Origin of the sequence: Solwaraspora sp. WMMD406 (assembly GCF_029626025.1) — a bacterium.
Lineage (GTDB): Bacteria > Actinomycetota > Actinomycetes > Mycobacteriales > Micromonosporaceae > Micromonospora_E.
On sequence record NZ_JARUBF010000001.1, the window covers coordinates 403,275 to 460,945 of the forward strand.

47 protein-coding genes and 4 pseudogenes (1 of these 51 only partly in view) are annotated in these 57,671 nt (G+C 70.2%); 18 read left to right on the plus strand and 33 right to left on the minus strand.

The window, feature by feature from the left end:
- The first annotated feature begins 23 nt into the window (after positions 1-23).
- Complete coding sequence (locus O7632_RS01720; RefSeq protein ID WP_278110834.1) at positions 24-2,558, plus strand: carboxypeptidase regulatory-like domain-containing protein; 2,535 nt, start codon at positions 24-26, stop codon at positions 2,556-2,558.
- Between the two features lie 292 nt (positions 2,559-2,850).
- Here O7632_RS01720 and purL read toward each other — a convergent pair whose 3' ends face one another.
- Genes purL through purS form a run of 3 tightly spaced genes read right to left on the minus strand, consistent with a single transcriptional unit; the run spans position 2,851 to position 6,520 of the window.
- Positions 2,851-5,580, minus strand: a complete 2,730-nt coding sequence (gene purL, locus O7632_RS01725; RefSeq protein ID WP_278110836.1) for a phosphoribosylformylglycinamidine synthase subunit PurL — start codon at positions 5,578-5,580, stop codon at positions 2,851-2,853.
- Positions 5,577-6,260, minus strand: a complete 684-nt coding sequence (gene purQ, locus O7632_RS01730) for a phosphoribosylformylglycinamidine synthase subunit PurQ (RefSeq protein WP_278110838.1) — start codon at positions 6,258-6,260, stop codon at positions 5,577-5,579. The genes purL and purQ overlap by 4 nt, the downstream gene beginning before the upstream one ends.
- A complete protein-coding gene (gene purS / locus O7632_RS01735) occupies positions 6,257-6,520 on the minus strand; it encodes a phosphoribosylformylglycinamidine synthase subunit PurS (RefSeq protein WP_278110840.1) in 264 nt (87 codons plus the stop codon). The genes purQ and purS overlap by 4 nt, the downstream gene beginning before the upstream one ends.
- Positions 6,521-6,904: 384 nt before the next feature.
- Here purS and O7632_RS01740 point away from each other — a divergent pair, with 384 nt between their 5' ends.
- Together O7632_RS01740 and O7632_RS01745 are read left to right on the plus strand one after the other, a co-directional pair.
- Entirely contained in the window at positions 6,905-7,579 is a 675-nt protein-coding gene (locus O7632_RS01740) for a DUF1986 domain-containing protein (RefSeq protein ID WP_278110842.1), read from the plus strand.
- Between the two features lie 147 nt (positions 7,580-7,726).
- A pseudogene (locus O7632_RS01745) lies at positions 7,727-8,041 on the plus strand (heavy metal-binding domain-containing protein); the annotation flags it as partial.
- A 158-nt stretch (positions 8,042-8,199) separates the two neighbouring features.
- On the opposite strand, the gene purB reads toward O7632_RS01745, so the two are convergent.
- Positions 8,200-9,633 (minus strand): adenylosuccinate lyase, encoded by a 1,434-nt coding sequence (gene purB, locus O7632_RS01750; RefSeq protein WP_278110845.1) that lies wholly within the window; start codon positions 9,631-9,633, stop codon positions 8,200-8,202.
- Positions 9,634-9,900: 267 nt separating this feature from the next.
- Here purB and O7632_RS01755 point away from each other — a divergent pair, with 267 nt between their 5' ends.
- The gene (locus O7632_RS01755) at positions 9,901-10,467 is read left to right on the plus strand and encodes an IPT/TIG domain-containing protein (RefSeq protein WP_278110847.1); all 567 of its coding nucleotides are present in this window, start codon (positions 9,901-9,903) and stop codon (positions 10,465-10,467) included.
- 79 nt (positions 10,468-10,546) lie between these two features.
- On the opposite strand, the pseudogene O7632_RS01760 reads toward O7632_RS01755, so the two are convergent.
- Positions 10,547-11,838, minus strand: a pseudogene (locus O7632_RS01760) (acetyl-CoA C-acetyltransferase).
- Between the two features lie 102 nt (positions 11,839-11,940).
- Here O7632_RS01760 and O7632_RS01765 point away from each other — a divergent pair.
- A pseudogene (locus tag O7632_RS01765) lies at positions 11,941-12,428 on the plus strand (MaoC/PaaZ C-terminal domain-containing protein); the annotation flags it as partial.
- Positions 12,429-12,481: 53 nt separating this feature from the next.
- Here the strand turns inward: O7632_RS01765 and O7632_RS01770 are convergent.
- Complete coding sequence (locus O7632_RS01770; RefSeq protein WP_278110849.1) at positions 12,482-13,141, minus strand: TetR/AcrR family transcriptional regulator; 660 nt, start codon at positions 13,139-13,141, stop codon at positions 12,482-12,484.
- A gap of 72 nt (positions 13,142-13,213) precedes the next feature.
- Between O7632_RS01770 and O7632_RS01775 the strand changes: the two genes are divergently transcribed.
- Complete coding sequence (locus tag O7632_RS01775; RefSeq protein ID WP_278110850.1) at positions 13,214-13,666, plus strand: SCP2 sterol-binding domain-containing protein; 453 nt, start codon at positions 13,214-13,216, stop codon at positions 13,664-13,666.
- Between the two features lie 135 nt (positions 13,667-13,801).
- Positions 13,802-14,302: a hypothetical protein gene (locus tag O7632_RS01780; protein ID WP_278110852.1), complete on the plus strand. Its 501-nt coding sequence runs from the start codon at positions 13,802-13,804 to the stop codon at positions 14,300-14,302.
- Between the two features lie 13 nt (positions 14,303-14,315).
- Here O7632_RS01780 and O7632_RS01785 read toward each other — a convergent pair whose 3' ends face one another.
- The 9 genes from O7632_RS01785 to O7632_RS01825 form a co-directional block, all read right to left on the minus strand.
- Complete coding sequence (locus O7632_RS01785) at positions 14,316-14,591, minus strand: DUF2795 domain-containing protein (RefSeq protein ID WP_278110854.1); 276 nt, start codon at positions 14,589-14,591, stop codon at positions 14,316-14,318.
- A gap of 63 nt (positions 14,592-14,654) precedes the next feature.
- Positions 14,655-15,899, minus strand: a complete 1,245-nt coding sequence (gene purD, locus O7632_RS01790; RefSeq protein WP_278110856.1) for a phosphoribosylamine--glycine ligase — start codon at positions 15,897-15,899, stop codon at positions 14,655-14,657.
- Between the two features lie 35 nt (positions 15,900-15,934).
- A complete protein-coding gene (locus O7632_RS01795; protein ID WP_278110858.1) occupies positions 15,935-17,299 on the minus strand; it encodes a nitrate/nitrite transporter in 1,365 nt (454 codons plus the stop codon).
- 195 nt (positions 17,300-17,494) lie between these two features.
- Positions 17,495-17,932, minus strand: a complete 438-nt coding sequence (locus O7632_RS01800; protein ID WP_278110859.1) for a Rieske (2Fe-2S) protein — start codon at positions 17,930-17,932, stop codon at positions 17,495-17,497.
- Positions 17,929-20,436 (minus strand): nitrite reductase large subunit NirB, encoded by a 2,508-nt coding sequence (gene nirB / locus O7632_RS01805; protein WP_278110861.1) that lies wholly within the window; start codon positions 20,434-20,436, stop codon positions 17,929-17,931. The genes O7632_RS01800 and nirB overlap by 4 nt, the downstream gene beginning before the upstream one ends.
- Before the next feature lies 1 nt (position 20,437).
- A complete protein-coding gene (locus O7632_RS01810; protein ID WP_278110863.1) occupies positions 20,438-20,785 on the minus strand; it encodes a molybdopterin oxidoreductase in 348 nt (115 codons plus the stop codon).
- Positions 20,786-20,799: 14 nt separating this feature from the next.
- Positions 20,800-22,929 (minus strand): molybdopterin oxidoreductase family protein, encoded by a 2,130-nt coding sequence (locus tag O7632_RS01815; protein ID WP_278110865.1) that lies wholly within the window; start codon positions 22,927-22,929, stop codon positions 20,800-20,802.
- 118 nt (positions 22,930-23,047) lie between these two features.
- Positions 23,048-23,983, minus strand: coding sequence for an NAD(P)H-binding protein (locus O7632_RS01820; protein ID WP_278110867.1), 936 nt, complete (start codon positions 23,981-23,983; stop codon positions 23,048-23,050).
- 32 nt (positions 23,984-24,015) lie between these two features.
- On the minus strand, positions 24,016-24,978 hold the full coding sequence (locus O7632_RS01825; protein WP_278110869.1) for an NAD-dependent epimerase/dehydratase family protein: 963 nt from the start codon (positions 24,976-24,978) through the stop codon (positions 24,016-24,018).
- Positions 24,979-25,090: 112 nt separating this feature from the next.
- Between O7632_RS01825 and O7632_RS01830 the strand changes: the two genes are divergently transcribed.
- Positions 25,091-25,783, plus strand: coding sequence for a TetR/AcrR family transcriptional regulator (locus O7632_RS01830; protein ID WP_278110871.1), 693 nt, complete (start codon positions 25,091-25,093; stop codon positions 25,781-25,783).
- Between the two features lie 58 nt (positions 25,784-25,841).
- On the opposite strand, the gene O7632_RS01835 is transcribed toward O7632_RS01830, so the two are convergent.
- Complete coding sequence (locus O7632_RS01835) at positions 25,842-27,122, minus strand: alpha/beta fold hydrolase (RefSeq protein WP_278110873.1); 1,281 nt, start codon at positions 27,120-27,122, stop codon at positions 25,842-25,844.
- 255 nt (positions 27,123-27,377) lie between these two features.
- On the opposite strand from O7632_RS01835, the gene O7632_RS01840 reads away from it, so the two are divergent.
- Positions 27,378-28,595, plus strand: a complete 1,218-nt coding sequence (locus O7632_RS01840) for a hypothetical protein (protein WP_278110874.1) — start codon at positions 27,378-27,380, stop codon at positions 28,593-28,595.
- 647 nt (positions 28,596-29,242) lie between these two features.
- Entirely contained in the window at positions 29,243-29,656 is a 414-nt protein-coding gene (locus tag O7632_RS01845; protein WP_278110875.1) for a hypothetical protein, read from the plus strand.
- 5 nt (positions 29,657-29,661) lie between these two features.
- Here O7632_RS01845 and O7632_RS01850 read toward each other — a convergent pair whose 3' ends face one another.
- A complete protein-coding gene (locus tag O7632_RS01850; RefSeq protein ID WP_278110876.1) occupies positions 29,662-30,066 on the minus strand; it encodes a DNA-processing protein DprA in 405 nt (134 codons plus the stop codon).
- Positions 30,067-30,082: 16 nt separating this feature from the next.
- Positions 30,083-30,397: pseudogene (locus tag O7632_RS01855) on the minus strand (DNA-processing protein DprA); the annotation flags it as partial.
- On the opposite strand from O7632_RS01855, the gene O7632_RS01860 reads away from it, so the two are divergent.
- The gene (locus O7632_RS01860) at positions 30,317-30,502 is read left to right on the plus strand and encodes a hypothetical protein (RefSeq protein ID WP_278110877.1); all 186 of its coding nucleotides are present in this window, start codon (positions 30,317-30,319) and stop codon (positions 30,500-30,502) included. The pseudogene O7632_RS01855 and the gene O7632_RS01860 sit on opposite strands and share 81 nt — an antisense overlap.
- Before the next feature lie 70 nt (positions 30,503-30,572).
- On the opposite strand, the gene O7632_RS01865 is transcribed toward O7632_RS01860, so the two are convergent.
- The 3 genes from O7632_RS01865 to O7632_RS01875 all read right to left on the minus strand — a co-directional run bounded on the left by O7632_RS01865 (position 30,573) and on the right by O7632_RS01875 (position 31,995).
- Complete coding sequence (locus O7632_RS01865; RefSeq protein WP_278110879.1) at positions 30,573-31,007, minus strand: hypothetical protein; 435 nt, start codon at positions 31,005-31,007, stop codon at positions 30,573-30,575.
- Positions 31,004-31,687 (minus strand): DUF433 domain-containing protein, encoded by a 684-nt coding sequence (locus tag O7632_RS01870; protein ID WP_278110881.1) that lies wholly within the window; start codon positions 31,685-31,687, stop codon positions 31,004-31,006. The genes O7632_RS01865 and O7632_RS01870 overlap by 4 nt, the downstream gene beginning before the upstream one ends.
- Positions 31,688-31,788: 101 nt before the next feature.
- The gene (locus tag O7632_RS01875) at positions 31,789-31,995 is read right to left on the minus strand and encodes a hypothetical protein (protein WP_278110882.1); all 207 of its coding nucleotides are present in this window, start codon (positions 31,993-31,995) and stop codon (positions 31,789-31,791) included.
- Between the two features lie 348 nt (positions 31,996-32,343).
- Here O7632_RS01875 and O7632_RS01880 point away from each other — a divergent pair, with 348 nt between their 5' ends.
- Entirely contained in the window at positions 32,344-32,826 is a 483-nt protein-coding gene (locus O7632_RS01880; protein ID WP_278110884.1) for a DUF5753 domain-containing protein, read from the plus strand.
- On the opposite strand, the gene O7632_RS01885 is transcribed toward O7632_RS01880, so the two are convergent.
- Positions 32,795-33,618, minus strand: a protein-coding gene (locus O7632_RS01885) for an IS5 family transposase (protein WP_278119771.1) whose coding sequence is annotated in 2 segments (ribosomal slippage) — positions 32,795-33,279 and positions 33,279-33,618 — 825 coding nt in all. Because the reading frame shifts where the segments join, the coding sequence is not laid out codon by codon here. The genes O7632_RS01880 and O7632_RS01885 overlap by 32 nt on opposite strands.
- Positions 33,619-33,731: 113 nt before the next feature.
- On the opposite strand from O7632_RS01885, the gene O7632_RS01890 reads away from it, so the two are divergent.
- Entirely contained in the window at positions 33,732-33,926 is a 195-nt protein-coding gene (locus O7632_RS01890) for a DUF397 domain-containing protein (protein WP_278110886.1), read from the plus strand.
- A 577-nt stretch (positions 33,927-34,503) separates the two neighbouring features.
- Here the strand turns inward: O7632_RS01890 and O7632_RS01895 are convergent.
- The 8 genes from O7632_RS01895 to O7632_RS01930 form a co-directional block, all read right to left on the minus strand.
- Positions 34,504-35,409 carry a hypothetical protein gene (locus O7632_RS01895; RefSeq protein WP_278110888.1) on the minus strand — a complete coding sequence of 302 codons (906 nt, stop codon included), beginning with the start codon at positions 35,407-35,409 and terminating at the stop codon, positions 34,504-34,506.
- Position 35,410: 1 nt separating this feature from the next.
- The gene (locus tag O7632_RS01900) at positions 35,411-38,569 is read right to left on the minus strand and encodes a CHAT domain-containing protein (protein WP_278110889.1); all 3,159 of its coding nucleotides are present in this window, start codon (positions 38,567-38,569) and stop codon (positions 35,411-35,413) included.
- Between the two features lie 22 nt (positions 38,570-38,591).
- Positions 38,592-40,265 carry a hypothetical protein gene (locus O7632_RS01905; protein ID WP_278110890.1) on the minus strand — a complete coding sequence of 558 codons (1,674 nt, stop codon included), beginning with the start codon at positions 40,263-40,265 and terminating at the stop codon, positions 38,592-38,594.
- Positions 40,266-40,319: 54 nt separating this feature from the next.
- A complete protein-coding gene (locus tag O7632_RS01910) occupies positions 40,320-41,339 on the minus strand; it encodes a hypothetical protein (RefSeq protein WP_278110892.1) in 1,020 nt (339 codons plus the stop codon).
- 277 nt (positions 41,340-41,616) lie between these two features.
- The gene (locus O7632_RS01915; protein WP_278110894.1) at positions 41,617-41,841 is read right to left on the minus strand and encodes a hypothetical protein; all 225 of its coding nucleotides are present in this window, start codon (positions 41,839-41,841) and stop codon (positions 41,617-41,619) included.
- Positions 41,842-41,913: 72 nt separating this feature from the next.
- Entirely contained in the window at positions 41,914-44,451 is a 2,538-nt protein-coding gene (locus O7632_RS01920; protein WP_278110895.1) for a caspase family protein, read from the minus strand.
- 102 nt (positions 44,452-44,553) lie between these two features.
- Complete coding sequence (locus O7632_RS01925; protein WP_278110897.1) at positions 44,554-47,562, minus strand: AAA family ATPase; 3,009 nt, start codon at positions 47,560-47,562, stop codon at positions 44,554-44,556.
- A gap of 45 nt (positions 47,563-47,607) precedes the next feature.
- Complete coding sequence (locus O7632_RS01930; protein WP_278110899.1) at positions 47,608-48,636, minus strand: hypothetical protein; 1,029 nt, start codon at positions 48,634-48,636, stop codon at positions 47,608-47,610.
- A 434-nt stretch (positions 48,637-49,070) separates the two neighbouring features.
- Between O7632_RS01930 and O7632_RS01935 the strand changes: the two genes are divergently transcribed.
- Together O7632_RS01935 and O7632_RS01940 are read left to right on the plus strand one after the other, a co-directional pair.
- Positions 49,071-49,337, plus strand: a complete 267-nt coding sequence (locus O7632_RS01935; protein ID WP_278110901.1) for a hypothetical protein — start codon at positions 49,071-49,073, stop codon at positions 49,335-49,337.
- A gap of 310 nt (positions 49,338-49,647) precedes the next feature.
- On the plus strand, positions 49,648-50,514 hold the full coding sequence (locus tag O7632_RS01940) for a S1 family peptidase (protein ID WP_278110902.1): 867 nt from the start codon (positions 49,648-49,650) through the stop codon (positions 50,512-50,514).
- 110 nt (positions 50,515-50,624) lie between these two features.
- Here O7632_RS01940 and O7632_RS01945 read toward each other — a convergent pair whose 3' ends face one another.
- Both O7632_RS01945 and O7632_RS01950 read right to left on the minus strand, forming a co-directional pair.
- Positions 50,625-51,956 (minus strand): ferredoxin reductase family protein, encoded by a 1,332-nt coding sequence (locus tag O7632_RS01945; protein WP_278110903.1) that lies wholly within the window; start codon positions 51,954-51,956, stop codon positions 50,625-50,627.
- A gap of 294 nt (positions 51,957-52,250) precedes the next feature.
- Positions 52,251-53,537, minus strand: a complete 1,287-nt coding sequence (locus O7632_RS01950; RefSeq protein WP_278110905.1) for an adenylosuccinate synthase — start codon at positions 53,535-53,537, stop codon at positions 52,251-52,253.
- Between the two features lie 128 nt (positions 53,538-53,665).
- Between O7632_RS01950 and O7632_RS01955 the strand changes: the two genes are divergently transcribed.
- Together O7632_RS01955 and O7632_RS01960 are read left to right on the plus strand one after the other, a co-directional pair.
- Positions 53,666-54,646: a hypothetical protein gene (locus O7632_RS01955; RefSeq protein ID WP_278110907.1), complete on the plus strand. Its 981-nt coding sequence runs from the start codon at positions 53,666-53,668 to the stop codon at positions 54,644-54,646.
- 693 nt (positions 54,647-55,339) lie between these two features.
- Entirely contained in the window at positions 55,340-56,836 is a 1,497-nt protein-coding gene (locus tag O7632_RS01960) for a chromosome partitioning protein (protein WP_278110909.1), read from the plus strand.
- Positions 56,837-56,899: 63 nt separating this feature from the next.
- On the opposite strand, the gene O7632_RS01965 is transcribed toward O7632_RS01960, so the two are convergent.
- Positions 56,900-57,328: a DUF3151 domain-containing protein gene (locus O7632_RS01965; RefSeq protein ID WP_278110911.1), complete on the minus strand. Its 429-nt coding sequence runs from the start codon at positions 57,326-57,328 to the stop codon at positions 56,900-56,902.
- A 201-nt stretch (positions 57,329-57,529) separates the two neighbouring features.
- Here O7632_RS01965 and O7632_RS01970 point away from each other — a divergent pair, with 201 nt between their 5' ends.
- Positions 57,530-57,671, plus strand: the start of a protein-coding gene (locus O7632_RS01970) for a hypothetical protein (RefSeq protein WP_278110912.1). The gene runs 1,121 nt beyond the window's last position; only the first 142 of its 1,263 coding nucleotides appear in the window; its start codon is at positions 57,530-57,532; the stop codon falls past the right edge of the window.

Sequence of the window (57,671 nt, forward strand, 5' to 3'; positions counted from 1 at the left end):
GTGTTGTCGCGGCACTGGCAGCCGTGACACTCGTCGCCCTACCCGGCGCCCCCGCCCTGGCCGCTGCGCCCCAGGTGGACATCCGCGCCCTCTCCAACGGCACCCTGAGCCCCGGTGAGCGGGCCACCCTGGAGTTCGAGGTCCGCAACAACAACAGCTCCGACGACGAGAACCCGCAGACGTCGTTCAACATCCGGGTCACCACCAACATCGGCGAACTACGCTGCGAAGGCTCCTGCGACTTCACCGACACCATCGACCTCGGGCAGAGTAAGCGGTTCACCGTTCAGCTCGTCGCCGGCGAGATCGGCACCAACCAGACCCGTAACGGCCGGGTCGAGATCCTCGCGCAGGTCGGCGACGAGAGCGGCACCGCCCGGCGCGACGTCACCGTACGCGGGCCGCAGGAAGCGCCCCGGGTGAAGGAGGTGGCCGGCAAGGTCACCGACGTCTCCACCGGCGAGCCGATCGAAGGCGCCACCGTCGCGATGAGCGACTCGCAGAACAACACCTACGACACCACCACCAACGCGAACGGCAACTACCGTTTCACGTCCTCCGCCGAGCGGCCGATCGCCCCCGGGGACATCCGGATCGCCGCGCTCGCCGACGGATACGACCAGAGCGAACCGAAACGGATCACCGCCTCGGCTGGCCAGTCGGTCACCGTGGACCGGATAACGCTCAAGTCGAACGTGCAACCGACCCCCTCGCCGACTCCCGAGGCCACCCCGGAAGCGTCCGCAGAGGCCACGCCGACCGCCGCCGTGGAGAGCATCCCGCCGGTCGACACGCAGAACCTCGCCAACGAAGACAGCACGGGTGGCGGCATGGGCTCCTGGCTTCTGATCATCATGGGCGGCCTGCTGGTCGCGCTCGGGGTCGGCGCGATCGTGCTGCTACTGGTCCGCCGCAAGGACAACGATCTCGCCGACGAGGCGGAGCCGGCGGACGACGGTCCCGGTGGAGGCGGCCGGGCCTCGGCACCGGCCAGTCGGGGCATCTACCACGGCGCGCCGGACGACGCGACCCGGGTGGCCATGCCACCGATGCCCGATGGTCCGGTGTCGGACGCGACGATGGTCACCCGACCGTCCCTGGCAGACGCGCCGACCATGCTGCACAATATGGCGCCGATCAGAGACGAGTTCCCCGACCCGTACGGGGCACCGCCACCCGGTCCGAATCCACCGGCTGGTCCCACGCCCGGGTTCGGCTCCGAGCAACGTTCCGGTTGGGGCGGCCCGCCGACCCAACCTGTGTACGGCGCCAGCGCGGCTGGTGCCGCCGGTGCGACCAGCGTCTACGGCGCGCCGTCGTCCGGCGGACCGTACGGCTCACCGCCGCCGTCGTCCGGCGGACCGTACGGCAACGCACCCTCCTCCGGCGCGGCCGGTGCGTACGGAAGCACCCCGCAGGCCAGCCCGTCCAGTGGCACCTACGGCAACACCCCGTCGTCCGGCGGACCGTACAGCTCACCACCCTCCTCCGGCGGACCGTACGGCTCACCACCCTCCTCCGGCGGACCGTACAGCTCACCACCCTCCTCCGGCGGACCGTACGGCTCACCACCCTCCTCCGGCGGACCGTACGGCTCACCACCCTCCTCCGGCGGACCGTACGGCTCACCACCCTCCTCCGGCGGACCGTACGGCTCACCACCGTCGTCCGGCGGACCGTACGGCAACGCACCCTCCTCCGGCGGCGGATACGGCAGTGCCTCCATGCCGGGCCAGTACGGCGCTCCCGCCGGACGGCCACCGGTCGACGACGGATACGCCGCCGAGGGATATCGGGCCCGTGGCGGCTACGGTGGCGACCCCGGCACAGGTGGCTATTCCGCCGGTGGGTACGGCAACGAGCCGGCCGGCGGGTACGGCAACGACCGCTACGACGAGCCGACCGGACGATACGATCCGAACGCCAGCTACGGACGCGCCGCTTCGCCGTACGACTCCGCGCCGTACGGCAGCCAGGAGCCCGGCCGGGACGACGTCCCGCCGCCGCCTCGGGGGCCGGAGCCACCGCGTGCCGGCTACCGGGGAGACCAGCCACAGTCGCCGTATGGCGGTGCCGGGGACGGCTACGGTGCCCCGGCGGGCAGTTACGGCGGTGACGGTTACGGCGATCCCCAGCGGTCCGGTGGCGGTGGTTACCAGTCGGCTGGTTACGGCGGCGACCGAGGCGGCGACCGAGGCGGCGACCGAGGCGGCGACCGAGGCGGCGACTACGGTGGCCAGCAGTACGGCGGGCCCGGCTACGGCAGCGCTCCCGACGCTGGCGGCAACCCGTACGGTCCGCCGGCCGGGACCGGCTACGACCAGGCCGGGACCGGCTACGACCGGCGCGACGCCGGTTATCCACCGCCGGCCGGTTACGACGATCGCCGTGTCCCGGACCAGCGCGGTGGTTACGAGCAGCAGCAGACCTACGGTCAGCCGTATGGTCAGCCGCCGCCCTACGACGACCCGCCACCAGCCGATCAGTCCCGGCACGGTGCCGGCGCGCCGCCGGCCGGCCGCGCCGAACGCCGTTCGCTCGACTGGTTGGATGACTAGCAACCGGCTGCGCCACACGAGTTCTGCACAGCCCAACCAGCACTGCCCACCGACCTGCCCGGTTCCACGGCTGCGCCGCACCGGACTCCATGATCGGATGCGCTCCATCTGCTCCGCACCCGGCGTGTCGCGCAGATGGAGCGCGTCCGATCATCAACCGCGAACTGACATCGCCGAAGGCCCCTTGCACCACAAGCAGGGATCACCTAGCCGGCAGGGATCACCAACCGGCAGGCGAGGATCACGGCTGTTCGCTGGTCAGTCCTTCCCGGCTGGCCGGCCGGCGGCCGACTCACCCCGGATTGGTAGCAGCCGGATCGGAGCCGGCCGGATCGGAAGCAGACGAGTCGCTGGCGTCGGGTTCCTCGGCCACCACCACCGTCGACGGACGGTCGACGGGCTGTGCGGGATCCGCAGCGGCTCGCGGCCCGTCAGGCACCGAACTTTGTGTGACGTCGACGTTCTCGTCGTCGGAAACCGACGCGTCCGGGTCGACATCGATGGTCGCCGGACCTCCGGTGGCATCGATCGGCGTGTCCACGGCGGTCGCCTCGGCCGAGACCGCGCCGATGGCATCCGGGTCCTCGGGAGCCGCCGGTACGTTGACCGGACCTACCCCGCTGAACAGCGCCGGCAAGGTGCCGGTGTACGCCGCCCGCAGCTCGTCCAGCCCGACGGTGAACTGGTCGCGGATCTCCAGCAGCCGGGCTCCGGGATCGGTGACCCCGATCATCGTCCACGGCAGGCCGTGTTCGACGCAGAGCGCGGTGAACGCCTTTTCCCGCCCGCGCGGCACGGCCACCATCGCCCGGCCGGCGGACTCGCTGAACAGGAAGACGAACGGCATGGAGCCGTCGGTGAACCCGTCGGGCAGCGCGATCCGGGCACCGATCCCCCGCCGTAGGCAGGCCTCGACCAGCGTCTGCGCCAAGCCGCCGTCGGACAGGTCGTGCGCCGAGCTGATGTGGCCGACCCGGGCGGCTTCGGCGAGCACCGTCGCCAGCGTCTGTTCGCGGGCCAGGTCGACGGTGGGCGGCGTACCGCCGAGGTGCTGGTGGGTGACCCACGCCCACTCGGACCCGGAAAGCTCGACCCGGGTCTCACCGAGCAGCATGATCAGGTCGCCGTCGGCGTGGGAGGGCGGCAGAAAGCCCATCGGCACCCGTTGGGTGACGTCGTCGAGTACGCCGAGCACCCCGACGACCGGGGTGGGGTGGATCGCCGCCGCCCCGGTCTGGTTGTAGAAGCTGACGTTGCCGCCGGTCACCGGGATGCCCAATTCGGCACAGCCGTCGGCCAGCCCTCGGACCGCTTCGGCGAACTGCCACATCACGCTCGGGTCCTCGGGCGAGCCGAAGTTGAGGCAGTTGGTCACCGCGACCGGCCGGGCTCCGCTGACGGCGACGTTGCGGTAGGACTCGGCGAGCGCCAGCTTGGCGCCGTGGTAGGGGTCGAGCCGGGCGTACCGGCCGTTGCCGTCGACCGACAGCGCGACCCCGAGCCCGGTCCGTTCGTCGATCCGGATGACACCGGCGTCCTCGGGCTGGGCGAGCACCGTGTTGCCGAGCACGTACCGGTCGTACTGTTCGGTGACCCAGGTCCGGTCGCACAGGTTCGGCGACGAGATCATGCGCAGCAGGGTTTCCCGCAGCTCGTCGGGCGTACCGGGCCGGGGCAGGGTCTCGGCCCGGTCGGCCTGCAGCAGGATCAGGTCCGCCGGCTCGCGCATCGGCCGGGCGTAGACCGGCCCGTCGTCGGCCAGCGACCCCGGCGGTACGTCGACCACGACGTGATCGTGCCAGCTGATCACCAGCCGGCCCGGTCGCCCGTCCGGCTCGGCCGGGGTGACCTCGCCGATCGCGGTGGCGAGTACGCCCCACTTGGCGGCGGTGCCGAGTACGGCGTCGAGCTTGGCCGGTTCGACGATCAGCAGCATCCGTTCCTGGGACTCGCTGGCCAGGATCTCGTGCGGGTCCATGGACGGTTCGCGCAGCGGGACGCGTTCCAGCCAGACCCGCATGCCGGTGCCGGCGGCGGCGGCGGTTTCGGTCAACGCGCAGGTCAGGCCGGCTCCGCCGAGGTCCTGGATGCCGACGACCAGACCGGCGTCGTAGAGCTCCAGGCACGACTCGATCAGCAGCTTCTCCATGAACGGGTCGCCGACCTGCACCGAGGGGCGGCGCTGCTGGCTGGCGTCGTCGAAGGTGGCGCTGGCTAGCACCGACACCCCGCCGATGCCGTCGCGGCCGGTCTTGGCACCCATCAGCACCACGATGTTGCCGGCGCCGGCGGCAGCCTTGTTCTGCAGCCGGTGCACCGGCAGTACGCCGAGGCAGAGCGCGTTGACCAGCGGGTTGCCCTGGTAGCAGGGGTCGAAGACGACCTCGCCGCCGATGTTGGGCAGGCCGAGGCAGTTGCCGTAGCCGCCGACCCCGGCGACGACGCCGGGCAGCACCCGGGCGGTGTCGGGGTGGTCGGCGGCGCCGAAGCGCAGCGGGTCCATCACGGCGACCGGTCGGGCGCCCATGGCCAGGATGTCCCGGACGATGCCGCCGACGCCGGTGGCCGCGCCCTGATAGGGCTCGACGAAGCTGGGGTGGTTGTGCGACTCGACCTTGAAGGTGACCGCGAGGTCGTCGGAGACCCGGATCACGCCGGCGTTCTCGCCGATGCCGGCGAGCATCAGCTCGCTCGGCGGGGCCTTCTCACTGAACTGCCGCAGGTGCACCTTGCTCGACTTGTATGAGCAGTGCTCGCTCCACATGATCGAGTACATGGCGAGCTCGGACTGGGTGGGCCGGCGACCGAGGATCTGCCGGATCCGCTCGTACTCGTCGTCGCGTAGCCCGAGGTCCGGGTAGGGCTGGAGTTCGTCGGGCGTGTCGGTGGCCCGCTCGACGGTGTCCGGGCTGCCCACGTACTGGTCGATCGGCAGCGCCGGGCCGCCGCTGGCCGTGGCCGGTCCGACTGCACCGGTCGGACCACCGGCACCGGTCGACGTCGTGTCGGACTGGATGGTCATGCCGGCACTCCCGCGAGGTGCTTGAGGATGGAGGTGAAGAACCCGAGCCCGTCGCGGGATGGGCCGGTCAGGTCCTCGACGGCGTGTTCCGGGTGGGGCATCAGCCCGACGACGTTGCCGGCCTTGTTGGTGACGCCGGCGATGTCGCGCAGCGACCCGTTGGGGTTTCCGCCGACGTACCGGGCCACCACGCGGCCGGTCGCCTCCAGCTCGTCGAGGGTCCGATCGTCGGCGACGTAGCACCCTTCGCCGCTCTTGAGCGGGATGAGCACTTCCTGCCGGGGCGAGAAGGCGTTGGTGAACGCGGTGCCGGCGGTCTCGATCCGGATCATCTGATCCCGGTTGCGGAAGTGCAGATGCTGGTTGCGCGTGAGCGCCCCCGGTAGCAGATGGGCCTCGCACAGGATCTGAAAACCGTTGCAGATGCCCAGTACCGGCATTCCGCCGTGCGCGGCGGCGACGATCGACTGCATCACCGGAGCGAACCGGGCGATCGCCCCACACCGCAGATAGTCGCCGTACGAGAAGCCGCCCGGCAGCACGACCGCCTCGACGCCGCGCAGATCGGCGTCGTCGTGCCAGAGCCGCACGGCGTCACCACCGGCCAGCCGTACGGCCCGCGCGGCGTCACCGTCGTCGAGCGACCCAGGGAAGGTCACCACACCGATCCGGGCGGTCATGACGGCTCGTCCGCTCCTTCGGTCCGCTCGCCCAGGTGCACCGAGTAGTCCTCGATCACCGGGTTGGCCAGCAACTTGTCCGCGATCTCACGAGCCCGGTCGAGATCGGGTTCGCCAGCGAACTCGATCTCGATCCGCCGGCCGATCCGTACCGACGAAACGTCACCGACCCCGAGTCGAGGCAGCGCGTTGGCGACCGCCTGACCCTGTGGATCGAGGATTTCCGGCTTGAGCATGACGTCGACGACGACGCGAGCCACGTGGCACTCCTGACCGTGTACGCGTTGGGGTGCCGGCCACGAACGGGCCGCGCAATGGTCAGCCTACCTGGTGACGCCGGGTCCGCCGCAGCTGCCGTCCACGAGGCGAACCGGTGATCGGGCCACGAATCAGCCACGATCGGATAACGGGCCGACGGGGACGACGGCGACGACGCGCCGTACCGACCAGGAGGACATCACCGCATCGTATGACCTCGATTTGATCCTTGTAGATGCCCCCGCCGACGCCTACCGTCAATCGTCAAACGGCTGATGGCAGCCATCGGACGTTCGCTGTAACACTCCGCCGACCGGACACCCGTCCGGAGGCGGTGGCTCACCCGACCCGTCACCTCGGGTTACCCCTCGGAAGGAGCCCCCTCCATGCGCTTTCGCCTGACCCTGGCGGCAGTCGCCACCACCCTGATCGGCGTACTCGCCGCCCCCTCGACAGCCGCCGCCGCGCCGGAAGAAATCATCGGCGGCGGTACGGTCTCCTCGGCGCCGTGGGCCGCCGCGGTCTTCAGCAACGGCTCGTTCACCTGCTCCGGCTCGATCATCGCCCCCAACTGGGTGCTGACCGCGCGGCACTGCGTCAGCGGCTCGATGTCGGTCCGGGTCGGCAGCGTCTACCGGTCGTCCGGCGGCGTCACCCGTACCGTCAGCGCCGCGTACGGACAGTACGACCTGGCCCTGCTCTACTTCTCCAGCCCGATCAGCACCTCGTACGTGACGCTGTCCAGCAGCTACCCGCCGGTGGGCTCGACCAACAGCATCTACGGCTGGGGCATGACCTGCTACAGCGGCTGCTCGGCGTCGAGCCAGCTCAAGACCGCCTCGGTTCAGGTGACCAGCACCAGCGTCACCGACGCGTACGGCGGACGGGCCATCCGCAGCACCCGGATCAACGGCAACGCCTGGCGCGGTGACTCCGGCGGCCCGCAGTTCTACAACGGCCAGCAGGTCGGGGTGGCCTCCACCGCCAACGGCGTCAACATCCAGAACTACGGTTCGGTCGCCTACAACCGCAGCTGGATCCGGTCGGTCTCCGGGGTCTGAGCACCCCTGTCCGAAACGTCGCCGGAAGCTACGAACACGACGGTAACCGGCGCGGACTCCGAGATCAGGTACGGAGTCCGCGCCGTTCCGTTTCGCAGATGGCGCCGGGGCCACCAATGCTCGCATGACGAGCATCACGCTCCTTCTAGCATCGACGGCGTGCTGGTCGTGACGACGGATCATCTACCCGGCTACGAGATCAGGGCCGTGCTGGGCGAGGTGGTGACCTCGGTGGTCCGGTCTATCAACCCGTTCAAGGAAGGCGTCAAGCAACTCCGGGGCGGCAAGTCGGATCCGGACGGGGCGGCGAACCTGACCAAGTACCGGACCGAGATCGTCGGCAAGCTCGGCGAGGCGGCCAAGAAGAAGGGCGCCAACGCGGTGATCGGGATGCGCTTCGACACCCGGCAGATCGGCAACACCCACATGGAGCTCTGCGCCTACGGCACCGCCGCGGTGGTGCTGCAGATCCGTCCGGACGCCGGCGACGACTCCAAACAGCTGAAGGTCGAGGCCAGTCACGCCGACGCCAGCGCCGGAAACGAGACCGGCGGTTCCGCCGGCTCCGGCAGCAAATAGGTCGGGACCAGCGCGGCGAGGTTCGGCGGACGCGGCGAGGTTCAGAGGATCGGCGCGGGGTGGTAGGCGGCGGCCTTCGGATGGGCCGCGACCACCTCTGCCACCAGATCCGCCACCGCCCGTACCTGCGCGAGTGCCGCGCCCACGAAGCCGGCCCGGTCGTCGGCGACCGTGGCCAGCTCGTCGCGGCTCAGGCCGAGCCGGTAGTCGGCGGCCAACCGGTCGAACAGGTCGTTACCCGCCGCGCCCTCTTCCCGCATGGCGAGCGCCACCGCGACCGCGTGCTCCTTGATCACCTCGTGGGCGACCTCCCGGCCGACGCCCTTGCGAACGGCGGCGACCAGCACCCGGGTGGTGGCCAGGAACGGCAGGTAGCGGTCGAGCTCCCGGGAGATCACCGCCGGGTACGCCCCGAATTCATCCAGTACGGTGAGGAAGGTCTGGAACAATCCGTCGGCGGCGAAGAAGGCGTCCGGCAGAGCCACCCGGCGCACCACCGAACAGGACACGTCCCCCTCGTTCCACTGGTCGCCGGCCAACTCGCCGACCATGGACACGTATCCCCGGATCACCACGGCCAGTCCGTTCACCCGCTCGCTGGACCGGGTGTTCATCTTGTGCGGCATCGCGCTCGACCCGACCTGGCCGGGTCGGAATCCCTCGGTGACCAGCTCCTGGCCGACCATCAGCCGGATGGTGGTGGCCAGTGACGACGGCGCCGCCGCGACCTGCGCCAGGGCGGAGAGGACGTCGAGGTCGAGCGAACGCGGATAGACCTGACCGACGCTGTGCAGCACCCGTTCGAACCCCAGGTGCGCCGCGACTCGCTGCTCCAGCTCCGCGACCTTGGCCGGGTCGCCGTCGAACAGGTCGAGTTGATCGGCGGCCGTACCGACCGGGCCCTTGATCCCGCGCAGCGGGTACCGGCCGATCAGCTCGGTCAGCCGCTCGTACCCGATGAGCAGTTCCTCAGCCGCCGAGGCGAACCGCTTTCCCAAGGTGGTGGCCTGGGCCGCAACGTTGTGCGACCGACCGGCCATCACCAGATCGCCGTACTCGATCGCGAGCCGGGCCAGCCGCACCAGCGCCGCGACCGTCCGGTCACGGATCAGTTCCATGGACGCCCGGATCTGCAGCTGTTCGACGTTCTCGGTGAGATCCCGGGACGTCATTCCCTTGTGTACGTGCTCGTGTCCGGCCAGCGCGCTGAATTCCTCGATCCGGGCCTTCACGTCGTGGCGGGTGACCCGCTCACGGTCCGCGATCGCCGCCAGGTCGACCCGGTCGAGAACCCGCTCGTACGCCTCGACGACCCCGTCCGGCAGCGTCACGCCGAGATCCCGCTGGGCGCGCAGCACAGCCAGCCACAGCCGCCGCTCCATCCGGATCTTCTCCTCCGGGGACCAGATGGCGACGAGTTCCGGGGAGGCGTAGCGAGCGGCGAGCACGTTGGGGATCTGCGGGCGCGAAGTCACGTACCGCAGTCTGTCATGTCGCCGGACCCCGTCGGACCGGTCGGGCCAGCTGGCGACGGTGCGGTCGGCACCGTGGCGCGATCACGTACCTGGGGATCGCTATCCCGTCCGCTACCTTGACGACCGCCGGCTGCCCAATCTCGACATAAATGCGTAACTAGCCGCATTTTTCGTCGTTCAGCCAGACGGGTCCATCGCCGGCCGGGCCACTCCTGCCCTCGAAGCCGGACGTCGCCACCACTGAGACGAAGGAACGTGCGCCTCACCATGCAACGAAGAATCTCGATCACCTTGCTGGCGGCGTTCGCCGGTGCCGTCATCAGCTCGGAGACGACCGGTCCGGCCGACGCGACACTCGCCGACACCGCCCCGCCGACCGACGCGCGGGTCGCCGGCATCGACGCGGACACCGGACCGGCCTCGGGCGGAACCACCGTCGTCATCACCGGCACCGGCCTCACGGCCGCGACAGGTGTCACCTTCGCCGGCAGCCCCGGCGACAACTTCGCGGTGGACCGGGACGGAATGGTGATCATCGTGGACACTCCGCCCAACGCTGGCGGTCCCACCTCGGTCGAGGTCGTGTTCCCCGCCGGAGCCGTGCCGGCCGGTACGTACACCTACGTCGAACCGACCAGCCCGGACGGCGAACCCGAGACCGGGCGGAACGACACTGGGCGAGACGACACGACTGGCCTGACCCTCGTCGGCGCTTCCGGACCCGAGTTGCCGGTGACCGGGCCGGAGCCGGGCGACGTCGCGGCCGGCGGGGTACTGGCGATCCTGCTCGGCGCGGCGTTGCGGGTGGCCGCCGGCCGACGCCCCCCGCACTGACCACGCGCTCAGGTCTCACCGCGCAGCGGTACGCACTGCGACGGACCGCACCGCAGCGGTCCTCACACCTCAGCGGACCTCACCGCTCGACGATCGCCGTGACGCCCTGCCCGCCGGCCGCACAGATCGAGATCAGCGCGCGCCCGGAGCCGCGTTCGGCGAGCAGTTCGCCGCGGTCGCGACGATCCGCCCGCCGGTGGCGGCGAACGGGTGCCCGGCGGCGAGCGACGACCCGTTGACGTTGAGCTTGGCCCGATCGATGCTGCCGAGAGCCTCGGCCAGACCGAGACGGTCCCGGCAGAACTCCGGCGACTCCCAAGCCGCCAGCGTCGCCAGCACCTGTGCGGCGAACGCCTCGTGGATCTCGTAGAAGTCGAAGTCCCGCAGGGTCAGCCCGGCCCGTGCCAACAGGCGCGGCACCGCGTACACCGGGGCCGTCAACAGCCCGTCGTCGCCGTGCACGAAGTCGACGGCGGCGACCTCGGACGGCCCGAACCAGGCCAGCACCGGAAGGTCGCGCCGCGTCGCCCACTCCTCGCTGGCCAACAGTACGGCGGACGCCCCGTCGGTGAGCGGGGAGGAGTTGCCGGCGGTCAGGGTCGCCCGGTCGGCGTTTCGGCCCCGGGTGCCGAAGACCGGTCGGAGCCGGGCGAGTTTGTCGACGCTGGCGTCCGGTCGCAGGTTCTGGTCGCTGGTCAGCCCCAGGTAGGGCGTCATCAGGTCGTCGAAGAAGCCCCGCTCGTACGCGGCGGCCAGCCGACGATGCGAGGCGAGCGCCAGTTCGTCCTGTGCCTGTCGGTCGATGTTCCATTCCAGAGCTGTGATCGCCGCGTGTTCCCCCATGGACAGTCCGGTACGGGGTTCGGCGTTGCGTGGGGCCTCCGGGGCGAACATCTGACCCGGTCGCAGCCGCCGGGCGGCCCGGAGCCGGTCGCCGAGAGTCCGGGCGGAGTTGATCCGCAGCAGCGTACGGCGCAGTTCCTCGTTGACCGCCAACGGCGCGTCACTGGTGGTGTCGACACCGCCGGCGATCCCGACCTCGATCTGACCCAACGCGATCTTGTTGGCGACGAGGATGGCCGCTTCCAGCCCGGTGCCGCAGGCCTGCCCGATGTCGTAGGCCGGCGTACGGGGGTCGAGGCGCGAGCCGAGCACGACCTCCCGGGTGAGGTTGAAGTCCCGGGCGTGCTTGAGCACCGCCCCGGCCACGACCTCGCCGAGCAGTTCACCGGCCAGCCCGAACCGGGCGATCAAACCGTCGATCGCCGCGGTCAGCATGTCCTGGTTGGTGGCGTCGGCGTAGTGACTGTTGGACCGCGCGAACGGAATCCGGTTGCCTCCGACGATCGCGACCCGGCGGATGCTCGCCACGATGTGCCTCCTCCAGACACCGATCCCCTTGCCGATACCCTACTGACGAGTAGGATACGCCCATGGGTGACCGGTACGCGAGCTTCGCCAACTCCGCGCCGGGCCGCGCACGCCGCCCGGCTACGACCGCGTCGCCGAGGCTGGATGTTCGACGTGGTCGCCACGGCGAGTGTGGACGACGAGGTGGTGTGGCGCGGCGAGTCGACGTACCCGCACCGTACGGGCGGCCGCCGCCGTCGCGGCGAGGGTCCCGACGGCCCTCCTGGTGGCGGGTCCCGGCCCAGGTGGGTACGCGGTACGCCCGGGTCTCCGGGGACCACAATCCGATCCACACCTCGACCCTCGGCGCCCGGCTGTTCGGCTTCCGCCGGCGGATCGCCCACGGCATGTGGAGTACGGCACGGTGTCTGGCCGCTCTGGAGGGTCGGCTGCCCTCGGCGTACACGGTGGCGGTGACCTTCGCCGCGCCGATGCCGCTGCCGGCGACCGTCTCGTTCGCCGCCCGGGCCGACCTGGCCGGAAACGGTTGGACGTTCGGGCTGCACGACGCCCGGACCGCCCGCCCGCATCTGACGGGTACGGTCAGCTGACGGCCCGACGCGCTCAGCTGACGCTGGCCGGGCTCAGCTGACGCTGGCCGGGCTCAGCCGACGGCTGGCCGCCACAGTCGACCCCGCAGGAGTTGGGCCGCACCGAGCCAGGCCACGTTCATCATCCGGGCGGCGGTGACGTCCGGATCGGCTTCGGGATGGTCGACCAGCCAATCCGCGAGCGATTCGATCGCGCCCACCAGGGCGTGCGCCATGACGTCGAGATCGACCGGCCGCACCGGACGGCGAGGCGACTGCTCCTGCGGGTCGTCGACGCCGACCGCGCGGCCGAGCAGGCCGACGATCGCCGTCACCATGCTGGCCCGCAGGGTGGCGAGTTCCCCGGCGAACCGCTGCTCGGCCCGTGCCTGCCGGTAGAGCACCGACCAGCCGTCCCGGTGCGCGCCGACGAAGCCGAAGAAGGCCCGCAGCCCACGCCAGAGTTGCTCGTCACCCGCGAGGTCGGGACCGACCGCTCCGACGACCGCCTCCAGCAGCCGGGCCGCTTCCCGGTGCAGGCAGGCGACGAAGAGTTGCTCTTTGGTGCCGAGGTACGCGTACAGCATCGGTTTGGAGATGCCGGCCTGTTCGGCGATCTCGTCCATCGCGGCGGCGTGGTAGCCGCGTCGGGAGAAGATCAGCACCGCGGCGTCGAGCATCTGCCGCTCCCGTACGGCCCGGGGCAGGCGGCGGAACGCTGGGGCGGTGGACACCTTGTGAGCATACCTACGCGTGCGTAAGGTTACGCTAGAGTAGGTATGGTAAATCAACCCGGAGGGTGCATAATGACCGACTTCGACCCCGCGCGGCTCGCCTCGATGGACGCCAAGGAATTCACCAAACTGGTGAAATCGACGCCGGATTCCACAATCAACGAGGTGATGCAGAGCGACCTGCGCGGCCCCATCCTCGACGAGGCGTTCGGTCGGATGCCGTCCCTGTTCCGCCCGGAAAAGGCCGGATCCACCAGCGCGGTGATCCACTGGAACATCACCGGACGGCCGGACGGCGGCACCGACACCTACGAGATCGTCATCGACAACGGGACCTGCCAGGTCACCAGCACCCCGGAGCGGGAACCGCGCCTGACGCTGACTCTCGCGCCGCTCGACTTCGTCAAGGTGATCTCCGGCAGCGCCAACCCGATGATGATGTTCATGACCGGCAAGCTGAAGGCCAAGGGCGACCTCGGCCTCGCCGCCAACATCGCCAATCTCTTCGACATCCCCAAAGGCTGACCAGCCCGGCCCTCCTGATCCGCCGGCACCGATCCCCGATCACACCGACACCGATCCGCAGGCCGCCCCGATGCGTGTCCTCTGCTGAGGGGCGGTCGGCCACCGGCCCACCGGCCCCACGGCTGGGGGTTTGACGTGGAGCTGCCGTTCGTGATCACCACACTCGCCCGACGCGGCGTACTCACACCTGGGAACCCGATGCGGGTGGCGGCGCAACTCGACTCGCTGCGACGCTGGGGCTTCGGACTGGCCGGCGAGTTACGCCAGGCCGCCGCCCGCGACCCGGACCGGGTGGCGCTGATCGACGACGCCGACCGGGAGGTCACCTACCGCGAGCTGCTCACCCACGCCGAAGGCCTGCCGGGACGTTGCGTTCCACGTACGGTGTCGCCGCCGACCACCCAGCTCCGGGTCCTGCTGCACGACCGGGAGTTCAGCGAACAGCTCCTGGCCGTACCGGCCGACGTCGTCCGCGTCGACGCGACCCGGTACGCCGAGTTGTCACCGTCGGCACCGGCAACCGCGACCGCCCTCGGGCCGCCCGAACGCGAGGGCCGGACCATCGTGCTGACCTCCGGCACCACCGGCACCGGCAAGGTGGTGGCCCGCGAACTGCCCCGGCCGGCCGGCTTCTGAACCAGAGTCGGCGTCACGGCTGGCGCAGATGCTGGGCGACCCGCTGATGGTCCCGGAACCGCGCCCGCGCGGCCCGCTCGGCCGGATCCTGCTCGGGAGCCGGGTCGATCGCGGCCGACCGCGCCACCTGCGCCCGGTTGGCGTACTCGACCGGCGGCAACGCCCGCAACGCCCGCAGCACGCCCGGATCGGCACCGGCCCGCTGCGCCTCGGCGACGATCCGGTCCTTGTCCGCCGGGAAGTCCAGCTCGTTCAGGCTGTTCAGCACGTCCTGGTAGCTCGTCACCATGCCGGGTCGGTACCCGGCCCCGCTGCGGATATCCGATCGGGGCAGGATGATCCGGCCTTCGGCTCAGGGCAGGGTGATCCGACCTTCGGCGGCGGCCAGCGCGATGTCCCGCCGGGAGTGCCCGCCGGGCAGGGTGATCCCGGCCAGCAACCGGTACGCGGCGTCGCGCGCCTCTGCCAGATCGGCGCCGGTGCCGGTGGCGGCCAGCACCCGCCCACCGGCCGAGACGAGGTCACCGGAGTCGGTACGGGCGGTGCCGGCGTGGATCACGCCCGGCTGCTCGGCACCGGTGAGCACGTCGCCGGACCGCGACGTCGTCGGGTAACCGGCGGAGGCGAGCACCACGGTCACCGCCGCCCCGTCCCGCCAGCGCAGCCGCGGATGGTCGGCGAGGGTGCCGGTCGCGGCGGCGGACAGCAGCCCGGCGAGCGGCGTCTCCAGCAGGGCCAGCACCACCTGGGTCTCCGGGTCACCGAACCGGGCGTTGAACTCGATCACCCGGGGACCGGCGGCGGTGATCGCCAACCCCACGTAGAGCAGCCCGACGAACGGGGTGCCCCGGTGGCGCATCTCGGCGAGCGTCGGGTGCACCACCTCCGCCATCACCTGGTCCACCAGGCCGGGCGGCGCCCACGGCAACGGCGCGTACGCCCCCATGCCGCCGGTGTTCGGACCGCTGTCGCCGTCGCCGACCCGTTTGAAGTCCTGCGCCGGCAGCAGCGGCACCGCCGCCGTGCCGTCGGTCACCACGAACAGCGACACCTCGGGGCCGGCGAGGTACTCCTCGACCACCACCTGCCCACACGACTCGGCGTGGGCGAGGGCGGCGGTCCGGTCCTCGGTCACCACCACGCCCTTGCCGGCCGCCAGTCCGTCGTTCTTCACCACGTACGGGGCGCCGAAGTCGTCCAGCGCGGCTGCCACCTCCGCCGCCGTACGGCAGGTGGCGGATCGGGCGGTCGGCACCCCGGCGGCGGCCATCACGTCCTTGGCGAACGTCTTGGATCCTTCGAGTTCGGCGGCGGCGGCCGACGGCCCGAAGCAGGCGATGCCCTTCGCGCGTACCGCGTCGGCGACGCCGGCGACCAGCGGTGCCTCCGGGCCGACCACAACCAGGTCGGCGTGGGCCTCGACGGCGAGGGCGGCGACGGACTGCGGGTCGGTCGCGGTGACCGACCGCAGTTCGGCGACGGCCGCGATGCCGGGGTTGCCGGGGGCGGCGATCAGCTGGTCGACGGCGGGGTCGGCGGCCATGCTCAGGGCGAGCGCATGCTCGCGACCGCCGCTGCCGATGAGAAGTACGCGCACGACGACCGATCCTAGACGCCGGTCTGCGCCGTCTCCTAGACGCCGGCCTGCGCCATCCGTGAGCCGCGCCGCAGGTAGGCGAACCAGGTGACGGCCAACATCACCAGGAACAGGACCACGTAGAAGCGCAGCGCCGGTTCGATGTCACCGTACGTCGACCGGGCCCACGCGTAGCAGATCGGCACCAGGAAGCCGCCGAAGGCGCCGACCGAGGAGATGATGCCGAGCGCGCCGGCCGCTTCGCGGCGCATCCGCAGCATGGTCTCCGGGGAGCCGCCGCGATCCTCGCCCTTGACCCGGAAGATCTTCGAGATCATCCGGTACGTGGAACCGTTGCCGACGCCGGTGGCGACGAACAGCAGCATGAAGCTGACGAAGAAGATGCCCAGGTTCTGCTGCTGGACGGCCCAGAGCGCGGCGTAGGCGCCGGCCGCGAGGACGATGAAGCTGCCCGCGGTCACCCGGGCACCGCCGATCCGGTCGGAGAGCCGGCCGCCGAGCGGTCGGCTGACCGAGCCGATCCCGGCCCCGAGGAACGCCCAGCCGAGCGCGATGTCCGGCCGGTCGAACACCGCGTTCAGCAGGGTCGGGAACGCCGCCGAGTAGCCGATGAACGAGCCGAACGTTCCGATGTAGAGCAGCGACATGATCCAGGTGTCGCTGTGCCGCAGCGACGACCACACCGGTTCGACGTCGGCCTTGGCCTCGGCCAGGTTGTCCATGTATAGGTAGGCGCAGACAGCCGCGATGACCGCCAGCGGGATGTAGATGAGACCGGCCCAGGACAGCGCCAGCCCGCCGCCGATGACGAGCACCTTGGGCACCACGAACTGCACCACCGCGACGCCGATGTTGCCGCCGGCGGCGTTCAGCCCGAGCGCCCAGCCCTTTTCCCGTTCGGGGTAGAAGAACGAGATGTTCGCCATGCTGGAGGCGAAGTTGCCGCCGCCGAATCCGGCCGTCGCGGCGATCACCAACAACCAGCCGTACCCGATTTGTGGATTCTCGACCGCCCAGGCGAGACCGGCGCACGGAATCAGCAGCAGCAGCGCGGAGACGACGGTCCAGTTGCGGCCGCCAAAGATCGGCACCGCGAAGGTGTACGGCAGGCGCAGGAACGCTCCGACGCCGCTGGGTACGGCGGTCAGCCAGAGCGACTGGCTGACCGTGAGATCCCATCCCGCGCTGCCCAGCCGGACCACGACGATGCTCCAGAGCAGCCACACCGAGAAGCCGATGTGCTCGGCGAAGATGGAGAAGATGAGGTTCCGTCGGGCCACCGGCCGCCCCACGGTCTGCCAGAACTGGGGGTTCTCTGGCTCCCAGTGGGCGATCCAGCGCTTCCGGTTCTCGCGGGATTGGTCCTTTACCGTCTCGGTATCGACTGTCTCGTTGGCCATCAGGTGGCTCCTTGCGATCGGGTGGCGGACGGTGGCGATCGATGACGTCCGGGCAGATCCCGGAATCGACCAGGGAGCGGGTTTTCCGGGTGAATTGAGTGCTCAGCCTACGAAGCGAGTGTTTACTAGACGAGAAAACGGTGATGTCGATACGTGGTCATCGTCCGCACCGGCCGACCACAGGCATTGTGAGGTCTATCCGTGGCTGTCGGCCGGAGCCGACACCCACACGGTGCCGTCCGGGTCCTGGCGTATCGGGTAGACGCGCAGCGGCTGCTGCCCGCTACGGGAGCAGCCGGTCGCCAACTCGAAGATGTGCTGATGCAGTGGGCAGATCACCACCTCGGTGTCGACGAGGCCGTCGGCGATCGGGCCGCCGGCGTGCGGGCAGACCGCCGACACCGCCCGTAGCGCCCCCGTGGTCAGCCGGAACACCGCCACCATCTCGCCGTCGACCGGATAGGCCCGCCCTTCGCCCGGCGGAATCTCCGCCGCCGGACCGATCCGATGCTCGACCAACCGCCCGTCGGCCACGCCGCCGTCGTGCAACCGCCCGTCGGCCACGCCGCCGTCGACCAGGCGGCCGTCGGCCACGCCGCCGTCGACCAGGCGGCCGTCGTTCACGGCGGTCACGGCCGGTCCCCGGCGCGCACCGGCACCGCCGGTAGCGGCAGCAACGGCAGCGCGGTCCGGAACTGGCCCGGGGTCGCCGGGGTGTCCCGCTCCCGCCACGGATCCCGGTACGCGGCCACCGACTCCGCCATCCGTTCGTCGAGCCCGGCCCCGAGCCCGTCGCTGTCCTCGACGATCAACTCCCGCAGCCGTTCGATGCCGATCCTGGGCACGAACGCGTAGGTGCGTTCCAGCCAGTTGGCGTTCTCCCGGTAGTACTGCAGGAACCGGCCGGTCAACACCACCACCTCTTCAGGTGTGTCCACTGTGGCAAGCAGGTCACCTTTGCGGACGTGGGCACCGGCCGCGCCGCCGACGTAGATCTCCCACCTGCCGCCTTCGATCGCGACCACACCCAGGTCCTTGACGTACGCCTCGGCGCAGTTGCGCGGGCAGCCGGTGACCGCCAGCTTCAGCTTGCCCGGCGCCTCCAGCCCCTGGAACCGTTCCTCGATCGCGATGCCGAGCGCGGTCGAGTCGCCCAGCCCGAACCGGCAGAAGTCGCTACCGACACAGGTCTTCACGGTCCGGAAGCTCTTGCCGTACGCGTACCCGGACGGCATGTCCAGGTCGGCCCACACCTTCGGCAGGTCCTCCTTGCGAATGCCGAGCAGGTCGATGCGCTGCCCGCCGGTCAACTTCACCAACGGCACCTGGTGCTTCTCGGCCACGTCGGCGATCCGGCGCAGCTGGGCGGGAGTGGTGCAGCCGCCTTTCATCTGCGGTACGACCGAGAAGGTGCCGTCCCGCTGGATGTTGGCGTGCACCCGGTCGTTGATGAAGCGGGCACCGCGCTCGTCGACGTACTCGTCGCCCCACATCATCCGCAGCAGCGACACCAGGCCCATCTTGCTCTTGGCGTCCTCGCGGCCGTCGGCGAGCGCGTCGAACACCGCCGACACGCTGCGCAGACCTCGGGCGCGGATCTCGGCCATCAGGGTCGGCTTGTCCATCGGCACCCCGGGCACGTACCAGTTGGCGCTCGGGTCCGCCTCGACCTCGCCGCCGGCCGCCCAATCGACGATCTGCGCGACCAGGCTCTTGCAGGAGCCGCAGCCTTTGCCGGCGCGGGTGGCGTCCATCACCCCGGTCAGCGTGCGTACCCCGCCGGTCACGGTGGCGACCAGCGCGCCTTTGCTGACCCCGTTGCAGTTGCAGACCTGGGCGTCGTCGGCGAGTTCGGCGGCGGAGACCTCGGCCGACGGCCCGCCGAGGTCGAACAGCAGCCGGACCCGTTCCTCCGGCAGCGGCAGACCCCGGTCGAACGCCTGCATCAGGAAGCCGACCTTGCTGACGTCACCGACCAGGGTGGCGCCGATCAGCCGGTCGTCGCGGACCACCACGCTCTTGTAGACGCCGCGTCGGGGTTCGGCGAAGACCACGAACTCGTCGTCGTCACGTTCAGGGGCGGTGACGCCCATCGCGGCCACGTCGACCCCGGCGACCTTCAGCTTGGTCGCGGTCCGCGAGCCGTGGTACGCGGCCGTCGGGTCGGTGCCGGTGAGATGTCCGGCGAGCACCTTCGCCTGCTCCCACAGCGGGGCGACCAGTCCGTACGTCTGGCCCCGGTGCTGCACGCACTCGCCGACCGCGTAGATGTCCGGCTCGTCGAGCACCCGCAGCTGGTCGTCGACGACGATGCCCCGCTCCACCGGCAAGCCACTGACCTGGGCGAGCGCGGTGTTCGGCCGGATCCCGGCGGCGATCACCACCATGTCGGCGGCGAACGTGCGTCCGTCGGCGAGCCGGACCCCTTCGACGGCGTCCTTGCCGAGGATCCGTTCGGTACGGGCCTTCGTGACGACCTCGATGCCGAGCCGTTCGACGCTGCGCCGCAGGATGTCCCCGCCGGTAGCGTCGAGTTGGGCGTTCATCAGGTGGCCGGCGGCGTGCAGCAGGGTCACCGACACGCCGTACTGCTGCAGGCCGCGGGCGGCTTCCAGGCCGAGCAGACCGCCGCCGATCACCACCGCCCGCTCGTGGTCGCGGGCGTAGCGGATCATCGCCCGGGTGTCGTCGAGCGTACGGAAGGTGAACACGCCCTGGTGGAAGCCGCGCCGGGGATGGTGCGCGCCGTCGATCGGCGGCACGTACGGCACGCTTCCGGTGGCGATCACCAACTTGTCGTACGGTGTGGCCCTGCCGTCGATCGCGTGCACCACCTTGGCGAATCCGTCGATCCGGGTGACCTCCAGGCCGGCCCGCAGGGTGATGCCGTTCTCCTGGTACCAGGGCAGGCTGTTGAGGAAGATGCCGTCCTCGGCCTCGGCTCCGGAGAGCACGTTGGACAGCAGGATCCGGTTGTAGTTGCCGTACGGTTCGGCCCCGAACATGGTGATGTCGTAGCGGTCCGGGCCGACCCGGTCGATGATCTCCTCGACGGTACGGGCACCGGCCATGCCGTTGCCGACCACCACCAGCCTCGGACGTCGCTGAATTTGCGTCTGCGTCTGCGTCTGCGTCATGTCACACCTCGACCAGGCCGAGGTCGAGCACGACGGTGCCGGTGACCCCGGTCGGCGCGGCCACCTGCAGCTCCAGCACGGTGCCGCTGTCGAGGTCCTCGACCACCCGCAGCGGTACGTGCACCGCGTCGCGGGCGCCGATCGGGAAGTAGCGCATCGGGACGCCGTCGCGCAGCAGCAGGACGTAGATCAGCTCGCCGGAGCTGTTGCCGCCCCGGAAGTAGACGGTCTGCGCGACCAGCCCGTCCGGGACCGTGTAGCGCAGGGCGTCGTCCAGCGGCAGCGGAGTCTCCAACCCTTTGCCGTCGAACGTGAACACTCCTTGCAGGAAGCGTGGGGTCGACTGCATCGTGGTTCCCTTCGTCAGGTGGCGGGATCGTCCGGCCCGGCGAGGCGGCGCAGCGCCACCGCGCAGACCTTGAAGGCCGGCATCCGGGAGTGGCGGTCCAGGGTCGGGTCGGTCAACGCGTTGGCGCTGGCCAGGCCGCCCCAGTGGAACGGCACGAAGACGGTGTCCGGACGGATGTGCTCGGTCAGGTAGGCCCGGAACACCGCCCGGCCCCGCCGGGTGGTCAACTCGACCAGGTCGGCGGTGCCGATGCCGAGCCGGCGGGCCAGGTCGGGGTGGATCTCGGCCTTCGGGTCGCTGGCGGTGCTGGCCAGCGACGGCGCGCGGCGGGTCTGGTTGCCGCTCTGGTACTGGCCCATGATCCGGCCGGTGGTGAGCAGGTACGGGTAGCGGTGGTCGGGCAGCTCGGCCGGGTCGCGGTGCTCCACCCGGATGAACCGGGCCCGCCCGTCACCGGTGGCGAACCGTTCGGTGAACAGTCGCGGCGTACCGGGGTGGTCGTCGGTCGGGCACGGCCAGAACACTCCCTCCTCGGCTTCGATCCGCTGGTAGCTGATGCCGGCGTAGTCGGCGATCCCGCCGGCGCTGGCCCGGCGCAGCTCGTCGTAGACGGTCTGCGGGTCGGCGGAGAAGTAGGTGCCCCGGCCGAGCCGGTCGGCGAGCGCGGCCAGCACGCTCAGGTCGTCGCGTACGCCGTCCGGTGGCGGCAGCACCCGGCGGCGGCGCAGCACCCGACCTTCCAGGTTGGTCATGGTGCCTTCCTCCTCGGCCCATTGGGCGGTCGGCAGCACCACGTCGGCGACGGCGGCGGTCTCGGAGCGGAAGATGTCCGAGACGGCGAGGAAGTCCAGCGCGGCCAGCCGGTCGGCGGCCCGGTTCCGGTCGGGTGCGGAGACCAGGATGTTGGAGGCGAACACCAGCATGGTGCGGACTCCGCCGGGGGTGCCGATCTGGTCGATCATCTCGGTGGCGGAGACCCCGGGGCCGGGTAGTTCGGCCGGGTCGACACCCCATACGGCGGCGACGTGGGCGCGGGCGGCCGGGTCGTCGATCCGCCGGTAGCCGGGCAGCTGGTCGGCCTTCTGCCCGTGTTCGCGGCCGCCCTGGCCGTTGCCCTGACCGGTGACGGTGCCGAAGCCGCTGCCGGGTCGGCCGGGCAGCCCGAGAGCGAGGGCCAGATTGATGTACGCCTGGGTGGTGTCCGTACCGCTGCTGTGTTGCTCGGCGCCGCGCGCGGTGAGGATCATCGCGGTCGGCGCGGTCGCGAGGGCGTGCACCGTACGCTGCAGCAGGTCCTCGGAGACGCCGGTGATCCGTTCCACCCGGTCCGGCCAGTAGCCGGCGACGGCGGCGCGGACGGCGGCGTAGCCGGTGGTGCGGTCGCGGATGTACGCCTCGTCGATGTAGCCGGCCCGGATGGCGATGTGCAGCAGCCCGTTGGCCAGGGCCAGGTCGGTGCCGGGTGCCACCGGCAGGTGGATGCCGGCGCCCCGGGCGGTCGCCGTACGCCGGGGGTCGGCCACGATGTGGACGGCGCCGGCGGCCCGTCCGGCGTCGAAGTACTGCATGGCCGGTGGCATCGTGTCGGCCGGGTTGCCGCCGACGACGAGTACGGCGCGGGCGTCGGCGATGTCGGCGAGTGGGAACGGCAGGCCCCGGTCGATGCCGAAGGCCCGGTTGCCGGCGGTGGCCGCCGAGGACATGCAGAACCGGCCGTTGTAGTCGATGTGCGGGGTGCGCAGCCCGATCCGGGCGAATTTGCCCAGCTGGTACGCCTTTTCGTTGGTCAGCCCGCCGCCGCCGAACAGGCCGACGCTGGCCGGCCCGTACCGGTGCTGGCTGGTCTGGATCGCGGCGGTGATCCGATGGAGGGCCTCGTCCCAGCCGGCCGGACGCAGCGGGCTGCGTCGGTCGGCCGGGTCTGCCCGCACCAGCGGGGTGAGCAGCCGGTCCGGGTGGTCGAGCAGTTCGGGCGCGCTCCAGCCTTTGGCGCACAGTCCGCCCTGGTTGGTGGGGAAGTCGGCTGGCTCGATGACGGGTGGTCGGGGCGGTGCCGGCCACATCCGTACCCCGCACTGCAGGGAGCAGTACGGGCAGTGGGTCGGCACACCCCCGCCGAGGTCGGGACTACCGGGGTCGCCCATTGCCCGATACTCATCAATCGACGTTGCACTATCGTGTTGCTCGGGTCACGTCGCTGTTGCCAGGTCTTGTCGCACTCGCCGCCGTGGATGTGATCCAGTCACCGGGCGGCGCTATCCGTCAGCGCGGATATTGGTCGGCCGGCGGTGGCGCGGCGAAGGTGTCGCGCAGCGCCGGATCGAGCGGCCGACCGGTCACCGGTTCGATGAACAGCTCGGCCAGGAGGACGTCGGCGAGGTGGTCCGGGGCGAGACCGGACTCCTTGCCGCCGAGCGCCTGCAGCACACCGCCAAGCCGCAGGCCGGCCCGGACCGCCCCGGCCGGCAGGCGGGTCACCCGACGGGGCCGGCCGACCGCCGCCGCGATCCGCGTGATCATCTCGTGCCAGGTAAGGTTCTCGTCGGCGACCGGGATGTCCGTGCCGCGCGCATGCTCCAGCGCGTCGACCGCGACCTCGGCGACACTGCGGGCCGAGATCGCGGCGGTTCCGCCGACCGGTACGAGCAGGGGTGCCCCCGACCGCGCCCACCGGTCCAGCGGGCCGGCCCAGTTGGGCAGCCGGTCACCGGCCCGGCCGAAGACGAAGGGCAGTTCCAGCACCGCGACCGGCAGGTCGGGCCCGGCCGCCGCCCGCGCCTGCGCGGCCTGCTCCAGTCGGCACCGGATGTACGCGTGACGGTCGGCGAGCCGCCACTGCGGACGCAGCCGGTCGACGTAGGTGTAGTAGGAGCCGAGGATCACCCCGCGAGTGACCCCGGCGTCGCGGGTGGCGGTGAACGCGCGCGCCACGGGGTCGACGATCTCGCGGCGGAGTACGGGAAGGATCGGCTTGCGGAGCACCCGCTGCTCGTCCGCGCGGCTGCCGTACACGATGCCGTCCTGGCCGGCGAGCAGTGGCCGCAGGTCGTCGACCGAGGCGGTCTCGACGTCGAGCACGTGGTCGACGCCGGCGCGCGGGGTCCGCGCCACCGTGGTCACGACGTGGTCCCGCTCGCGCAGCACGTCCACGACGTGGGTGCCGATGAGGCCCGTTCCACCTACCACGAGAATGCGCACGTCGCATCGTCCACTGCGGATGCCGTCCCTTGTCAAGCCGTGGTGGCGCTCTGGTCGGCCAGCGCCCCGCCGACCGGCGTGCCGCCGAGCAGGGCGACGGCCTCGCGCAGCGCCGCGTCGATCGGCTGGTGCCGCAGGCCGAAGGTGGCGGTGGCGGCGGTGGAGTCCATGACGAACGGCCGCGCGAACTGGTAGGCGGTGGTCCGCAGTTCGCGCAGCATCGGGGAGAACAGGCCGGTGGCGTACACGATCGGACCGGGGATGGCGGTGAGCTTCGGCGCGGGTGCCCCGGCCACATCCGTGAAGCGGGTGGCGAGTTGCCGGATGGTCAGCGGCGGCGCGCTGGGGGTGTGCCAGGCGCGGTTCCAGGCCCGCTGGTCGGTGGCGGCGGCGACCAACATGGCCGCCATGTCGTTGGTCGAGGTCCAGGTGTGCGGTACGTCGAGCGGTGCCGGCACGAAGGCGCGGCGGCCGGCGAGCAGCGGCGCGCCGAGCACGTTGGTGAAGATCGACTGGGCCTGCAGGTAGTCGCTGCCCCGGACCTCGGTGACCGCGCGGATCCGGCCGGCGCGCTGGGCGGCGAGGGCGGCGCGCCAGATGTCGGCCCGCATGGCCAGCTTGGGGTGGCGGGCGGCGAGCGGGGTCTGTTCGGTCATCGGGTCGGTGACCTCGCCGTAGCCGTACAGGCAGCCGGCGATGACCAGTGGGGCGCCGGAGCGTTCGGCGGCGGTGAGCAGGGCGGCGGCCATCGGCGGCCAGTCGGTGAGCCAGCGGTGGTAGGCCGGGTTGAGGCAGTTGTAGATGGCGGTGACGCCGTTGGCGAGGCTGGCGAGCCGGTCGGCGTCGGTGGCGTCGGCGGCGATCCGCTCCACCTGCGGGTGGGTCGGGCCACGGCCGGAGCGGCTGACGATCCGGACCTGCTCGCCCCGGTCGGCCAGGTGGCGTGCGGTGGTGGTGCCGACCATGCCGGCGCCGAGGATCAGGTGTACGGACACTGGAGTCTCCTCTGCTCATCGAGAGCACCGCTCTCTGGTGAGTTTGATGCTCTCCCATCGGGTCGATGTTCGTCAAGAGCACTGCTCTCGGAAGTGTGCGACACTCACTGGCATGCCAGCCGCCGCCATCCGGGCCCGAGCCCGGGCCGAAATGATCACCGAAATCAAGGCGATCGCCCGCCGTCAGCTCGCCACCGACGGCGCGAACCTGTCGCTGCGGGCGGTCGCCCGCGACATGGGGATGGTCTCGTCGGCGATCTACCGCTACTTCCCGAGCCGCGACGACCTGCTCACCGCGCTCATCGTGGACGGCTACCACGCCCTCGCCGCCGACGCCGAAGCCGCCGACGAGGAGGTCGGCGACCGGGCCGACCTGCGCGGCCGGTGGCTCGCCGTCTGCCACGCGATCCGCCGGTGGGCGCTGGCCCACCCCGCCGAGTACGCCCTGCTCTTCGGCAGCCCGGTACCCGGCTACGCCGCCCCGGCGGAAACCACCACGACGGCCGTACGGATTCCGACCGTCCTGATCCGGATCCTCGTCGACGGCGTCGCCGCCGGCCTGCTGGTCGACACTGGCGGCGAGAGCCTGCCCGGCCCGGTCCACGCCGACCTCGCCGCCGTCCGCGACGCGCTCTTTCCCGGGCTGCCCGAGACCCTGCTCGCCGGCGGCGCCCTAGGCTGGACCCAGTGTTTCGGCTCGGTCAGCTTCGAACTCTTCGGCCACCTCGACGGCACCATCCGCGCCCGCGAGGAATACTTCGACCACCAGATGCGGCAGATGGCGCACCTGATCGGGCTGCCCTGACAGGGCCTGCGCCCTGCGTTGGTGAGGCCTGCCGGCTCGGTTGGTGAGACCTGCTGGCTCAGTCGGTGAGGAAGGCGTCGATCTGCGCCAGGAACTCCGGCCACGCCGGCTCGGACGCGGTGAGCAGATGGTTACGACTGTCCAGCAGGACCAGTTGGCTGTCCGGGATGAGCGTGGCCAGTTCGGTGGCCTGCGAGGTCGGCACCCGCAGGTCGTCGCGGGAATGCAAAATCAGGGTCGGGCACCGTACCCGGTGGGCGATGTCCGACACGTCGATCTTGGCGAACTCCTCCAGGAAGCGGACCCCGTTGGCCGGTGACGTGGTCCGCCGCTGGAAGTTGATGAACTCCTCCAGCTCCTCCGGGGTGCCCTCCGGCAGGAACTGGGCGGCGAACACCCCGAGAAAGCTCGGATCCTGATGGGTCCAGCCGATCCGGGCCAGATCCAGATCGAGTGCGGCTTCGTCCCGCTCGGCCTGGTCACGCGCCCGGACCTGCCGACCCCGGGCGTACGCCCCGGCGAGGATCAGCCGGCTGACCCGTTCCGGGTGCCGGACGGCGTAGGCCACCGCGACCGCGCCGCCCTGCGACACCCCGAGCAGCGGAAACCGGTCGAGCCCGATGGCGTCGGCCAAGGTTTCGAGATCGTCCACCCAGTCGTCGAACGTGAAGCTCGGCACCTCCCAGTCCGACATGCCGCACCCCCGCTCGTCGTAGCGGATCAGCTGCCGGTCACGGGCCAGACCGCTGAGCCAGTGCGACCACACCGGGGTGGACCACTCCAGATCCAGGTGGGTCATCCAGTTGGCCGCCTTCAGCAGCGGGGGACCCGATCCGACGGTGGCGTAGGCGATGCGGGTGCCGTCGGCGGCCTGGCAGAACCGGACGACCTGACGGTCCGCGCCTATCGGCTGGCCAGCAGCCGGTGGACGTGCCACCTCCGGGCTCGCGGCCGGCGGGCTCGCGGCCGATGGCCGGCCGCCGGGCTCCGGCTCGGATCCGGGCGTACGGTGGTCGTCACGGGCCGCCGTCGCCTGGCCGACGAACTGGTAGCCCCGCCGATGCACGGTACGGATCAGCCGCTGCTGGCGACCGGTGTCGCCGATGGCCAGTCGGGCGCTGCGCAGCGCGGTGGTGAGTGCCGCTTCGCTGACGAAGCGATCTCCCCACACCTCGTCGAGCAGTTCGTTCTTTGGCACGACCCGATCCTGGTGCTCGATCAGGTAGTGCAACAGATCGAGGGCGCGCGGCTCGACGTGGACCGGCACGTCGGCTCGACACAGCTGATAGCGGGCCATGTCCAGTGCGTACTCGCCGAAGCGGTAGGTGTCACCGGCCATCGGCGTAGCGTACCCGGCCGCCGTACCCTGCGGGCCGGCTGGATGATCTTGGCGGTCACACACAGGCTCAGCACCGGCGCATGATCGACCTCCGTGGATCACATCGAGGAATCTGCTTGAATCCCGACCGTTTCTGTGTACAGTTCTTGTCAGTGGGAGCGTCGCGCAGAGGTCGAATCGGATTCCTCATTTCTCCCTCAAGAAAAACCCAACCTCTCCTCAGGTATCCATTCATCGCGGTCAACAGACTCACCCATGACATCCGTTCATCGTCACAAGACGTTCCGGGCCGCGCGTACGGCCGCCGCGCTCGCCGTGCTGATGCTGGGTCCGATGCTCGCCGTCAGCACCCCCGCTGCCGCCTCCGCCACCGTGCCCACGGCGGAGATGGCCGACTGTCTGCTCTACGAGTCGAGCGACCAGCTGGCCTGCTACCGCGACTTTCGGACCGCAATGAAGGTGGCGACGGCCGGGGCGGTCACCGACGCCCCGCGCGACGGCAGCCGACTCGACGCCGCGACCACCGAGCGGATCGCCGCCGCTGGCGAGACCGCCACCCGCGCCATGGCAGCCGGTACGGCCGCAGCCGCCCCGGTGGTGCTCGGAGTCGCGTACAAGAACGCTGACTTCACCGGCGGCACGCTCAACCTGATCTCGACCACCGGCACCTGCAGCGGCGGCAACCGCTACTTCTTCAACAGCTTCTCCAAGGGCGTCTTCAACGACGCGATCAGCTCGTTCAAGAACCTCACCGACTGTGCGAGCAACTACTACCTCGACGCCAACCCCACCGGCACCCACCACATGTGGTACTCCAACGACCAGCTCGCACAGGTGCCCGCCGACGACCAGTACAGCTCGGTCGAGTTCTGGGACGGCCCGTCCCGCCAGGAACTCTTCGACCGCTGTGACAGCCGCGCCGAATACTGCCGGTTCGAGCCGACAGCGGCGGTGACCGAGAGTGCGGCCGGCTTCCGTGAGGTGGCCCGACACTGGAACTGCACCCCGTACGACAACAACCTGTCGGTCGAGTGGTCCGACACCACCGGCGGGTCGATCTCCATGGCCACTGAGGTCAGCGCGACGGCCAGCTTCGGCATCGGCGCGCTGGGCAACGTGTCGGCGAGCATCAGCCAGAGCATCGGCCGGGAGTGGAATTGGGAGTCGACCGTCTCCCGAACCACGTCGCTCGACGCCGGTCCGATGGGCTGGGCCGCGCTGGACCGCAGCCCCAAGCTGCAGACCGTGCAAGGCACGATCGAGATGAAGCTGAAGAACAGCGCCTGGGGCCGCAAGGAGTGGCACATCTGGGACTTCAAGGCGACCGTCGAGGTCCCCGGCCACCTGGGCGTCACCCGGTCCCGGGGCGGCCCGATGACCGAGGCCGAGATCGCCGCGCTCTGCACCGACCCGGCCCGCCGAGCCGCCGCGCCGACCCGTTTCGAGACCCGTCACGAGCTCGCCGACGCCTGATTGCAGACGGGTGTCCCGGGGTGTCTGTCAGCGCGCTGCCGGACACCTTGGTGGCGGCAAAGAACTCTCGCGCGGCTTCACGCAAATCACTTGGACCGGAGATGGTGCCGAGATCATTGAGGCATCACCACCATCCGACCTGGCGGGAAACAACTGCGCCAGTTGGACAATTGGGCTGTCTACACACATTGGACTTTCATACGCTGTCCCACTATGCGATGATGGCTGGGATGTAACCTGGAATCAGACACTTCATAAGGTCGAGTGGCACGGGGGCAGTGCAGGAGGAGAGTCCGACACACGAAGCGCATCCGGCGCTAACACCGCCCGCCTGCCCTGGACTACCACAAGAGTCCGCATGAATTTCTTGATCGGTTGGACGTACTCCTGTCTTTTCTCCTGTTGACAGTCAAAGATTGTCCCCGCAGCCACCGGGTGGTTGCGGGGACACACAAGTCATGCATACTGGACCAGTGCGATACCGCATCGTCGGAGTCTTCCTGGCAGCACTTACCCTGACTGCGTGCAGCTCTGGGGTCGGCTCGGCCTTGTCCCCTCAGCCATCGTCCTCCCTCGTGTCCCCGCCCACGATTGGAGGCCCGGTAGCACTCGACGCGAGGGTTCCGGGCTGGGAGACGTCTGCCTGGATGGCCGGCGACTCCTTCTGCGTACGAACTGCCCGTTCCGACGACGAGTACGTGGTGGGCAGGGAAAACGACTTCATCTGGTGCGATCCAGCACCATCCGGAGCGCTGGATCCCGGCCCGCCAGCGCTTCCCGCCGACCCACTGCCATATCCAGCACCGCTGGATCCGGAGTCGCAACTGATCATGCTGGTCGGAGTTGTTCGAGGGCCAGTTGCCAGCGTGTCGGTGACGATGTTCGGTCAGACCGCCACCTCGATGGTCCATCCGCTACCCGCGACGGATGATCGGCACATCGGAGCGTACGCAGTCTGGCTTCCTCGCAGCGGCGACGAACGCAGCGGCATGGAGCTTTCCGATATCACAGAGGTTGTCGCCTACGACAGCGACGGCATCATGGTGGCACGCAGAGACTGACGGCGTCAGTTCAGCCCAGTGCACGCCGACCGGTTGCGCAAGGCGTCGACGGCTTCGATCAGCTCCGCTGTGCCGCGTACGACGTAGACGCCCGGGCTGGTAGCGAAGGCCTGTGCCCAGTTGCTTTGCAGGGCATGGCTGGTCAGGATCACCGGCCGGCCATGCCCGAGCGCTAGGCGTGCCTGGATCCGGGCACCGCTGGTCTCGCCGGCTTCGACGACGAGGGTCGCCGCCGCGTAGCCGCTCATCACCGCGTTGCGCATCGGGAAGCTCTGCCTGGTGGGGCCGGCGTCGGGCCAGAACTGGCTGACCACCAGGCCGACGTCGGCGATGTGGTCCTGCAGCTGCCGGTTGGCGGACGGATAGTAAGTTGCGGATGCCGGTGCCGATGACCGCGACGGTCCGGCCACCGGCGGCGAGGGCTGCGGTATGGGCGGCAGTGTCGATGCCGTGAGCCAACCCGCTGGCGACCGTCACTCCCCGGTTGGCCAGCGACGCGGCTACCGATCGTGCGATGGCCAGTCCACGCTTTGACGCCTTGCGGCTGCCGATGACGGCGATGGCCCGGTCGTTGGCCCGCAGCTCGCCACGGGTAAACAGCAGCGGAGGTGCCTCCTTGATGCCGCGCAGCTGGGCGGGGTAGCTGTCATCGGAGAAGGCGTGTACGCCGATCCCGTCCGCCTGCCATCCGGCGATCTCGTCGGCAGTGGCGGCAACCAGCTCAGCACCGGAGCCGGTCACGGCCGGAAACAGTGTCTCGGGCTGACGCAATGCCTGGTCGAGCACCTGCGCGGCGCTGCCGGTCTCCTGGATGTCGAGGACGACCTCCGACCAGTTCGCCGCTGATCGGCGCAGCAGAGCGACCAAAGCTGCAAGCTCAAGCATCGCCAGTCCGCTCATGACATTGGTGCTGGGATCACATGACTGGCTCGAAGCTCGTCCGGGTCGCGGCGTAGATGAACGGACCAGGCCGATCGAGGCATTTGACCAGGTCCCGCCAACGACACATCACCACCTCGAGTTGGTTGAAGGTGTTCGTCGCCTCCGCAGCCGTCAAGGCGACCATCCGGGCTCCGTACTCGCGGACGGCGGCGATCTCTCGGGGGCGAGTCCGGATGTGCCGGTCACGGGTCACAATCAGCCAACCCTGCTCGGTAACCTGCGGAATCCACACGTCGTCCCTGGCTGCGACGTCGGTGACAACGCACGGCGGGCGGAGACGCTTGTGGACCTCACCACCGGGGTCTCCCGGGTACGTCACGTCCGAGCGGATGCGAGACAGGAGGATGCCGAGACCACGGATATCGGCGTCGAAGTAGAAGCGGACTCCCGCCGGTTTGGTCCTGGTCATGCAGCTTTGGCGGTGGCCCGTACAGAGAATTCGTACGCCAACGCCCACGATACGTCGCTGGCGTCCAGGGCGTACATCTCGGCGATCGCGTCCGCGTCCTCGCCCGCATCATGTTGTTCGGCGATGACCTCGGTGCTCACGCCCTTGATCGACGGCTTCCCGAAGCGGACATCCGGCTGGATTCGTACCGGTGATTCCAGGTTGGCGTCGGGGCTGTAGCTGACGGCGACGTCGCCGGACCAGCCGACCCGCCGGATGAACGAATCCGCCGGCGTGGTGAGGAGGAGCTGGTCGCCCGCCACCGCCACCATCCAGTAGTCGACCCCGAGGCCGGCGGCGGTCTGGGCGTCGTAGACCAAGTTTCGGCCCGACACGAACGGACGTCGATCAGCAAGCGGGTACGGCACGCCGAACTCTTCACGCAGCAGCTCGATGAACCGACGGAGCTCCTTCATTGGCACGTTGTGTGTCTGCCGGTACTGCCGCAGGTAGCCTGCCTCGACGAACTCCGCCCAGGTCACAGTCCGAGTGCCGCGTGGTTTGTCACGTAGGATTGGTTTGTACGATTTGCTACTTCGCTGCGATCCTTCCAACCAGTAGTGCAGGGTCGACTGCCGGACGCGCAGCAGTCGGGCCGCCTCCGCCTCCGAGAACATCTCGCGCTCCAGCACACCGGTCATGGCGTCATTCTGGCATCCGGCCGCCGTCGCTGTGGGGTAGCGGCGTGCACGCCGAGGTGAGGCCTATCCACGCTATCCGTCGATGTTGACGTGGATGAGCCTCACCTCGGCGACGGTGCGCGGAGCAGCCGGGCCGCCGCCGCTTCGGCGTACACGGCTATTCGGCGGCGGGTACGAGGACTTCCGAGCCGGACCAGTTGAATGTCGAGGTTGCCGAGGTCGCTCTCGGGTTGATCGTCTTCGTCGAGGGTGCTGAAGGCGGCGTGGTAGCAGCCGAACCCGTGGCCGCCGGCGGTGAGGGTCGCCACCGCCCAGCCGCGCAGGTTCTCCCCCAGCTTCTCCGGCTGACGCGGGTCGACGGCGACCCGGATGACTCCGAGCAGGTCGTACGTCTGGTCGCGCGTGCCGGCGTTGTCGATGCGGCACAGCGAGAGTCGAAGCCGGCCGGGTCAAGTTGCCGGCGAAGCGGCTGGCGCAGCTCGTCGACATCTACGAACTGGAGCCGGACGAGGCCGCCGAGTTGGAGGAGTTGCGGGTGGGTGCCGCGCGTCGCGGCTGGTGGCAGGACTACGCCAAGCTCTTCCCGAACGAGTTCCTACGCTTCCTCGGCTACGAGGCCGGCGCATCCCAGATCCGCAGAGGCCATCCACGGCCTGTTGCAGACCGAGGAGTACGCCCGCGCGGTCATCCGTGGCGGCAACACTCTCGTACGTCTCACCGAGGTCGAGCGGCGGGTCGCCGTGCGGATGGCTCGTCAGGTCCGGCTCGGTGGCGACGACCCGATCCGGCTCAGTACCGTGATCAACGAAGGTGCGCTGCGTCAACAGGTCGGCGGCCCAGCGGTGATGCGCGACCAGCTCAACCACCTCGTCACCCTGATGACCGAGCGGCCGGAGCAGATCGAGATCCGGGTGATGCCGTTCAGTGCCGGAGCACATCCGGCATTCGGCGGCCCGTACCAGATCCTGTCCTTCGCCTCGCCCCGCCTCACCGACCTGGTCTGGCAGGAGATCCTGACCTTCATCGACATCGTCGACCAGTCGGTGCAGGTGAACGACTACGTGGTGACCTTCGCGGAAGCTCGTGAGCGCGCGTTAAGACCGTGTGTCAGTAGGGGTTGTTGCTGGTCAACAGGTTGAGTCGGTCGGCGCGGCGGTAGCAGATCAGAGCGCATGCCAGGTGGAGGAATCCGAGGTAGTGGGAAGCCTTGCGGTCGTAGCGGCGGACCAGCCGTCGGAACCGGGTCATCCACTCGAGGCAGCGTTCGATGACGTAGCGGTGCCGGCCCAGCCGCTTCGACGACTCGACGCCCTTGCGCGCGATCCGTGCGACGATGCCGCGTGCGCGCAGCAGGTCGCGGCATTCGGGGTAGTCGTAGCCCTTGTCGCCGTGGAGTTTGGCCGGTCGTCGACGCGGCCGGCCGACCGGTTGACGCACTGGTGTGACGCCGTCGACCATGTCCTCGAGCATCCGGTGGTCGTTGAGGTTCGCGGCGGAGACGCCCACGTGCAGCGGCAACCCGCCCCGGTCGCTCATGGCGTGGATCTTGGAGCCGGGCTTGCCCCGGTCCACCGGGCTGGGCCCGGTCAGGTCCCCCTTTTCACCGCGCGTACGTGCATGCTGTCGACACTCACCCTCGACCAGTCGATCCGCCCGGCCGCGCCGAGGACATCGAGCGTCGCCCGGTGCAGGGCGGTCATCACCCCGGCCTCGACCCATTCGGCGAACCGGCGGTGCGCGGTGCGCCAGTGGACCGGGAACGAGGCGGGCAGCTTGCGCCACGAGCAGCCGGACTCCAGTACGTACAGGATCGCCGCGAGCATCGCCCGGTCATCGGTCCGCCGCCGGCCGCCGCCCTGGTGCCTTTCCGGGTGCGGCGGCAGCAACGGCCGCGCGAGGTGCCACAACGCGTCGGGGCAGTACTTCTCCACGTCATCCACACCACGTCAACGAATGACCTTGAACTTCAACAACCCCAAACGACACACGGTCTAAGCTCGCAGGACTCACTTGCTCTGATCCGCGAGATCGCCATGGAGATGAGATGACCCCTCAGGTCAGCACCCCGGACCGGGACTGGTTCACGTCGTCGCGCAGCTCCGACAACGCCCTCTGTGTCGAGGTCCGCTTCGCTGGCGGCCAGGTGGACGTACGCGACACCAAGGACCGCACCGGCCCGACGCTCGCCTTCGGCCCCACCACCTGGACCAGCTTCGTCACCGGCCTCAAGAACGGGTGACTCCCTGATCGGATGCGCTCCATCTGCTCCGCGCCCGGCGTGTCACGCAGATGGAGCGCATTGGATCATGGAGTCATCTGGCTGCTCCTGCCGTAGATGTCATTCTGGCGGGTCGAACGACAGATGAAGCGTGCTTGAGTAGGCGTAACCGGTGGAGGACGCGCCCGGGACTCTGGTTCACGGTCCGCAGGCCAGAACCGGACGGCGGTGTCGGCGAAGCCGTCCTGTCCGGGAGCCTGCCACTCCGGTCGCACCGCCTGACCGCTGTAGAACTGGGCGAACCCGGCCACCGCCGCAGCGCTGAAGTGGGCCAATGCCGTGGCCAGGGCGATCAGTCGTGGTGCCTCCCCGGAGGAAGCAGCAGCCGCAGGTCGGCGCGCTGCCCGTGGCGACACCGCGACAACGGTGACGCGCGTCAACAACCTCTGAGGCCTCTGATCCGTCTACCCAGGACAGCATGATCGGATGCGCGCCATCTGCTACCCGCTCGGCGTGTCGAGTAGATGGTGCGCATCCGATCGCCGACCGAGGTGCCCCGCGCCGAGCGATGCGGGGCGGCGCGGGGCACCTCGGGGGGTCACACCGACCGGATGAGTTGGATCTTGTCGCGGTAGTAATCTTCGGCGCTGGACATGATCGATTCGATCAGCCACACGTTGACACCGCCGGCCACGACCGCGCCGAGCACGGGAATCCAGCCGGCTCCCAGTTTGCCCGCGAACTTCGCGCCGAACTTGGCCCCGGCCTTGACCGCGCCCTTGCCGCCGAACTTACCCGCCACCAGCCATCCCGCGGAAGCAAGCATCACCTTGGGCAGCCCTTTGACGAAGCCTTTGCCGAATATCTTGGTGCCGGTCTTGACGCCCATCTTGGCGGAGATCTCCGCAGACACCTTGGCGACCCCTGCCGGGGTCATCAGGAAACGTACCTGTTCGTCGCCGGTCCAGTAGGCGAGAATCATGCCGAAGTCGTCTCGCTCGACGATGTTCCCTTGTCCGGCTTCGCGACCCAGGATCGACCCGACACCGTACGCTGCCGTCCCCATGCGGTTGATGATGAACAGGGTGTCGGCGGTCAGGGTGGCGAGGTGCAACACCGGAATGGCCGCTGCGACGGCACCGCTGCCACCCACCAGGGAGAGCTGAAGCCCTCTCCAGCCGGCCAGACTGTAGGATCTGCAATTCTGATAGATCTCCGCCGGATCTGCGGTCATGCCGTTTACGGCATCGACGAAGGCCTTACTGATACGCTCACTCATCGACATGGCTTCTCCTGTCGGTCGTACGGGCATGGGTGTCGCCGGGGTTCGACGGGTACGCTCGTACCGCTGCATGTGCCGGATCCGTCGGAGCCGCCGGACGAGATCGGCGTGCACCGCGCCGGGGTCGGCACCGCCGGACACCGCCTCGGTCACCGCGCCGCGAAGTTCCCGCACCAGCAGTCCCTTGATGTCGTCCGCTCGCTCGGAGCTGTCGCGCACCACGTCAACGACCCCGACAGGCGAGCGCGGCCCAGAACGACGGTCGCGTCAGGTCGATCGTCGCGACTGTGTGCAACTGGGCGGTGGTCACGAACTGTGGCAGGCTCCGATCGGGGTCGAGCATCCACCGGTGGACGGCGGCGACCGCCGCCGGTGGCGGCAGTCGGTGGTCGACCAGCATGAGGTGGGTCATGAACAACGCGAGTGCCGCGAACGGCGCGGGCACCGGCCACCGCCAGCCGATGACGCCGGCGAACCCGGCGTCGACGAAGACGTCGGCGTCGGCGTGAAATCCGTCCGGGCCGGGTTCGGCGAGCACGACCAGGCCACCACCGACGGTCCGGGCCAGGCTGCGGATCGCCGTCGCGGTCAACACGTCGTCGTCGGCCAGCTGCAACTCCGTACGGCCGTCTCGACGCAGCCCGCACGCCAGATGCACCATCGACGCGCCGGGCATCCGAGCCAGTAGCTCACCGCGCGTACCGGCGGCGTCGGCCGGCTCCAGTGCCCGCCCGAGGCAGACCGAGTTCGGGTAGAAGAGCCGGCGAAGAGTCAGGACCTCGACCATGTCGGCGTCCCGGTCGCCTCGCGGGTTGACCACGAACAGCGGTGCGGCGTCCACAGCAGAGGCGGGTCGCGCGGCCAGGGTGATCGCTTCGGCACCGGAGGACACATGGGAGACGACGACGCCCTGGGTCAGAAACTGGTTGTCGCCGGTCCGCACCGCCGGCAGCGCGATCCGCTCCAGGCCGCCGGTCGAGGCGAGCAACAGGCTGCCGGCCGTCCAGCGACCGACGATCGCCGGCCAGCCGGGGTCGTCGCTGGCCAGCGGATCGGTCACCGGTACGTTGGCCAGCACGTCGAGACGGTCGGTCGCGGGATCAACGCACAGCGCCGCCGCGTTACGCCCCGCGTCGTCGGTCGGGTGCAGGTAGAGCAGCGACGCGGCGCCGATCTCCCGGACAGCGGCGGCGGCCTCGGCCGGCGTCGGCACCGTCACCGGTCCGGTCACCTGGGGGGCGACTCCGACGGCGACCGAGACGACGTCGGCGGTGAGCGAGTCGACGTCGGCTCGGCCGGACATCGCGGCGGTGGCTTCGAGGGCGGCGAACGCCTCCGTAGCGTGTCCTTCGGCGAGCATCCAGCCGGCGTACCGGGCGGCGCGGCGGGGGTATCGGCCGGCTCCGCGCAGGGCGTGCCGGCCCGCGTCGCGGCACAGTTCGGAGTCCCCGGCGTCGCCCCGGCATCGGTAGGCCGCCGCGAGCCGCCACCAGGTGCGGGTCCGCAGGCCCTCGTCGGCAATGTCGTCGAGGGCCTGGTTGGCCGTGGTCAAAAGCCGGATGGCGGCGGTGACGTCACCGCCACCCGGATCGGGTGCCCGGATGGCAAGTTCGAGGCGGACGGCACCGATGATCGCCGCGATCCGCGTTGTCGGGCGGGCCGGGCTCGCGGTGATCGCGTCGACCGCCGTACGCAGCGTCGCCATGTCGTCGCGGACCACGGCTTCGAGTAACGCGGCGAGGCCGGCTGGTGCGGTGGCCGTCGCCAGCTCCGCGCGGACGGCGTCGGCGTCGCCTGCCCGTACGGCAACGGCGAGCCGGGCGTGTCCGACCGCTGTAGACAGTTGTCGGTGCCAGGGGTGGTCGGTCGGCAGGGCGGCGACGGCCGCGGCGAACGGTTCCGGGTCGAGGGTCGTGCCGGTACGGATCGCGGTGACGGTACGGCACAGTTCACCGATCGCGGTCACCGTCGCGGGTGGGTCGGGGATCCTGTCGGCGTACCGGCCGAGCGGGTCGGCGATCTCGGTTGTCGGACCGGACAGCGGTCGCGCGTCGTCGGCCAGTCCGCCGAGCGCCGTCACGACGACAGCGGCGGCCGGGTGGGTCGCGGGGATCAGCGTGGCAGCGGCGCGGAGCTGTTTCGCGGCGGTGAGCCGGACTCCGCTGGCCGAGCTGTCGTCGTCGACACCGCTCCAGCCGTCGCGGTCACGGTCGCCCCAGCCGTCGCCGTCGCCGTCGCGTCGGTGACGCGCGCACAGCCCGACGGCGAAGAGCAGCCGATCCAGACCTGACTCGATCGGATCGTCCACCGCTGCCGCCACCGGATCGGCGAAAGTACCGTCGACCGTGCCGGCGGCCGCGCCGACGAACGTGTCCAGATCGCCGGGCGGTACCGCTTCGGGATCGACGTACAGCAGGTCGAGGGCCTGCTCCCAGACGGGCCGGGCGGCATCGTCGGTCAGCGCCGCCAGCCGGGCACGGACGACCTGCCGGGCCGTCGGATCGTCGGCCGTAACCGGGTCGTGGGCCGTACCCGGGTCGTGGGCCGTAACCGGATCGGTCGATGGTTGCCGGCGGGCTGGGACGGTCGGCGGTTGGCCCGCGTCGCCGTGGATCACGGTGACCGGATAGTCGATCGGGTCGACCGTGGTGCCGAGACTGAACGGCATCGCGACGGACGACACGAGGCCTGAGCCGGCCGCCATGCCGGGGAGTCCTGGTAGGCCGTCGCGTCGCAGGCGTTGCAGCTGCGCCATCGCATCCATGATCTTGCTGGTGTCGAACCGGGCGAGGTCCCCGGCCAGCAGAGGCTGAATCGATTCCGCGACGGTGAGCAACGCGCGTGCCGTCGCCGTGACGTCGGCGCTGATCGGGGGTCCGTCGACGACGGCACGAAAGCAACTGATCGCCTCGGCGGCACCGGTCTTCGCCGAATCGGGCAGGCCACCGAAGAAGCAGCCACGTACGGCGGTCGGGCTCATCGACTCGGTCGCGTAGGTCAGATGCAACTGGCCGAGCTGCAGCTGGAACACCATGGTGTGCGTCGGTGGGAGATCACCTGACGCGAGCGCCTCGCCGAGCATCGCCAGCGCGGTGTCCCGGTCCTCCGATCCGGTCCCGTGCAACGCGAACCGGTACGCCAGCAGGTTGCCGAGTTGACCGGCTGACTGTCCACGGGCCGGATCCGCGCCGCCAAGGAGACCGTACGCTTCGCGCCACGCTTCGATCGCGGCCGACAAGTCCGGGAGAGCAGCCGGCAGGCCTGGTCCGGTCCGCATGTACCTGTTGGCGTATTCCTGGCCGAGCCGGGTCAGCGTTGGTAACCGCGCCGGCCCGCGCAGTCCGGGGAGCTCGTCGCGCAGCCTGCTGATGGTCACGTCCATGGCACTATCGCCTTTCGGTCGGTTACTGGCCCCAGTGGAGGAATCCGGCCCACGCCACCACGTGAGCGGGATCGGAGTCCGCGAGCGTGCGGCGCAACGGCGCCGGCATGTGTCGGGGCGGCTCGCGGTCCGCGTCGAGCATCCACATTTGCGCCCGGCGCAACGCGTCCTGGATCTCGCCGAGGTCGGGCGGGTCGAGCAGGCCGGCGTCCTGCGACAACACCGTGAGGACGTCTTCGCGTACGTGTGCGGGCGGGCGTTCGGTCGCGCGCCAGCGTTCCGCCAGGTCCGCCCGTCCGGCGTCGACCAGACGCGTGTACGGATCCCGCAGCTCGGTCGCGGCGAACAGCATCAGCCCGCGTCCCGCGTCGATAGCGCGCAGGGCGTCCGCCAGGGCGTGGTCGACGAGACAGCGACGCGCTGTCGACATCGCTCTCGCCGCCGCGTCCCGGGCGATGGCCCGCGCGGCCGACGGGTCCGGCTGCAGCATCACCTGCCAGACGTACCCGCGCAGCCCTTCGAGCGCGGCGAGCCGGGCCGGCAGGGCCTCACCCCGCCGACTGCGTAGATCAGCGAGCAGCCCGTTGACCAACGACCAGTCCGGGTGAGCTGGGGATCTGGCCAGCACCCGGGCCTGTTCCAAGATGGTGACGGACTCGTCGACGTCGCCGAGTGTGCCGCTGGCCTGCGCCCGATGGCTGAGGGCCATCGCGAGCGAGGCGAGGTGGAAGACGTGCTCCGGATGGTCCTTCGGGGTCAGGCTGACAGCCTCGCGCAGGTCACCGATCGCGGCGCCTATCCGCGCCGGATCCTGCTCCGCGCCGCCACGCAGCGCCAACCCGCCCTTGCCGACCAGCAGCAAGGCGCGATGTGCATCCGGAGCGTCGGGATGGTCGGCACGGTGCTGGATGCCCTTCATCCGCAGGTCATGCGCTGCCAGATCGGTATCCGGCACCCCTGTCTGGGCCTGGAACTCCGCCGTCATCGGCGCGATTTCGTGGAACGCACGACGCAGGAGGTTGTCCTCCGGCAGATCGCCAGACTTTGCTATGCAGTCGGCGAGCAGGGACAGGGCGGTTGCGGTGTCACCGGCCTGATGTGCCTCAAGCATGTTCAGGCATTCATGCAGGGAACGGTGCATCGAGACCATCTCGGGATTGCCGGCGACCAATTGGCCGAGGTTGGCGATCGACTCGCGAAGCGCGCCCAGATCCTGAATCGTGCCGCTGGCTATCCTCACCATGGCTTGCGCGGACACGGCCAGGGTCTGAACCTCCGGATCCTCAGAATGATCCGCGATCAGTTGGTCCAGTTCGACGGCTGCCGTACGCGGATCCAGCAGCTCGCGCTCGCTGACCGCACACATCAACGCGAGGATCCGGGCCGCCGCCCGGGTACGCCGCCACTGTGGGCTGACGGAACGCCGCTCGTCAGCCAGTGTCACCAGCCGGTCCAGTGGCCTCAACCGGCTCAGAGATCGCAACCGGTTCATGCCGTTGGCATCACGGTCGCTCAGCACCAGCTGGATCAGCCGCTCCGCCAGCGCAGGTCGGGCCGGATGGCCGACCGGTAGAACCTCCAGACCCGACGTGGTGGTCTCGACAAAAGCCTGAAAGGCTCCATCATCGGAATCGTCAGGCCACGTGGCGCGGACGTCGCCGGATCCGACGATCTCGCTCGCGTCCGGGTGCCCCATCTCGTCACGATCCCCTCAGGTGTGCGTCGCTCCTTTCTGACGGACGGTGGGTGGTCACCGACGACGGTGCTCGTCGAGCCACGCGACGACCCTCGTGACGATCTGCTCCCGCCGCTGCGGGTCCTCGATCAGAGCCGCGACCAGCTCCGCCCCGGCCGGCTCCTCGCCCGGCAGCCGGTCCAGGCCGGCGACGGTAGGCAGCGTGCCGAACACGGTCGTCACCACCTCGGCGACCACGGCGCGGGGATCGTCGCCCCGGTCGACCCGCTGGGTGATGACATCGAGGGCCACCGCGGCCAGCTCCTGCAGCAGTGCGTCGTCCTGCTCGTACGGGGCGACGGGAGTGAACGGCTCCGGCTCGGCGTATCCACCATCGACGTCGCGGGAAGGGAACCAGACCGGGGCCTGTTTGCGCCCCATCGGCTGGTCCACGTACTTGTCGTACCAGGCGGGACGCTGCCGCATCGCGGTCAGCACCGTCTCGATCTCGGCGGCGACGACCGATTCGCCGACGGTGTGGTCACCGGTGACGACGGCGCGCTGCTCGGTCCACGCGCCCAGCGGCCACAGCACGCCGAGCGCGGTGTCGGTGCCCACCCACTCGAGGATCGCCTTGGCCAGGGCCACCAGCCAGACGTCCCCGTCGAGCGCGTCGACGAGCCAGGCCGCGACGCGGGGACGCTGCTGTGCGCCGCGCTGCCCACGACGACGCCGATGACCATCCACCGTGGCCTTGCCCACTCGTACGGTGAGCCAGCCCTCCAGGTTGTCGATCGGTGCGGTGGCGAAAGCGAAGAGGTAACGAACGGTCGATTCGACGTCGTCGTGATACCGGTCCACGCAGTCGGATGACAGCCGCCGCACGCCCGTCGCGCACTGATGGTGGCCGCGTTTGTGTTCGATCGGCCGGGTGACCCGGAGGAACACCAGCGGGCCGGCGATCTCCGTCGCTCCCGCCCACAACAAACGCCGTTCGTCGTTCGACGCCTTGTGGAAGTAGCGCACCAACCCGCCTTCGGCCGCCAGCCGGCGTACCTGATCCGCTGCGCGGGACGGCTTCTCGTTATCGGCCATTGTGTGACTCCTCCGGGTCAACGCTGCTCGTCGACGCACCGGCCCGAGGGCACGCCGCGATCGCGCGGCAGTGCCACCGCGCCAATCGGGCGTTCATCGGGAGCTGATCAGGTGCGCTTGTCGAGGACTACGTCGATCGTCGATCGTGCCGGAAGGTGCCGCCAAGTGGCCGGGGAGAAGATACGGAGAACTACGTAAGCGCCCCCGGACGCCAGGTGGATACGTACGTGCGGGCCGGGTTCCGTGACGGAACCCGGCCCGTGTCCCACCTGGAGTGTCAGGACATCTCGCTGGGGCGCGGCCCCGGGTCGAAGTCGAGGACGACGGTGGAGGTGGCCGCTCCGTTGAGGAAGACGGTGACGCGGCGAGCGTCGGCGTCGTAGAGCTTCAGCTCCACCGACGTACGGTTGGCCATCGCCTCTCGGACCTGCCGGGCCACGTCCGGTGCCTCCGCGTCGGAGACGCTCCACGTCGCCTGCCCGATGGTGATCTTCTTGGTCATGTCGAACTCCCTTTCACAGTTGTGCCCGCGAACGGGCGATTCCGATGGATGCCTCGACCGATCCGGTGACGCTCAGGCCACTTCGTCGATCGAGAACGTGAACGTGAAATCCTGCGGATGCCGCACGTGACGACCGATCCCGTACTGTTCCTGCGCCAACAGGGACGTGCGATATAGGCCGATGTTCGAACCCACGGCCTTGGTCAGGAGTTCGTAGGCCGTGTTCACCAGCACCGCGCCGGCGCCGACGGCCGCGACCGCGGCGGCGGCCTGTGGTGCGGCCACCGCGAGACCGACCAGCTCGGCACCGGCGGCCTGCACCAGCGGACTGGTCAGCTTTTCCTGCAGCAGGTCGCCGAGCGCCAGACTGCCGGCGGTGTCGCGGGACACCCAGACCGCGATGTCGAGGTAGTCGACCGCCGGCCCGTGGTAGATCAGCACGTTGTCGAGCGGCAGCCGTTCACCGTCGGCTATCCGGCTGCACCGGATGGTTTCCGCGCGGTACGTCAGCTCCTGTCCGGTCCCGCCGGTGCCGCCGGTGCCGCCGGTGAGCACGACCGCGTCCACCCGGATGTCGGCGTTGCCGAACGCGCGGTTGCGATGCACGATCAACTCGTCGATCCGTACGGCGACCCTGGTCGGCGTGAGGCTCCGCGCGGACAGCAACCGGACCTGTTGGCCCGGCCGGTCGTCCACCCGGAACGTCGGTTCCTCGACGGTCGGTGGAACGGTCGGACTCACCATGAAGTCGATCGGCACCACGTCGAACCTGACGTCCGACACCGGCGCGGCACCGACCTCCCGGCTCGCCCCGGTGGCGATCTGCTGCAACAGCCGGCCCAGGTTCGACGTGTCGTCGAAGCGACGGGGCACGTCCCGGACGCCTTGTTGCCGCAGCACCCCGACGTCGACCGGTTTGTCGCTGATCAGCGCCAGGACGGTCTCCGGTCGCACCGCCGCAGGGACGATGCTCTCCGGCCAGGTCACGTCGACACCGGTCAGCCGCTGCCGGTCGTGGTCCCAGCCGTAGGTGTACGACGCGCCGGGAAGGAGCCGGACGCCACCGTGGTCGGCCGCCGTCAGCACGGTGACGCGCGACGAGATGCCGACGTCGATCAGCGAGACGTACGCCGTATGTTCGCCTTCGTTGCGCAGCCGAACGTAAATGCGTTCCCCTTCGTAGGCGAACAGCAGCTCACCGGCCCGGGAGAGCGGGTCCGGCTCACCGTCACGTACCCGCCCCCACTCGATCACCACGCCGTGGCGCAGCGGTCGGTCCGGGTCGCCCTGTAGTCGGCGCAACGCGGTCGCCTGGGCGATCCGCTGCAGGTTGTCGGTGATCGAGATGATCCCCAGCGGGGTCGCCGGATACGGTTCGTGCAGCGGCCCGTTCTCGTCCCGTACGACCAGTTTGTGGTCGGTGTCGACGACGACCTCGACGGCGGCCGTCACGTCCGTCGCGGGGTCCGCCGGACGCAGCAGCGTCCACAGCGACATGGCGTCGCGGAGCTTCGCCGCGACCGCGTCGTCCGCCGGCAGCCGGACCGGCAGCGCCGGTGCCGCCGCGTGGGTACGGTACGCGCGGGCATCGGCCGGCAGCGACCGGTCCGCCGCCAGGCGTAGCTGCGCGGACGCCATCGTCGGCAGCAACCGGTCGACGGTCGCGGTGCCGAGCGCCGGTCCGTCCTGCGGCCCGTCGGCGCTGTTCGGCATGATCGCGAATTTGTCACCGACTCCGACGCCGAGCAGTGGCGCGCCGAGCAGTTCGATGCGCTCCGGCCCGGTCGCCACGACCGACAGACTGTCCACCAGGTCCAGGTCGGTGGTTTCGAACGGCTGTCGGCTGGTCGGCCCCTGCACCTCCGGCCGCTGGGCGGGTTCGAAGTTCTGCACCTCGCCGCGCACCGTGGTGAGCAACGTCGACCAGTTGATCCGCAGCCCGACCGAGTCACGGATCGCGCGGGTCAGCGCGTCGGTAAACAGTCCCATCTGGACGCTTTCCCGGTTGGCGGTCTCGTAGGCGGATTCCCACGGCGCGCAGGCCACCACGCGGACCGCGTGCGGGTTGGCGATCAGCGGGCGCTGGTGTACCGGCAGTCCGTCGGCCGCCTGTCGGTCGATGTACCGGCGGACGGTGTCGTAGGTCGGACGCCAGCGTTCCGGCGCCGAGCGGATCAGGGCCCGGACCCGTGCGTCTCGGCGGGACATGTGCGCGGCGTGGCAGCAGTCGTGAATCACCGTGACGTTGTGGGTGACGTCGGTCAGCCGCTTGAGCAGCAGGGACTGTTCGACGCCGGTGACGCCGCGGAAGTCGTCCTCGGTGGAGTCGTCGTAGTCGTCCGGCACGATGAACTGGAGTTCCGCTCCGTCCGGTGCCAGCAGTCGACCGCCATGCCCGCTGAAGTAGACGACGACCGCGTCGTCGGGCCTGGCGTCCGTGATCAACTTTTCGTACGCGTCGAGGATCCGTTCCCGGGTGGCGTCCGGCGTGACCAGCCGGTCGATCAGGAATCCGCGCTGCGCCAGGGCCAGTCCCATAGCCGTGACGTCGTTGAGCACGCCGCTCAGGCCGTTGGTCTGGGCACCGATCAGAAGAGCCTTTCGCGTCATGCCCGTCTCTGACGGACGGCGCGGCGGCGGGCTCGGCAGAAGCCTGGAGGCGGCTCGGCCGAAACAGCGCGGGGCGGGCTCAGCCGACAGCGCGGGGCGGGCTCACGCGAAGAAGCCTTCCCGGTGGGCCAGGGCGACCGCCTCGACGGACGAATGGACGCGGAGTTTGCGGTAGACGCTACTGAGCTGGGTCTGCACGGTCCGAATCGCCACGCTACGGACGGCGGCGATCTGGCCGGTGGCGTGCCCCTCGCACAGCAGGCGCAGGGTGTCGAACTCGGCCTGGGTCAAGCCGTACGGATACCTGGCCGCCGGTCGATCGGCCAAGTCCAGGTCCAGGTCCAGTGTGCGCGCCAACCGCGCGACCTGGTCCCGCAGTGGCGTGGCGCCGAGTGACTTCGCCACCAGATACGCCTCCCGGACCCGCTGCCGGGCCGCGTCCCGATCACCGGCGACGTGCGCCGCGATGGCCTGCCGCCACCGGGCGTACGCCGTCGGATACGGCCGGTCCAGCTTCACCCAGCTCACGGCGACCTCGCCCCACCCGGCGGCACTGTCGTTGCCCCGGATCCGCCGCCGCTCCATCGCGCAGAGCCGGACGAGCTGTGTCGTCTCGGCGTTCGTTGCCGCCTGCCCTGACGCCTGCCCTGACGCCTGTCCTGACGCCTGTCCTGACGCCTGTCCTGACGCCGACATCCGCTGCGCCTGTGCGGCTGACCGGGCCAGTCGGTCACCGAGGGCGATCGCGGCCGGCCGGCTCGACTCGACCGACGCCGCCTGATCGGCCGCGCACCGCATGCCCAGCACGCACAGGCGCAGCACCTCCAGACCGTTCTCGCTCTCCCGGACCGCGACCAGCCCTCGCTCGACCACCTCGGCCGCCCGGACGAGATCGCCCTGCCAGAGCGCCAACTCCGCCCGTACGGCGTGCAGTGGACCGAGGAAGCGGGGATCGTTGCCCTGCTCGACGCCGTCGATCGAGTTGAGCAGCTCCTTGGCCTGGGCGTACTCGCCCCGCGCCACCTTGATCTCGGCGAGGGTGAGCCGGGCGTACAGGCTCTCCCCGGGCGGCCGGTCCGACGACGCCTCCCGGACGATCTCCTCGGCCTCGTCCCACTCGCCCAACAGCACCAGCGCCGCGCTGGCGTTGACGGCCAGCAACCGACCCTGCCGGGTGTTCGCCAGGTGGAGGCTGCGCGCCTCGTCCAGCCCGGTCCGGTTCGCCTTCGCCGACTCCCTGGTCCGGCCGGCGTGCTCCAGGAACAGCCCGAGGTTGCCGTAGGCCCGCAGCAGGTCCTCGATGTGGTTGGCTGTCCGGGCGATCTCCAGCGCGCGGCGTAGCCGAACCTCGCCCTCGCCCTCGGCATCGCCCAGCATGCCGAGCGCGAGCCCGGAGATGTTCAGCGCCCGGCCCTCCTCAGCCAGCGCGCCGGCCTCCCTCGCCATGGTCAGCGCCGCGTTGGCCTTGTCCCGGCCGTCGGCGTACCGGCCGTCCCGCAGGTCGGCCAGGGCGAGGCCAGCCTGTACGCGCGCCTTCACCGCCGACGCCAGCCTGGCGTCGAGCAGCTCCGCCGCCCGCTGGAACGCCGCCACCGAATCGGCCCGCCGCCCGACTTCCCACAGATAAGTGCCACGCCGTTCGTACAGCTCACCGAGCCGGCACGGGTTGGTACCGGCATCGACCTCCGCGATAGCCTGCCGGACGTGTTCCAGGGCTCGGTCGACTTTGCCGGTCCAGCGGGCGGCCTCGGCGGCCCGGAGCAGCACCTGGTCCCGGGACATGCCCGCCTGGTGCGATGGGTCCGCCACCCGCTGCCACAGCTGCAGCGCCCGAGTGAACTGGGCCTCCGCCGACGCGAACGCCAGGGTGCGGTAAGCGGCCTCGCCGGCTTGCACGGCGAAGGACAGCGCCTCCGGCCACATCCCCGCCTGATACCAGTGGCTGGCCTGTTCGGCCACGGCGGAACCGTCGGCGAGACCGAGCCCCGAACCCCCGGCGAGACCGAGCCCCGAATCTCCGGCGAGTGCCCGCGCCATGGCGATGTGCAGGTCGACCTGGGTGTCGCGGACCGTCCCCCGATACACCACCTCGCGCAGCAACGCGTGGCGGAACCGGTACGCGTCCTTGTCCTGGCCGGTGACCAGCATCTGCCGGTCGAAGCACTCCTGCAGCGCGTCCCGCAGGACCTCACCAGGCAGGTCACTGACCGTACGCAACAGTCGCCGACTCATCGCCCGGCCGGCGACCGCCGCCACCCGCAGTACCCACAGCGCGTCCTTGCCCAGGCCGCTCAACCGAGCCAGGACCACGGACCGGATGTCGTCCGGCAGCCGGACGTCTTCCGGATTGTCCAGGACACCGGCCGCCATCAGCTGTTCGGCGTAGAACGGAATCCCGTCGGACCACTCCAGACACCGCTCGATCAGCTCCGGATCGACGGTCTCGCTGGCGGCGGAGTTGACGAAGCGCCGCAGCTCGTCGAGGGTGAAGGCGGGCAGTTCGAGACGTTCGGTCCGGCGCAGGAACGTCGGGCTCGCCAACAGTTGCCACAGCGGGTCCTCCCGGATCAGCCCGCCGGAGCGGAAGCTGCCCACCAGCAACAGCCGCCGGCCCTCGGCCCGGGTCTGGCCCAGGTGCCGGACCAGGTCGAGCGTGGACGGATCGGCCCAGTGCAGGTCCTCCAGGATCAGCACCACGGGCGCGTCGTCGCCGATCCGGTCGAGCATCCGGCGGACGGCGAGGAAGACCTGCTGTGGCGAGCCCATCGAGTCCGCGCCCAGATCGAAGAACTCGGTCAGCCGCTCGTAGGCGGCCCCGCCGAGCTTGACCGCGCGGGCCCTGCCGTACTCACGCCCGAACGAGTCCAGCACCTCGAGCAGCGGCCCGTACGGCATGGGGTCGCCGAAGTACTCCTCGCCTGCCCCGGACAACACGTGCGCGCCATCGGCCCGCGCCGACGCGGCGAACGTGCTCAGCAGCCGACTCTTGCCGATGCCGGCGTCACCGCCGATCAGCACGGTCCGCGCCTGACCCTGTCGGGCGTCGGTCAGGCGCCACGCCAGCAGCGCCATCTGTTCCGTACGGCCGACGAACTCCGCCTCTGCGGGCACCACACCATCACCTCATCACCTACCGTGGCGGAAAGTCCAGTTTGATCATGCAGCCGATGTGCCACTGTGGATGCTGACGATGTCGAGCACCGCCGCGACGAGTCGATCCAACTCGGTGGCGTCGCGCAGCATCCGGTCGAGGCGGTCGCCGTACCCCCGGTCGCCCGTCTCGTACGAACCCGGCGCGACCGCGTCGTCGGTGCCGAACACCACGCCCAGCACGTCGGCGACGACCTGTCGGGCCGGTTCCCCCCGGGCCAACCTGGCGGTGATGAGCGCGACCGCGTCATGAGCCAACGCGGTCAGGACGCGATCCTGCTCGTGCTCGATGGACACGTCGGTCGGGGCTGGTGGACGACCGCCGTCGCGGTCGTCGAGCCGTGGCACCGCGACCACCGGCGCCTGCTTGCGGCCGAGTGGAACTTCCACGTACCGCTCGTACCACTGTGGCCGGTGACTCATCGCGTCGAGTACGACCCGGATGTCGGCGCGCACCTGCGCCTCTCCGTAGGTCGACCAGTCTCCGTGGCGCTCCCAACGCCGCGCCACCCAGGCCTGGGTCGGCCACAGGTCGTAGCCCGCGCTGCTGGGCACCCCGACCCAGATCAGGATCTGCGTGGCCAGATCGATCAACCAGGGGTCGCCACCCAGTTGCTTCGACAGCCAGCCCGGCACCCGGGGACGCTGCAGCGCGCCGATGGCGCCTCGCCGCCGGCGGTGCCCGTCGACGGTGGCCGGGACGAGACGGCTGGCGATCCATCCATCAAGGTTCTCGATCCGCGACACGGCCCGGCGGACGACGTCGTCCACCACGGCGTCGACGTCGTTGTGGAACCGGTCGAGGCAGTCGGCGGCCAGGCGACTGATCGACGTCGCACAGGTGAGATGGCCCCGGCGCATTTCGATCTTGCGGGTCAACCCTCGATACACCACGGGCCAGACGATCGAATACGTCGCGCCGGTCAGCCGTACGCGATATGCCCCGGAGGCTGTGGCGATCGTGGCCGACAGCAATCCCCGGCGTGCCAGGTCACGGACCTCGTCGACACCATCGGTCTGGGACGATCCGAGCACCGCGCCCTCCTCTGGATAGAACCTCCGAAGCCGATCCAGCTTGGCCTATCGCGGTAAGCGGCGTGAATGACAGGACGAATCGTCTCGGACACCGGTCAGCCGAGGGTCCGAGCGTCTACGTTGACTTGTCAGGACCACCCGGTCCACAGCAGAGACTGTCGGTCTGGTCGGGCTGGATGAACGACGTAGCCGACCGCAGTTGGATCGGCAGCAGCCCGTCACCCCTTCGGATGACCTCAGCCCGGTCACGCCCCCGCCCGCCACCTGATCAGCATCCCGCGCCCCACCCGATCGACGCCCGGCCCGCCACCCGATCGGCACCCCGCCCACCATCGCGGGGCGTCGTCGAGGATCCGTCCCGACAGCTACCGCCTGGCCGTCGGCACGGCATGCTGGCAGGTAAGATCAACGCGACTACCCGACGGACGGTCCGCATGCCAGACGCCGCAGTGCCACCCGACGATCCGGTGCCGCCCGGGGCGCCGGCCGACGAGCTGACCGGATATCTGCTGTCGGAGCTACGCGCGGCGCGGTCCGCAGCCGTACGCGCCGGAGCTGACCCCGACGCGGTGACCGCCGACCTCAACGAACGGCTCCGCCGACTACGGATGATGTTGGCGGCGGTCGACGAGGACGTGATGCCGACCGCCGCTGCGGACCACCCCCCGTCTGCCGGCGAGGCCGACGGATCTGGCCGCTGACCGGCCGGCGTCGCCTCCGGCGCCGACCTGCGCGACGTGCGACCCCCTGACGCGCCGACCTCTCTGACGACCCGGGCTTTTGACAGGTACGAGACGACACCGAGCCAGAATTCGACCGGAACTGTTTTTCACAATTAACGTTGCATTAGTAATAGTGCTGTGATAGCGCTTGCAATTGTGATTGATACACGACAATACTGATCAACATCTGGCCAGTCCGGTCCGGAGTCCTTCGACGACGCGCCGGCGCTCCTGACAGCGCTCATGGACACCGATCCATGGGGATCCCCGCTCCATCGAGGAGGAGACAGTGAGGATCAGACACACGACCAGCCGGGCCACCCGACTGCTCGCCGTAGCCGTCGGCGTGGTCACCGCCGGTGTCATCGCCCTACCGACACCCAGTTCCGCCGCTGCCCAGGTCTACACCACCAGCCAGCTCGTCGCGGTCAGCGACGCGGTGGAACGCTCGGGCGTCGAAGGCATCGCCTGGCACGTCGACGGCACCACCGGCCGGGTTGTGGTGACCGCCGACAGCAGCGTCTCCCGCGCCGAGATCGCCAAGATCCGGTTGAGCGCACGCGGGATGGCCGGCGCCATCCGGTTCGAACGGACCAGCGGGGTGTTCACCCAATTGGTGTCCTCGGGCGATCCCATCTACGGCAGCGGCGGTCGCTGCTCGCTCGGGTTCAACGCGGTCCGGGGCAGCACCTACTACTTCCTCACCGCCGGACACTGCGGTGAGGTGGTCAACACCTGGTACAGCAACTCCGCGCAGACCAACTTGATCGGCCCGACCGTCGACTACAGCTTCCCCGGCGACGACTACGGCCTGGTCCGCTACGACAACCCGGCGCAGAGCCACCCGGGCGGGTTCACCGTCGGCGACGCCTTCGTCGGACAGTCGGTGACCCGTACCGGCTCCACCACCGGCACCCACAGCGGTACGGTCACCGCGCTCAACGCCCGGGTCCGCTACCTGGGCAGCGGCGTGGTCCGCGGGCTGATCCGCACCGACGTGTGCGCCGAGCCGGGCGACTCCGGCGGCCCGCTGTACTCCGGATCGACGGCGCTCGGCCTGACCTCCGGCGGCAGCGGCAACTGCCGGACCGGCGGTACGACCTTCTACCAGCCGGTCCGCGAGGCGGCCGACGCGTACGACGTCACCATCTACTGACGACGGCTCGGCACCGCTGACGAGAGTGTGAAGCGCCGGCCGTCGGCTACCCAGCCCGGCGGCCGGCGCTGTGTGCGGCGCTGTGTGCGGCGCTGTGTGCGGCGCTCGGGTCAGCCGAGACCGAAACGTTCGGCGTGAATCTGGCGGCCGGGCACGCCCAACGCCTGGACGCTGGCCACCACCGCCGAGGTCAACGCGGGTGGACCACAGACGAAGACATCCCGTTCGGCGATGTCCGGTACCCGCGCCAGCAGGTTCTCCGGGTCGAACGGCCGGTTGGGCGGGGAACCGGTGCCGGTCCGGCCGGTCAGCAGGTGCAGCTGCGCGTCCCGGGCCGCCGCCAGTCCCTGCAGCTCGCCGAAGAGTACGGCGTCGGCCTCCTTGGCCGCGCGGTAAAGCACGATGGTCGACCCACCGGACTCCTCCAACAGCGCGCGGATCGGGGTCACCCCGACGCCGCCGGCGATCAGCAGCGTCTTGTCCCGCTTGCGGTGCAGGCTGGTGAAGGCGCCGTACGGGCCTTCGATGAAGACCCGGTTGCCGACCTTCAGATGCCGCAGACCAGCGCTGGTCTTGCCGGACGCCTTGGCGGTCAGCCGCAGCGACCGCCCGTCCGGTGCCGCCGACAGTGAGAACGGGTTCGCCTGCCACCAGCGGTTGTGGCCAGGAAACCGCCAGATGCAGAACTGGCCGGCGCGGGCCGGCAGCCGATCCAGGTGCCGACCGGTGACGTGGACCGATACCACGTTGTCGGCCTCGGGCACCACCGCCGCCACCCGGAACTGGTGGTACGCGTTGCGCCACAGCGGCACGCCGACCCGGTTGACCACCAACGCGCCGATCACCAACGCCCACAGCGTCCACCAGTAGACGGTGGCCGGGGTGGACGAAAACGTCGTGGCTTCCATGAACTGGTGCACCAGCCCGGCGAGCAGCGCCAGGTAGATCAGCACGTGCAGGGCGTGCCACGCCTCGTACGGCAGGCGGCGTCGGGCGTACCGGATGGAGACGCCGACCACGACGATCATGATGCCGGCGGCGATCATGCCCAGCAGCGAGGCGGTCACGCCGGCCAGGCTGAGGAAGGTCTCGCCGAACCCCATATCGTACAGGGTCGCGTAGCCGGTGATGATGAGGCTCGCGTGCAGCATCACGGTCCAGAACAAGCCGAAGCCGAGCAGTCGGTGCCAGGCGGTGAGCCGGTCCATCCCGATCCGCCGGTCCAGCCACGGAATCCTGGCCACCAGGGTCAACTGGAGCATCATCAGCATCGCCGCGTGCAGGCCGAAGAACTTCGCTACCGTCAGTACGGAGTTCTTCCCCTGGCCGTACGCGAAGAAGAACACCTCGAGAACGATCAGGTTGACCAGTACGACGGCGCCCAGCACCCAGCGGGCCAACGTCATCGGTGAGACACCCGTCGGTGCCGTCGGTACGCTCATGGCCGCTATCGAATCTCTGGCCCGAACGGGATCGCCATACAGCCGGCTCACTGCCTTGCCCCCTGCTATCCGCTAAAGTCGATCAATTCTGGGAAGGGTGTCCCGCTGTCGGCATCAGGCACACGGCCGGTGCTGGATCACGCCAGCCGGTGCTGGTCGTGGCCGTAAGGCAGGCGGGACCGGATCGATCATCGGCGGACGACGCCACCCGCCGCTTGGTGGAAGTCTGAGGATTTCCTGAGGAAGCATGAGCGGAGCCACGCGGGCGGGCCCAGGGGGCCGGGGTGGGGCAGCTCAGAGCAGGTCGTGGCGTACGACGTTCTCCTCACGGCCCGGACCGACGCCGACCACACTGACCCGTGCCCGGCACAGTTCCTCGATCCGGGCGATGTAGCGGCGGGCGTTGGTCGGCAGTTCCGCCTCGGTACGGGCCTTCGTGATGTCCTCCCACCAGCCGTCGTGCTCTTCGTAGATCGGGGTGGCGTGGTGGAACGCGGTCTGCGTCATCGGCATGTCGTCGAAGCGTTCGCCGTCGATCTCGTAACCGACGCAGATCGGCACCTTGGCCAGGCCGGTGAGCACGTCGAGCTTGGTCACGACCAGATCGGTGATCCCGTTGAGGCGTACGGCGTACCGGCCGACGACCGCGTCGAACCAGCCGCAGCGGCGTTCGCGCCCGGTCGTGGTGCCGTACTCGGCACCGATCTTGCGCAGGTGGTCGCCGTTCTCGTCGAACAGCTCCGTCGGGAACGGGCCGGAGCCGACCCGGGTGGTGTACGCCTTGGTCACCCCGATCACCTTGGTGATCGCGGTCGGCGGGATGCCGGTGCCGACGCAGGCACCACCGGAGGTCGGGTTGGACGAGGTCACGAACGGATAGGTGCCGTGGTCCATGTCCAGCATGGTCGCCTGGGCACCTTCGAGCAGCACGGTGTCACCCCGGTCGAGGGCGTCCCACAGAATCGCCCGGGTCTCGGCGATGTGCGGGCGCAGCCGTTCGGCGTACTGCAGGTATTCCTCGACCACGGCGTCGAGGTCGAGGGCCTTGCGGTTGTAGACCTTGAACAGGATCTGGTTCTTTTCCCGCAGCGCCAGTTCCAGCTTCTTCCGCAGGATCCCCGGGTCGAGCAGATCCTGGACCCGGATGCCCATCCGGGCCACCTTGTCGCCGTACGCCGGCCCGATGCCCCGCCCGGTGGTGCCGATCCGCGACGACCCGAGGTAGCGCTCGACGACCCGGTCCAGAGCCCGGTGGTGCGGCATGATCAGGTGCGCGTCGCCGGAGATCCGCAGCCGGGAGACGTCGACGCCGCGTTCGGCCAAGCCGTCGATCTCGGTCAGCAGGACCTTCGGGTCGACCACCACCCCGTTGCCGATGATGATCATCGCGTTCGGGGAAAGCGCACCGGAGGGCATCAGGTGCAGGGCGTACTTCTGCCCGTCCGGGGTGATCACGGTGTGCCCGGCGTTGTTGCCGCCGGAGAAACGCACCACGTAGTGGACCCGCTCGCCAAGCAGGTCGGTAACCTTGCCCTTGCCCTCGTCACCCCATTGCGCGCCGAGCAGCACGATCGCTGGCATCTGTAGTAACCCGCCTCCATGGGGCTCGGGTGCCAGGTGGCGACCGCGTGGCGAGCCCGAGGAGTCAGGCTAACAAGGGTCACGGTCCTGGTGAACGTGGCCGCGAAGATCGGCGGGAGGCACCGACGGTGTACGACGTGGTGCTGCTGACGCTCGGCAGCCAGCCCGAAGCGGGCTGCGACGGCGGCTGTTGCGCAAAGGCGACCGACCGTAGCCCGCCGGACTGCGCCGAGCCGCTGCGCGTGCCGGTGCTCGCCTGCCGCGACGCGCTGGTCGCGGCGGGTGCCCGGGTCGAGGCCGTCACCGCCCGTTCGGACCACGACATCGATGCCGTACTCGCCCGTCTGGACGGACCTGCCCGACCGGACGGCCTGACCTGGCCGGACGACGACAGCAAGACCCGGCTGATCGTCGCCGCCGCCACCGACGGGCAGGTGCGGGCCGTGGTACGGCGCATGGTACGCCGCTACGCCCCGCCGCCGAGCCGGCGCCCCACCGACCTGGCCGACAACCGTACGGTGCCGGATCTGCCGGCGATCGGACTGTTGCCGCTCGGCCCGGCCAGCCGGACCGGGGACGGTGGGCTCGATCTGGCCGGCCGGCTCGGCGTGCCGTCGCAGCCGGCGGCGGTGGCGACCGCCGTCCTGGCCGGACAGGTACGCCGACTGGACCTGCTGCGTACCGACAGCGGATCCGTCACCCTCGACGGCGCACTCCTCGGCGGCGCGGATGCCAGCGGACGGCCGCTACCCTGGCGCGGTCGGGTCGAGGTCGACGACGCGGTGCTGAGCAACGGCAACGATCCGTTGCTGGCCTGTGTGGTGGCGAACGCCGGCGGGTACGCCACCGTGGCGGAGGTCGAGTTGCTCGCCCACACCGACCCGGGCGACGGAATGGTGGAGGTGGCGGTGGCCGTACCGGTGACGACCCGGTCCTGGTGGCGCGGGCAGCGGCTGCGCATCGAGGTACGCCGGGCCAGGGGGCGGGCCACGGCGGTCACGCCGCGCGACGGGGAGTTGCCGTTCCTCGACGACGGGGTCACCGGCTCGCTGAGTCGAAAACGATCGTGGTGGGTGGAACCCGCCGCTTGGGCGGTGTACACCCATTGACCTGGTATGCGACGCTAAATAGCGTCTGACCTGCACATCCTCGGGCGGCCGTGGGGGACGAGGGGAAGGTACGCCGTGAACGACCACACCGATCGGGCACAGCCGACCAGCGCGGACGGAGGCCAGTTGGACGAGCCGTTCTGGCCACCGGACGAAATCACCGCTACTCCCCGCAACGACGCCACGATCGCCGTCCCGCTGGTCCAGCCGCCATCGGCACCGCCGTCCCCGACGACCGCACCGCCGGCGCCAGCGGAGGCGAGGGCCACACCGCCAGCGCCGGTACCGCCCATGCCCCCGGCGTCCGACCACGCGGTGCCCGCCGGACGGCCCGCCGATCCCGCCCTGACCGCCGATCGGGATCCACAACTGCCGCATTCACCCGTCTCACCATGGGCACAGCCACCGACGCGAGCACAGGTCCGCGTGCCCGTCACCCCGCCGCTCCCGGTGACACCGACCGGCCCGTCGGTCCCGCCAGCCCCGCGCCGGTCACCGGAACAGCCGTCTCCGCTCGACCATCCCGACGATCCGGTCGACCCGTCCGCCGGGCATCGCCCGCATCCCGTACCGCCTCGACCCGGACCGACCCATCCGAGCCCGCCACACCCCGGACCGAGCCGTCCGGCCCCACCGCCGGGCCAGACGCCCACGCCGCCACCGCCGCCCCGGCCCGACGGTCCTGACCGAGAGATGTCGTCGCACCAACCGGTCGACCCGTGGGCCGACCACCAGGACGACGGCGGTTGGCCACCCGCCCTCACCGGCGGCAGCGGACCGCCGCTGCCGGTCACGGCGTACCAGCAGGTGAGCCCGGGGGTCACCGAACTGCCTCGGCAGCCCTATCAGGAAGCGCCCGGGGTACACCGGATCCCGCCGCCGCCCCCACCGGCGACCCGACCCGGTCCACCACCGGTCCCGCCCGCGCAATCGCCGGACGCCGCTGGGCCGGCGTCCTGGTCGGAGCATCCCGTCCCGCCTGGCTTGCTCGCCCCGGTGCCCCAGCCCTCGGCGCCGACGTCCCCGGCCGCGGCGACGGCTTCACCGGACGCACCGCCACCACCACCGGTCGGACCGCCCGCACTCGTCGGACCACCGCCGCCGCACGGCGGGCCGCCACCACCGGTCGGACCACCGCCGCCATACGGCGGGCCACCGCCGCACGTCGGACCACCGCCGCCGCACGGTGTGTCGGCGGCGTCGCACCCGCCCGGCCCTGGCTCGCCCGCCACCCCGCCCGGATGGGCACCCGAGTCGTTCGTACCCACCGCCGAGGAGTTCGCCCAGCGGCGCGCGACCAAACCAGCGAATCCGGTCGCCACGATGGGCATGCGGGCGGCACTCAACCGGTCCACGCTCGGCCTGGTCAAGTTGCCACCCGGCCAGCATGAGCAGGAGATCCGCCGGGACATCGAAATGGTCCGCCGCAACTTCGGCGGCCTACGACAGGTTACCGTCGTCAATCCCAAGGGCGGCGCGGGCAAGACCGTCGCGATTCTGATGCTGGCCATGACGTTCGGGCAGAAGCGCGGCGGCTATGTCCTGGCCTGGGACAACAACGAGACCCAGGGCACCCTCGGCATGCGCGCCCAGCAGGACTTCCACTCCCGGACCGTCCGCGACATGCTGCGGGACCTGCGGCAGTTCCAGGGGTCGCACGGCCGGGTCGGAGACCTGTCACAGTACGTACGCGCCCAAGGTGAGGGCATGTTCGACGTGCTCGCCTCGGATGAGTCCGCGACCGCCGGTGAGATGCTCACCGCCGCCGCGTTCGCCGAGATCCGGGAGATCGTCAGCCGGTTCTACAAGTTGATCTTCGTTGACACCGGCAACAACGTACGGGCCCAGAACTGGCAGGCGGCGATCGACGCCACCGACCAGCTCGTGGTCACCATGTCGGCCCGCAACGACTCCGCCGAACCCGCCGCGCGGATGCTGGACCATCTCGAACAGACCGGCCGGCAGCGGCTCGTCCGGCAAGCCGTCACCGTCATCTCGATGCCGCCGAACCGGCGGGAGATCGACCTGCTGCCGATCCAGCGGCACTTCGCGGCCCGGACCCGTACGGTGCTGCTCGCACCGTACGAGCGGATCATCGACAGCGGCGAACCGATTCGCTACGGCCAGCTGTCGTCGACCTTCCGGCAGGCCTGGCTCAAGATCGGCGCGGCCGTCTCCGAAGGACTGTGAGCCGCCGGGCCTGACAGGTCGATGATCGGTCAGGCCCGGCGCACGCGACGATCGCGGCGGCGATCAGCTACCGGCCAGTGCGTCCCCGGCGGCCGGATCGCAGTCCCGCAGGAACTGCGCGCACCGGGCGGCCTCGTCGGACTCGCCGATCTCTCCCGCTGTCCGGGACAACAGATGCAGGCAGGCGAGGAACCCCTGGTTGGGCCGGTGCGACCACGGCACCGGACCGTGGCCTTTCCACCCGTTGCGCCGCAACTGGTCCAAGCCCCGGTGATAGCCGGTACGCGCGTACGCGTACGCGGTGACGATCGCGCCCTTGGCGATCGCGCGCTGGGCGAGCACCGCCCAGGCTCGGCTGTAGGTGGGGTGGCGCCCGGTGGCGGCGGCGTACGCCTCGTCGGTATCGACCTGGGCAGCCTCGGCGAGCGCCGCCTCAGCCTGTTCGTCACCGGGCAGCAGGGTGGCCGGTGGCTCGGGCAACAGGTTCTGCATTTTGCCCATTCAACCCGGATTCGCAGCCACGTGGTGACTGAACGGATGAGTCCTTCGTCACGCGTGCGGCCGGTGTGCGGTCGCGCGTACTCGACTAGAAATAGAGGTCCGGAGCCTCCCCAGGACCCGGTACAGGGAAGCCCGGTGGCCTCGTGCCACCGGGCTTCGCTCCTGTTTGCGGCGGTACGGGAAAATGTGCCGGTGCCTACCCCACTGACGGCAGAGCTGCCGGCACCGCACGACACCACGCCGCACGACACCACGCCGCACGAAGTGGAGTCCCGCGAAGAACTCGACCACCATCTGCGCGCCGGCAGCCTGGCCGGGCTCACCGTGCAGGGCC

What these genes read in the sequence shown, in the direction of transcription:
- O7632_RS01740 (WP_278110842.1), top strand. Translation starts at nt 6,905, where the DNA reads ATGCGCTTTCGCCTGACCCTGGCGGCAGTCGCCACCACCCTGATCGGC.
- O7632_RS01775 (WP_278110850.1), top strand. Translation starts at nt 13,214, where the DNA reads ATGACCGACTTCGACCCCGCGCGGCTCGCCTCGATGGACGCCAAGGAA.
- purL (WP_278110836.1), bottom strand. Translation starts at nt 5,580, where the DNA reads ATGACCATCCAGTCCGACACGACGTCGACCGGTGCCGGTGGTCCGACC.
- O7632_RS01785 (WP_278110854.1), bottom strand. Translation starts at nt 14,591, where the DNA reads ATGGTGACGAGCTACCAGGACGTGCTGAACAGCCTGAACGAGCTGGAC.
- O7632_RS01960 (WP_278110909.1), top strand. Translation starts at nt 55,340, where the DNA reads ATGTCGTCGCACCAACCGGTCGACCCGTGGGCCGACCACCAGGACGAC.
- O7632_RS01870 (WP_278110881.1), bottom strand. Translation starts at nt 31,687, where the DNA reads ATGACCGGTGTGCTGGAGCGCGAGATGTTCTCGGAGGCGGAGGCGGCC.
- O7632_RS01865 (WP_278110879.1), bottom strand. Translation starts at nt 31,007, where the DNA reads ATGACCAGGACCAAACCGGCGGGAGTCCGCTTCTACTTCGACGCCGAT.
- O7632_RS01890 (WP_278110886.1), top strand. Translation starts at nt 33,732, where the DNA reads ATGACCCCTCAGGTCAGCACCCCGGACCGGGACTGGTTCACGTCGTCG.
- O7632_RS01835 (WP_278110873.1), bottom strand. Translation starts at nt 27,122, where the DNA reads ATGGCCGGTGACACCTACCGCTTCGGCGAGTACGCACTGGACATGGCC.
- O7632_RS01900 (WP_278110889.1), bottom strand. Translation starts at nt 38,569, where the DNA reads ATGGACGTGACCATCAGCAGGCTGCGCGACGAGCTCCCCGGACTGCGC.
- purQ (WP_278110838.1), bottom strand. Translation starts at nt 6,260, where the DNA reads ATGACCGCCCGGATCGGTGTGGTGACCTTCCCTGGGTCGCTCGACGAC.
- O7632_RS01920 (WP_278110895.1), bottom strand. Translation starts at nt 44,451, where the DNA reads ATGACGCGAAAGGCTCTTCTGATCGGTGCCCAGACCAACGGCCTGAGC.
- O7632_RS01830 (WP_278110871.1), top strand. Translation starts at nt 25,091, where the DNA reads ATGCCAGCCGCCGCCATCCGGGCCCGAGCCCGGGCCGAAATGATCACC.
- O7632_RS01965 (WP_278110911.1), bottom strand. Translation starts at nt 57,328, where the DNA reads ATGCAGAACCTGTTGCCCGAGCCACCGGCCACCCTGCTGCCCGGTGAC.
- O7632_RS01905 (WP_278110890.1), bottom strand. Translation starts at nt 40,265, where the DNA reads ATGGGGCACCCGGACGCGAGCGAGATCGTCGGATCCGGCGACGTCCGC.
- O7632_RS01810 (WP_278110863.1), bottom strand. Translation starts at nt 20,785, where the DNA reads ATGCAGTCGACCCCACGCTTCCTGCAAGGAGTGTTCACGTTCGACGGC.
- O7632_RS01935 (WP_278110901.1), top strand. Translation starts at nt 49,071, where the DNA reads ATGCCAGACGCCGCAGTGCCACCCGACGATCCGGTGCCGCCCGGGGCG.
- O7632_RS01950 (WP_278110905.1), bottom strand. Translation starts at nt 53,537, where the DNA reads ATGCCAGCGATCGTGCTGCTCGGCGCGCAATGGGGTGACGAGGGCAAG.
- nirB (WP_278110861.1), bottom strand. Translation starts at nt 20,436, where the DNA reads ATGACGCAGACGCAGACGCAGACGCAAATTCAGCGACGTCCGAGGCTG.
- O7632_RS01840 (WP_278110874.1), top strand. Translation starts at nt 27,378, where the DNA reads ATGACATCCGTTCATCGTCACAAGACGTTCCGGGCCGCGCGTACGGCC.
- O7632_RS01910 (WP_278110892.1), bottom strand. Translation starts at nt 41,339, where the DNA reads ATGGCCGATAACGAGAAGCCGTCCCGCGCAGCGGATCAGGTACGCCGG.
- O7632_RS01915 (WP_278110894.1), bottom strand. Translation starts at nt 41,841, where the DNA reads ATGACCAAGAAGATCACCATCGGGCAGGCGACGTGGAGCGTCTCCGAC.
- O7632_RS01815 (WP_278110865.1), bottom strand. Translation starts at nt 22,929, where the DNA reads ATGGGCGACCCCGGTAGTCCCGACCTCGGCGGGGGTGTGCCGACCCAC.
- O7632_RS01795 (WP_278110858.1), bottom strand. Translation starts at nt 17,299, where the DNA reads ATGGCCAACGAGACAGTCGATACCGAGACGGTAAAGGACCAATCCCGC.
- O7632_RS01845 (WP_278110875.1), top strand. Translation starts at nt 29,243, where the DNA reads ATGGCCGGCGACTCCTTCTGCGTACGAACTGCCCGTTCCGACGACGAG.
- O7632_RS01945 (WP_278110903.1), bottom strand. Translation starts at nt 51,956, where the DNA reads ATGAGCGTACCGACGGCACCGACGGGTGTCTCACCGATGACGTTGGCC.
- O7632_RS01755 (WP_278110847.1), top strand. Translation starts at nt 9,901, where the DNA reads ATGCAACGAAGAATCTCGATCACCTTGCTGGCGGCGTTCGCCGGTGCC.